The sequence below is a fragment of the Synechococcus sp. BA-124 BA4 genome, from assembly GCF_034931165.1.
Genome location: NZ_JAYGIA010000071.1, coordinates 1 through 41,149, shown reverse-complemented (window position 1 = coordinate 41,149; position 41,149 = coordinate 1). Strand labels below are relative to the sequence as shown.

At 64.7% G+C, this 41,149-nt stretch carries 51 protein-coding genes and 1 pseudogene; 24 read left to right on the top strand and 28 right to left on the bottom strand.

The window, feature by feature from the left end:
- The first annotated feature begins 138 nt into the window (after window positions 1-138).
- From VB734_RS09250 to VB734_RS09225, 6 genes are all read left to right on the top strand, one after another.
- Window positions 139-1,572 (top strand): transposase, encoded by a 1,434-nt coding sequence (locus VB734_RS09250; RefSeq protein WP_323243255.1) that lies wholly within the window; start codon window positions 139-141, stop codon window positions 1,570-1,572.
- Between the two features lie 496 nt (window positions 1,573-2,068).
- Window positions 2,069-2,356, top strand: coding sequence for a DUF167 domain-containing protein (locus VB734_RS09245; RefSeq protein ID WP_197165734.1), 288 nt, complete (start codon window positions 2,069-2,071; stop codon window positions 2,354-2,356).
- 141 nt (window positions 2,357-2,497) lie between these two features.
- The gene (locus tag VB734_RS09240; RefSeq protein WP_323243254.1) at window positions 2,498-2,743 is read left to right on the top strand and encodes a hypothetical protein; all 246 of its coding nucleotides are present in this window, start codon (window positions 2,498-2,500) and stop codon (window positions 2,741-2,743) included.
- An 18-nt stretch (window positions 2,744-2,761) separates the two neighbouring features.
- Window positions 2,762-3,364 (top strand): class I SAM-dependent methyltransferase, encoded by a 603-nt coding sequence (locus VB734_RS09235; protein ID WP_323243257.1) that lies wholly within the window; start codon window positions 2,762-2,764, stop codon window positions 3,362-3,364.
- A 407-nt stretch (window positions 3,365-3,771) separates the two neighbouring features.
- The gene (locus tag VB734_RS09230; protein WP_322782538.1) at window positions 3,772-3,999 is read left to right on the top strand and encodes a hypothetical protein; all 228 of its coding nucleotides are present in this window, start codon (window positions 3,772-3,774) and stop codon (window positions 3,997-3,999) included.
- A 106-nt stretch (window positions 4,000-4,105) separates the two neighbouring features.
- Window positions 4,106-4,477, top strand: a complete 372-nt coding sequence (locus VB734_RS09225; protein ID WP_197165741.1) for an AbrB family transcriptional regulator — start codon at window positions 4,106-4,108, stop codon at window positions 4,475-4,477.
- Between the two features lie 36 nt (window positions 4,478-4,513).
- Here VB734_RS09225 and VB734_RS09220 read toward each other — a convergent pair whose 3' ends face one another.
- A complete protein-coding gene (locus VB734_RS09220; protein WP_322782537.1) occupies window positions 4,514-4,972 on the bottom strand; it encodes a hypothetical protein in 459 nt (152 codons plus the stop codon).
- A gap of 506 nt (window positions 4,973-5,478) precedes the next feature.
- Here VB734_RS09220 and VB734_RS09215 point away from each other — a divergent pair.
- Genes VB734_RS09215 through VB734_RS09205 form a run of 3 tightly spaced genes read left to right on the top strand, consistent with a single transcriptional unit; the run spans window position 5,479 to window position 7,104 of the window.
- Complete coding sequence (locus VB734_RS09215) at window positions 5,479-5,739, top strand: hypothetical protein (RefSeq protein WP_197165745.1); 261 nt, start codon at window positions 5,479-5,481, stop codon at window positions 5,737-5,739.
- A 20-nt stretch (window positions 5,740-5,759) separates the two neighbouring features.
- Window positions 5,760-6,446, top strand: coding sequence for an HD domain-containing protein (locus VB734_RS09210; protein ID WP_197165747.1), 687 nt, complete (start codon window positions 5,760-5,762; stop codon window positions 6,444-6,446).
- The gene (locus tag VB734_RS09205) at window positions 6,436-7,104 is read left to right on the top strand and encodes an alpha/beta family hydrolase (protein ID WP_197165749.1); all 669 of its coding nucleotides are present in this window, start codon (window positions 6,436-6,438) and stop codon (window positions 7,102-7,104) included. The genes VB734_RS09210 and VB734_RS09205 overlap by 11 nt, the downstream gene beginning before the upstream one ends.
- Before the next feature lie 19 nt (window positions 7,105-7,123).
- Here the strand turns inward: VB734_RS09205 and VB734_RS09200 are convergent, their stop codons facing one another.
- Window positions 7,124-7,684: a DUF4236 domain-containing protein gene (locus VB734_RS09200; RefSeq protein WP_197165751.1), complete on the bottom strand. Its 561-nt coding sequence runs from the start codon at window positions 7,682-7,684 to the stop codon at window positions 7,124-7,126.
- A 110-nt stretch (window positions 7,685-7,794) separates the two neighbouring features.
- Here VB734_RS09200 and VB734_RS09195 point away from each other — a divergent pair, with 110 nt between their 5' ends.
- Window positions 7,795-8,433 carry a thermonuclease family protein gene (locus VB734_RS09195; protein ID WP_197165753.1) on the top strand — a complete coding sequence of 213 codons (639 nt, stop codon included), beginning with the start codon at window positions 7,795-7,797 and terminating at the stop codon, window positions 8,431-8,433.
- Between the two features lie 481 nt (window positions 8,434-8,914).
- Here VB734_RS09195 and VB734_RS09190 read toward each other — a convergent pair whose 3' ends face one another.
- Window positions 8,915-9,382: a secondary thiamine-phosphate synthase enzyme YjbQ gene (locus VB734_RS09190; RefSeq protein WP_197165755.1), complete on the bottom strand. Its 468-nt coding sequence runs from the start codon at window positions 9,380-9,382 to the stop codon at window positions 8,915-8,917.
- On the opposite strand from VB734_RS09190, the gene VB734_RS09185 reads away from it, so the two are divergent.
- Window positions 9,376-9,891, top strand: a complete 516-nt coding sequence (locus VB734_RS09185) for a GNAT family N-acetyltransferase (RefSeq protein WP_231594857.1) — start codon at window positions 9,376-9,378, stop codon at window positions 9,889-9,891. The genes VB734_RS09190 and VB734_RS09185 overlap by 7 nt on opposite strands.
- 92 nt (window positions 9,892-9,983) lie before the next feature.
- Here the strand turns inward: VB734_RS09185 and VB734_RS09180 are convergent, their stop codons facing one another.
- The 13 genes from VB734_RS09180 to VB734_RS09120 all read right to left on the bottom strand — a co-directional run bounded on the left by VB734_RS09180 (window position 9,984) and on the right by VB734_RS09120 (window position 24,944).
- Window positions 9,984-10,172 carry a hypothetical protein gene (locus VB734_RS09180; RefSeq protein ID WP_197165757.1) on the bottom strand — a complete coding sequence of 63 codons (189 nt, stop codon included), beginning with the start codon at window positions 10,170-10,172 and terminating at the stop codon, window positions 9,984-9,986.
- Between the two features lie 16 nt (window positions 10,173-10,188).
- Complete coding sequence (locus tag VB734_RS09175) at window positions 10,189-10,710, bottom strand: hypothetical protein (protein WP_197165759.1); 522 nt, start codon at window positions 10,708-10,710, stop codon at window positions 10,189-10,191.
- Window positions 10,694-11,296, bottom strand: a complete 603-nt coding sequence (locus tag VB734_RS09170) for a hypothetical protein (RefSeq protein WP_197165760.1) — start codon at window positions 11,294-11,296, stop codon at window positions 10,694-10,696. Before VB734_RS09170 ends, VB734_RS09175 begins: the two co-directional genes overlap by 17 nt.
- Window positions 11,297-11,875: 579 nt before the next feature.
- A complete protein-coding gene (locus tag VB734_RS09165; RefSeq protein ID WP_197165764.1) occupies window positions 11,876-12,775 on the bottom strand; it encodes a hypothetical protein in 900 nt (299 codons plus the stop codon).
- A gap of 174 nt (window positions 12,776-12,949) precedes the next feature.
- Window positions 12,950-13,324, bottom strand: coding sequence for a hypothetical protein (locus VB734_RS09160; RefSeq protein ID WP_197165765.1), 375 nt, complete (start codon window positions 13,322-13,324; stop codon window positions 12,950-12,952).
- Window positions 13,325-13,403: 79 nt separating this feature from the next.
- Window positions 13,404-16,856 carry an RNA-binding domain-containing protein gene (locus VB734_RS09155; protein WP_322782535.1) on the bottom strand — a complete coding sequence of 1,151 codons (3,453 nt, stop codon included), beginning with the start codon at window positions 16,854-16,856 and terminating at the stop codon, window positions 13,404-13,406.
- Entirely contained in the window at window positions 16,853-17,353 is a 501-nt protein-coding gene (locus VB734_RS09150) for a DUF4411 family protein (RefSeq protein ID WP_197165769.1), read from the bottom strand. Before VB734_RS09150 ends, VB734_RS09155 begins: the two co-directional genes overlap by 4 nt.
- Complete coding sequence (locus VB734_RS09145; RefSeq protein WP_323243253.1) at window positions 17,353-18,381, bottom strand: ImmA/IrrE family metallo-endopeptidase; 1,029 nt, start codon at window positions 18,379-18,381, stop codon at window positions 17,353-17,355. Before VB734_RS09145 ends, VB734_RS09150 begins: the two co-directional genes overlap by 1 nt.
- A 113-nt stretch (window positions 18,382-18,494) precedes the next feature.
- A complete protein-coding gene (locus tag VB734_RS09140) occupies window positions 18,495-19,889 on the bottom strand; it encodes a restriction endonuclease subunit S (RefSeq protein ID WP_322782533.1) in 1,395 nt (464 codons plus the stop codon).
- Window positions 19,856-20,785 (bottom strand): nucleotidyl transferase AbiEii/AbiGii toxin family protein, encoded by a 930-nt coding sequence (locus VB734_RS09135; RefSeq protein ID WP_197165781.1) that lies wholly within the window; start codon window positions 20,783-20,785, stop codon window positions 19,856-19,858. Before VB734_RS09135 ends, VB734_RS09140 begins: the two co-directional genes overlap by 34 nt.
- A complete protein-coding gene (locus VB734_RS09130; RefSeq protein ID WP_197165783.1) occupies window positions 20,782-21,384 on the bottom strand; it encodes a type IV toxin-antitoxin system AbiEi family antitoxin domain-containing protein in 603 nt (200 codons plus the stop codon). Before VB734_RS09130 ends, VB734_RS09135 begins: the two co-directional genes overlap by 4 nt.
- Window positions 21,385-21,462: 78 nt before the next feature.
- Window positions 21,463-23,619: a type I restriction-modification system subunit M gene (locus VB734_RS09125; protein WP_197165784.1), complete on the bottom strand. Its 2,157-nt coding sequence runs from the start codon at window positions 23,617-23,619 to the stop codon at window positions 21,463-21,465.
- Window positions 23,620-23,768: 149 nt separating this feature from the next.
- The gene (locus tag VB734_RS09120) at window positions 23,769-24,944 is read right to left on the bottom strand and encodes a DUF3293 domain-containing protein (protein WP_197165786.1); all 1,176 of its coding nucleotides are present in this window, start codon (window positions 24,942-24,944) and stop codon (window positions 23,769-23,771) included.
- A gap of 71 nt (window positions 24,945-25,015) precedes the next feature.
- On the opposite strand from VB734_RS09120, the pseudogene VB734_RS09115 reads away from it, so the two are divergent.
- Together VB734_RS09115 and VB734_RS09110 are read left to right on the top strand one after the other, a co-directional pair.
- Window positions 25,016-25,312, top strand: a pseudogene (locus tag VB734_RS09115) (helicase-related protein); the annotation flags it as partial.
- Between the two features lie 437 nt (window positions 25,313-25,749).
- Window positions 25,750-26,433: a sigma-70 family RNA polymerase sigma factor gene (locus VB734_RS09110; protein WP_322782532.1), complete on the top strand. Its 684-nt coding sequence runs from the start codon at window positions 25,750-25,752 to the stop codon at window positions 26,431-26,433.
- An 11-nt stretch (window positions 26,434-26,444) separates the two neighbouring features.
- Here VB734_RS09110 and VB734_RS09105 read toward each other — a convergent pair whose 3' ends face one another.
- The 7 genes from VB734_RS09105 to VB734_RS09075 form a co-directional block, all read right to left on the bottom strand.
- A complete protein-coding gene (locus VB734_RS09105; protein ID WP_197165788.1) occupies window positions 26,445-26,639 on the bottom strand; it encodes a hypothetical protein in 195 nt (64 codons plus the stop codon).
- A gap of 3 nt (window positions 26,640-26,642) precedes the next feature.
- Complete coding sequence (locus VB734_RS09100; RefSeq protein ID WP_197165790.1) at window positions 26,643-27,692, bottom strand: hypothetical protein; 1,050 nt, start codon at window positions 27,690-27,692, stop codon at window positions 26,643-26,645.
- Between the two features lie 12 nt (window positions 27,693-27,704).
- Window positions 27,705-28,382 carry a hypothetical protein gene (locus tag VB734_RS09095; RefSeq protein ID WP_322782531.1) on the bottom strand — a complete coding sequence of 226 codons (678 nt, stop codon included), beginning with the start codon at window positions 28,380-28,382 and terminating at the stop codon, window positions 27,705-27,707.
- A 40-nt stretch (window positions 28,383-28,422) separates the two neighbouring features.
- The gene (locus tag VB734_RS09090) at window positions 28,423-28,665 is read right to left on the bottom strand and encodes a hypothetical protein (protein ID WP_197165794.1); all 243 of its coding nucleotides are present in this window, start codon (window positions 28,663-28,665) and stop codon (window positions 28,423-28,425) included.
- 80 nt (window positions 28,666-28,745) lie between these two features.
- On the bottom strand, window positions 28,746-29,438 hold the full coding sequence (locus VB734_RS09085) for a hypothetical protein (RefSeq protein ID WP_197165795.1): 693 nt from the start codon (window positions 29,436-29,438) through the stop codon (window positions 28,746-28,748).
- A 10-nt stretch (window positions 29,439-29,448) separates the two neighbouring features.
- On the bottom strand, window positions 29,449-29,883 hold the full coding sequence (locus VB734_RS09080; protein WP_197165797.1) for a hypothetical protein: 435 nt from the start codon (window positions 29,881-29,883) through the stop codon (window positions 29,449-29,451).
- A 33-nt stretch (window positions 29,884-29,916) separates the two neighbouring features.
- Window positions 29,917-30,831 (bottom strand): major capsid protein, encoded by a 915-nt coding sequence (locus VB734_RS09075; RefSeq protein ID WP_231594861.1) that lies wholly within the window; start codon window positions 30,829-30,831, stop codon window positions 29,917-29,919.
- A 97-nt stretch (window positions 30,832-30,928) separates the two neighbouring features.
- Here VB734_RS09075 and VB734_RS09070 point away from each other — a divergent pair, with 97 nt between their 5' ends.
- The gene (locus tag VB734_RS09070) at window positions 30,929-31,147 is read left to right on the top strand and encodes a DUF433 domain-containing protein (protein WP_037979383.1); all 219 of its coding nucleotides are present in this window, start codon (window positions 30,929-30,931) and stop codon (window positions 31,145-31,147) included.
- A complete protein-coding gene (locus tag VB734_RS09065) occupies window positions 31,144-31,500 on the top strand; it encodes a DUF5615 family PIN-like protein (protein ID WP_197165807.1) in 357 nt (118 codons plus the stop codon). The genes VB734_RS09070 and VB734_RS09065 overlap by 4 nt, the downstream gene beginning before the upstream one ends.
- A 121-nt stretch (window positions 31,501-31,621) precedes the next feature.
- Here the strand turns inward: VB734_RS09065 and VB734_RS09060 are convergent, their stop codons facing one another.
- Window positions 31,622-32,785 carry a Fic family protein gene (locus VB734_RS09060; RefSeq protein ID WP_197165809.1) on the bottom strand — a complete coding sequence of 388 codons (1,164 nt, stop codon included), beginning with the start codon at window positions 32,783-32,785 and terminating at the stop codon, window positions 31,622-31,624.
- A gap of 285 nt (window positions 32,786-33,070) precedes the next feature.
- Between VB734_RS09060 and VB734_RS09055 the strand changes: the two genes are divergently transcribed.
- The 6 genes from VB734_RS09055 to VB734_RS09030 all read left to right on the top strand — a co-directional run bounded on the left by VB734_RS09055 (window position 33,071) and on the right by VB734_RS09030 (window position 35,748).
- Window positions 33,071-33,268, top strand: coding sequence for a hypothetical protein (locus tag VB734_RS09055; protein WP_197165811.1), 198 nt, complete (start codon window positions 33,071-33,073; stop codon window positions 33,266-33,268).
- Window positions 33,269-33,364: 96 nt separating this feature from the next.
- The gene (locus VB734_RS09050) at window positions 33,365-34,108 is read left to right on the top strand and encodes a L,D-transpeptidase (protein ID WP_197165813.1); all 744 of its coding nucleotides are present in this window, start codon (window positions 33,365-33,367) and stop codon (window positions 34,106-34,108) included.
- A gap of 54 nt (window positions 34,109-34,162) precedes the next feature.
- On the top strand, window positions 34,163-34,429 hold the full coding sequence (locus tag VB734_RS09045; protein WP_197165815.1) for a hypothetical protein: 267 nt from the start codon (window positions 34,163-34,165) through the stop codon (window positions 34,427-34,429).
- 114 nt (window positions 34,430-34,543) lie between these two features.
- Window positions 34,544-34,879 (top strand): hypothetical protein, encoded by a 336-nt coding sequence (locus VB734_RS09040; protein WP_197165817.1) that lies wholly within the window; start codon window positions 34,544-34,546, stop codon window positions 34,877-34,879.
- Window positions 34,880-35,041: 162 nt separating this feature from the next.
- Window positions 35,042-35,371 (top strand): hypothetical protein, encoded by a 330-nt coding sequence (locus VB734_RS09035; protein WP_231594862.1) that lies wholly within the window; start codon window positions 35,042-35,044, stop codon window positions 35,369-35,371.
- Window positions 35,350-35,748 (top strand): hypothetical protein, encoded by a 399-nt coding sequence (locus tag VB734_RS09030; protein WP_323243256.1) that lies wholly within the window; start codon window positions 35,350-35,352, stop codon window positions 35,746-35,748. Before VB734_RS09035 ends, VB734_RS09030 begins: the two co-directional genes overlap by 22 nt.
- Here VB734_RS09030 and VB734_RS09025 read toward each other — a convergent pair.
- The 3 genes from VB734_RS09025 to VB734_RS09015 all read right to left on the bottom strand — a co-directional run bounded on the left by VB734_RS09025 (window position 35,745) and on the right by VB734_RS09015 (window position 39,007).
- A complete protein-coding gene (locus VB734_RS09025; RefSeq protein WP_197165825.1) occupies window positions 35,745-37,367 on the bottom strand; it encodes a hydroxysqualene dehydroxylase in 1,623 nt (540 codons plus the stop codon). The genes VB734_RS09030 and VB734_RS09025 overlap by 4 nt on opposite strands.
- Before the next feature lie 460 nt (window positions 37,368-37,827).
- Complete coding sequence (locus VB734_RS09020) at window positions 37,828-38,103, bottom strand: hypothetical protein (RefSeq protein WP_322782530.1); 276 nt, start codon at window positions 38,101-38,103, stop codon at window positions 37,828-37,830.
- A gap of 19 nt (window positions 38,104-38,122) precedes the next feature.
- Entirely contained in the window at window positions 38,123-39,007 is an 885-nt protein-coding gene (locus tag VB734_RS09015; RefSeq protein ID WP_197165829.1) for a hypothetical protein, read from the bottom strand.
- A 187-nt stretch (window positions 39,008-39,194) separates the two neighbouring features.
- On the opposite strand from VB734_RS09015, the gene VB734_RS09010 reads away from it, so the two are divergent.
- From VB734_RS09010 to VB734_RS09000, 3 genes are read left to right on the top strand one after another with little or no spacing between them, the layout of a single operon-like run.
- Window positions 39,195-39,416 carry a type II toxin-antitoxin system VapB family antitoxin gene (locus VB734_RS09010; protein WP_197167097.1) on the top strand — a complete coding sequence of 74 codons (222 nt, stop codon included), beginning with the start codon at window positions 39,195-39,197 and terminating at the stop codon, window positions 39,414-39,416.
- On the top strand, window positions 39,413-39,802 hold the full coding sequence (locus VB734_RS09005; protein WP_197165831.1) for a PIN domain nuclease: 390 nt from the start codon (window positions 39,413-39,415) through the stop codon (window positions 39,800-39,802). Before VB734_RS09010 ends, VB734_RS09005 begins: the two co-directional genes overlap by 4 nt.
- Window positions 39,799-40,602, top strand: coding sequence for a DUF429 domain-containing protein (locus tag VB734_RS09000; RefSeq protein ID WP_197165833.1), 804 nt, complete (start codon window positions 39,799-39,801; stop codon window positions 40,600-40,602). The genes VB734_RS09005 and VB734_RS09000 overlap by 4 nt, the downstream gene beginning before the upstream one ends.
- Window positions 40,603-40,940: 338 nt before the next feature.
- Here the strand turns inward: VB734_RS09000 and VB734_RS08995 are convergent.
- On the bottom strand, window positions 40,941-41,149 hold a 209-nt coding region (locus VB734_RS08995), incomplete at its 5' end, for an ATP-binding protein (protein ID WP_323243252.1).

Genomic DNA, 41,149 nt, shown 5'->3' with positions numbered 1-41,149 from the left:
CCTGATTCATCGTGATTGAACGAGGCGCATCTGCACCTCCGGAATGACAGCCCGTCATTCCACCCTGTTCACCCTCTGACTAGGGCATTCGGGCCTCGGGTTTTACACCACGCAAAGGGACGCGGCCTGCTGGATCTGGTGGATGAGCTGGATCTCTCACAGGTCCTGATTCCCGCTCAGGCCAAGGATCCCCGCGGGGAGAAAGGGTTTGATCCGCGGATGATGACGATGCTTTTGCTCTACGCCTACTGCGTCGGCACCGTCTCCTCCCGCAAGATCGAGCGTGCCTGCTACGAGGACCTGGCGTTCCGGGTGCTGACTGGTAATCAGCAACCTGATCACAGCCGCATCAGTGAATTCCGGCGCCGCAACCTTGATGCCCTCAAAGGCCTGTTCATTCAGATCCTGCGGCTCTGCCAGAAGGCCGGCATGGTGAGCCTGGGCCATGTAGCCCTCGATGGCACCAAGGTGCAGGCCAGTGCCTCCAAACACAAAGCCATGAGCCACGAGCGGATGCTCAGGGCTGAGAAGGAACTGGAGAAAGAGATCAACGCCTTGATGCGCAAGGCCGAGATCCTGGATGCCCAGGAGGATCGCCGGTACGGCAAGGGCAAACGCGGCAGCGAGCTGCCCGATGCGTTGCGGCACAAGCAGAGCCGCCTGGCCAGGATCCGCCAGGCGCGCAAGGAGATGGAGGCGGAAACCGCTGCAGCAGCAGCGCGGCAGCGATGGGAGGAAGCAGAGGAATCCAGCGCCAAAGCGGCGGCTGCGCGCGAGGCCGATGCACCAGCAGCGGAACAGGCCGAGCTGACCAGAAAAGCTGAGGCTGCAGCTGCCAAAGCTCAAGCTGCGAGGGAGCAGGCCATCGAGACCGCCGAAAACGCCGGCCAGGAGCTGCCGGATCTGCAGCCGCTTACGGCTGATGCGATGCCCAGGCGTGGCCTGGCCAGGAGGGTCGACGGCACACCAACCAAGAAGACCCAGCGCAATTTCACTGACCCCGAGAGCCATCTGATGCAGTCAGGCGGCTCCTATCTGCAGGGCTACAACTGTCAGCTGGCGGTCGACAGCGACCACCAGGTGATCGTGGCGGTGGGTGTGAGCAACCAGCCCCCAGATGTCGAGCACCTGACTCCCATGCTGGGGCGCATCGCTGACAGCGCTGGCGCACTGCCGGATGTGATGACGATGGACGCGGGCTACTGGAGCGAGACCAACGCCAAGGTCTGCGCTGATCAGGGCGTTGACGCCTACATCGCCACCGGTCGCCTCCCCCACGGCCAGCCGCTACCGCCGAAACGCGGGCCGATGCCCAAGGATGCCGACGCCAAGGCCCGCATGGTCCGAAAGATCAGAAGCAAGAAGGGCTCCAAGATCTACGCCCAGCGCAAGGCGATCGTGGAGCCGGTGAATGGCCAGATCAAGGAAGCAAGGGGCCTGCGGCGCTTTTTGCTGCGGGGTCTGAAGAAGGTCGATGGTGAATGGCACCTGATCGCTGCCACACACAACCTGCTCAAGTTGTTCCGGTTCAGGCGATCACAGCAGCTGGCGCTGGCGGCAACGACGGGATGAGGGGCAACGGCCTTGGCAAGCACGGCCAGGGCTGACTCAAACCCGCCTGAATGAACCTGCTCAGCAGACGAACAATGCTGCTGGAGTTCACCTCAGCCACGGTTCGTCGTGGCCAGGGGCCCGCTGCTCTATTGGCGACAAACTCCTAGGGCGGTGCAATGGACGGCGACGGCGTCACACGCCAGGGAAGCCAGTGATCCGTTGAGGGTGTTGAAGCAGGGGCCGGATCGTCAGCGCGCTCCTTGCTGCTGCTCAGGGGGGGTGTCGTCCATCGATGGAGCCTCCGAATCCCGTTGCTGCCACGATGGGCCAGCCCACGGGAGCCAGCAACGGGCACCCCCACAGTCGACACCGCTCGTCACGCGGAGCCATGGGTCTTCATGAAGGCGCCTTCACGGGCCGGGCCAAGGACTTCGTCGCCGGCAGCACGCCCAAGGCCCGCAGGCTGGCACGGCGGCATGTAGATGCAAGCCGCGCAGGCAGTGGGATGGGATGAATGACGGCCAGCGAGAGCATCGCCCTGTGGATCCAGCCGCGCAGCCGTCGCAACGAGGTGGTGGGGCTGAGAGATGACGCGGTGGTGATCCGCCTGACGGCCCAGCCGGTTGAGGGTGCTGCCAATGAGGCCTTGCAGCGGTTCATTGCCGAGCGTCTTGGCGTCGCTGCCAGCAGGGTGGCCCTGGTGCGTGGCCAGAGCAGCCGGCGCAAATGGATCGCCGTGGAAGGGTTCTCGGTGGACGAGGTGCGGTGTGCCCTGCTTGGGTTGAGGGGCCGCCAGAAATGAGCAGAGCCTCTCTGGAGCTGATGCCCTGCGGCTTTGCTCGATCGGAGCAGGTCGGCAACTGGGTTCTGATTGTCAACTGCGACTGCCTACCTGCTACAGCCTGGGGGCGATTCCCTCGACCGCTCAGGCTCCATGGATCCCGTGGCCAAAATCAAGGAGACCATCGCCACCTATGCGGCCCAGAGCGTGGAGCATCGCCGTGGCTGGTTCTCGCCGGCCGCCGCGGCGTATGCCGCCACCCGGCCCCGATATCCGCAGCAGTTGGTGGAGGCGGTGGTGGCGCGGGCTGGTTTGACGGCAACGTCGACGGTTCTTGAGGTGGGCTGTGGACCAGGCACGGCCACGGTGTCGTTCGCGGAGCTGGGTTGCGGGATCGTGGCCATTTAGCCCAACCCTGATTTCTGTCTGCTCGCCCAGGAGGCCTGTCAACGATTTCCGAACGTCGAGGTGGTCACCACCTCTCTGGAGGAATGGGAACCTCACCAGGAGCGGTTCGATGCGGTTGTGGCCGCCAGCTCGTTTCACTGGATCCCTCCGGAGATCGCCTATCCGAAAGCAGCCCAAGCCTTGCGGCAGAACGGCTGGTTGATCCTGCTGTGGAACAAGGAGTTGCAGCCACCGGTTCTGACCCATGAGGCACTGCGGACGATCTACCGCCGCCATGCGCCTGAGCTGGACCGCCCCTATGAAGATGCCGCCACGGTGGCGGGGATTCTCGCGGTTTTGGGGCAACCATTGCTGGAGTCTCCGCTCTATCAGGGAGCTCACGAGAATCGGTGTGTGGTGGAGAGCCGCCTGACAATCGACGACTACCTCACCCTTCTGACCACCTACTCGCCGTTTCTGGCCCTCGATCCGGCGGTGCGGGAAACTCTGCTGGCTGAGCTGAGACAGGCGCTGGAGCGGCTGCACGGGGAATCGGTGCCGCTGACCTACACGTCTGGATACCTCATGGCGCAACGGAGGAAGGCCGGCGATGCGATCGCAGACCTCCACCTGCAGCAGTGAGGGGGCACCCATTGCGGATCCCTACTTCTGTCTGGCCGACTCCTGAGCATGGCGGCTGGACAGGGAGCGGCTCTGCTGCTGGGCGCGTCCCTGGCCGCCCCGGCAGAACGTTGAGGCGATCAGTCAAGACTTGGTGATGTTGGACAGCGAAGGAATGCACTGGGAAAGACCTCTGAGCAGCGGCTCCTGCTCGGTAGGTGCCGTCTGCCACGCCCCTGCCATGAAAAGGATCCATGACCTCGCTTTTCTGGCCGTCTGTGGTGTGGCCCTCTTCCTGGCCGCCGGCAGTGTCTGTCTGGCTCGGCCGAACCCCGGGGGGATCGGGGGCCCGGCATCCGGGGCGGGTGTGGCTCCTGGTGCAGGGTTCGGAGCGGCAGGGCCTGGCCTCGATCGGGAACCTGGTGTAGGTGTCGGCGGTGTTGGTGGTCCTGCCTCCGGCGCAGGGGTCCTGCCTGGCGCCGGTGTGGGCGAACCAGGGCTGGGAGTGGAAGCACGGCCCATGGAAAATCCTGGCGGTGTCGGTGGGCCTGCTTCCGGAGCCGGGGTTCGCCCTGGAGCTGGTTTCGGGGCTCCTGGTGCAGGGATGTATCGACGTTGATGCAACCGGACCTGGAGATCTTGACCGCAAACAGTGACAGGACAGCCTGCGAGAGCCTCCGCTGAAGGCACCGCCAGCTGCATCAGGTTGTTGAGACCTCCACCAGCCTGGCGTAAGCTTGTATCTATCAACTCGTTGCATTCATGGCCCTCACCGGTGCTGACCTGCTCGCCAAGGTCAAGGAGTTGGGAGATGCCTCCAAGTCCGATCTGGTCCGTGCTGCCGGCTATGTGAGCACCAAGAAGGACGGCAGCGAGCGGCTGAACTTCACGGCCTTCTATGAGGCCCTGCTGGAGGCCAAGGGCGTCAATCTCGGACATGGAGACGGCACGGGGAAGGGACCCGGAGGCCGTTCGCTCAGCTACGTGGCCAGGGTGCAGGGCAACGGCAACCTGTTGGTGGGCAAGGCCTACACCGCCATGCTCGACCTCGAGCCCGGCGATGAGTTCGAGATCAAGATCGGCAGGAAGGCGATTCGTCTGGTCCCTGCCGGAGACGTTGATGAGGCGGCGTGAGGGTCAACCTCGCCACCAGCTGCGGTGGAGTTGATCTCAGTGGAGTTGCCGGCAGGAGACCAGAAACGCGCTGACGTAGTCCGGCCACTTCACCACCACCAGGAGTTCACGGGGGGTGCGGGCAAAGCCCTTCTGGGAGAGGGCGGCAAATTCGACGAGGGTGTCGTGGGTGAGCAGGGCCGGGCTGGTTTCGGCGACCTCACAGGCCTCGAGGAAGTCCTGGCCTTGCTCCGCGAGGCACTGCTGGTAGGCCTCCTCGAACTCCATCCCCTCGTCCTGCAGCCTCAGGAAGGTATCGAGCTCCGGTCGGGTGTGCTCCAGGAATGATGAGAGTGCACTCACCGGGCCGATGGTGGCGCAACGCTTCTCGGTGTGCATCAGCACCATCGTGGCCTCCAGGCTCCAGCTGGGTTGGTCCAGCAGCCTCCCCATCGCGATTGCCAGGGCATCCCGGTAGTTCTCGGCCAGGGTCCTGAGGGTATGTCTGAGATCCATCAAGGTGCAGTGGTTGAGGTTCATGAACCGCCCCGATGACAGGAACGCCGGTGGAGCGTTTCAGAGCAGGGGCAGGTCATCCGTCACAGGGCCTCCCAACCCCGATGACACGACCCTGGAATGGGCTGGTCGAGGGGTGCAATAGGGGTTTATGCCGACAGCCCACTGGTTGCAGCCGCTGAGGGGCAAGCCGTCAGGCCGTGAACTCCACGTCAGCCGGTATGAGAAAGCTCCCCGATCCTGTGGCTGTGGGGAGCTGGTTCCAGCTCTGATTGGATCCATCTTATGACGATCTTTTCGAACTTTCTGATTCTGTGGTCACCGCCTGTGCCGTCATCAGCTCGAGCGTGATGGCTGGCTCATCGGGTGAGAATGAACCTCCAGGCGCTGCCCGGGGGGTGTTCCTAACCCCGGAGACACCGATGACATTAAGGTATGACGCCAAGGAAGATCCCTGGCAAGATGATGACGACGTCAATCACGAAAGGCCCGTCACTCTGGCCCGCATGGGTGATGGCCCTGACACCGAAGCGATCTGGACTGCCGTCCGCGGGGCCTGGCAACCCTTCCCCGATCTCTGGGGCCGCCTGATCGGTGGCGACTGGTGGGACCGGATCCACGAGGAGCGGGCCCGCTGCTACTTCGACGCCGAAGCCTTTGATGGCGGCGAGATCCAGGAGCCCCTCCCGGAAGCCGAAATGGACCTGCTCTGTGAGGCCTGTGAGGCCCGCAAAGTGCGAGAAACGGAGGCCAAAGCCAAACCATGAACCCCCAGCAGATGAAGCCGATGACAAACAAACCCCCCACCCACAGCGAGCGCTACGACGAGGCCCTCCTCTGGGCCGCCCAGCTGCACCGCAATCAGACCCGCAAGGGCAAGCCCGTGCCCTACATCTCCCACCTGATCGCCGTGAGCGGCCTGGTCTGGGAGGACGGCGGCAGCGAGAACGAGGCGATCGCCGGCCTGCTGCACGATGCGATTGAAGACGCTGACCAGAGCCACGACTCGATCGCCCAGTGCTTTGGGCCGGAGGTGGCCGGCATCGTGCGCGACTGCACCGACACCGCCGACGGCCTGTCCGGTGCAGGCAAGGAACCCTGGCTGCTGCGCAAGACCCGATACGTGGCCTCGCTTGAGCACAAGAGTGTGGGCTCCTTGCGTGTCACGGCAGCCGACAAGGCCCACAACGCCCGCGACATGGTGCTCGATGCCCGCCGGGACCCCAGCAGCTGGGAGCGGTTCAATGCGGGGATCGATGGCACCGCCTGGTACCTGCTGCGGATCCACCAGACCCTCAGCCACCGGCTGCCCGGCAGCCGCTCCACCGAGCTGCTCGGACAATCCGTGAAGGAGATCCTCACCAGCGAGGTCTACGGGAGATTGGTACCCGCAGGCCTGGCCCCGGCGGTGTGGGCGGCGGGGTACCTGGAGCGACCGGAGACGCACCGGAGCAGATCAGCCCATGACGGCTGAGGCCACCACCACCGCGCCGCGGTTGATCGATGGACCTGAGGTCGCGCCGGCAAGCGTGCTGCTGGCCCATGGAGCTGGAGCGCCGATGGACAGCCCGTTCATGGCGGCCATCGCCAGCGGACTGGCCGAGTCGGGCTGGCGGGTGGTGCGCTTCGAGTTTCCGTACATGGCCCGGCAGCGAATACTGGAGCGCCGCCAGGGGCCTGATCGGATGCCGGTGCTGCAAGAGGCGTTCCGCCAGCAGGTGCAGCTGGAGAAGACGGAGCGACCGGGCCGGCCGCTGTTCATCGGTGGCAAGTCGATGGGCGGCCGGGTGGCCAGCCTGCTGGCCGATGAGCTGGCCGCCAGTGATGGCGTGCGCGGCTGCCTGTGCCTGGGCTATCCCTTCCACCCGCCCGGCAAGCCGCTGAAGCTGCGCACCGAGCACCTGGCCGACCTGCACATTCCAACCCTGATCCTGCAAGGGGAGCGGGACAGCTTCGGGCGCCGCGAGGAGGTGGAGACCTACAGCCTGTCGCCGCAGGTGCAGCTGCGCTGGATCCCCAGCGGTGACCACAGCTTCAAGCCCACCCGCAGCTCCGGCCTCAGCGAAGCGGAGAACTGGGCCACGGCGGTGGCCTTGAGCGATCGGTTCCTGCGGCAGCTGCTCAACTGCTGAGCCCCTCTGCTGCCTTCGCCTACAGCCATCCCCGACCTTGGGCCAAGCGGACTGCTTCCTGGGCTGCCTCGATGCAGCGATGGGCACGGCGTTTGAGATCGTCCTGGCCCTGGGCCCGCAGCAGATAGTCCTCCATCGCTTCTGGTGTTTCGATCACGGCCAGAAGGCCTGTGGTTCGGGCGCCGATTGCAGGATCGACCAGCAGGCGGCTCACCAGGCCCAGCTCCCAGAGCTGCTGGGTGCTGCTGCCGGGATGCAGAAGCTGCTCACGCAGCATGGTCAGGCAGCTCTGCTTGAGCGCATCGAGCTGACCGGGCTTGAGACGACGGCTGTTGGGCAGACCTGCGGCAGACCCGGCTGGGATCGCTGCTGGCCGGGTGATTGGTTCCCCGCTGTGCTCGACGCTCCAGCTCAGACCGGTGCCAGGTAACCCCACCGTGGTGCGGGGGCCACCGGACCTGGCCACCGGGATGTTGAACGACGCGCCGCGGCCACCGACGGAGATCGAGCTGAGCCCACCCTTGGCGAAGTTGAAGCGCAAGGGGCCGAGGTGGGTGGAGCGGCGGAAGCGGAAGCCCATGGTTCAGCGGTACGCCCCCCCGGGCCAAATCACCAGGCTGCCTTCTGTACTGGCTGGCGGCAAATTCATGCACCCAGCGCATCGAATTGGCAGCGATGCAGACTCCAGCCATGGCATCGCGCTGGCTGACCCTGCTGCTGGCCCTCGTGGTCACCTTGCCGGCTGCCGGATCGGCCCAGACCAGGCAGGCGGAGGTGCTCTCCATCGGCGACGGCGACACGATGCGCGTCCGCCAGGGCGGCCGGCCGGTCACTATTCGGCTGGCCTGCATCGATGCTCCAGAGACAGCCCAGAACCCCTATGGCCAGCAGGCCCGCCGCTATCTGCAGCAGCGTTTGCCGATCGGCCGCGTCGTAGCGCTCGGCGTCAAGACCACGGATCGCTATGGCCGCCTGGTGGCTGAGGTGATCGCAGACATCAACATCGGTCTGGCGATGGTGGAAGACGGCCAGGCGTTCACCTATCGCCGCTACCTGAGCGGCTGTGATGCCAAGGAGTATCTCGATGCCGAGTTCCGGGCCAGCCGGCGCCGCTACGGGGTCTGGCAGGTGGAGGGCGGCATCACCCGCCCCTGGGACTTCCGCCGGGGCCGCAGTGCCGCGGAGATCCCCGATGGCACCACTCCCGGTGGGCGGCGATACCGCTGCAGCGAGATCGGCTCCTACGACCGTGCTCAGGAGCTGCTGCGCCAGGGACACACCTATCTCGACAGCAACGGCGATGGGCAAGCCTGTGAATCGTTGCGATGACTGGTTTTTAGGGGGTACGGGAACAGGTACTCCAACAGACCCCCACAGCCGCACAGAAGGCGTACTTTGAAGTTGAGGGGAGGCCCGGTAGCCAACCCGACCCTCACCCTCCAAGAGAGTCCGGCCAGGGATCACCCGAGCCGGTGCGCAAAACGGAGGAACGCCCAACATGCGAGGCATCAACTGTGAACTTGATGGCGCAGCGCGAACGCCATCCCGTAGCCGCACAGAGCAATACGCCAGTTCCGTTTCCCGCGTGTTCAAATCCCGGGCTGCATAACCCGGGCCCGGATCACAGCCGAGAAGGTCAAGCCCCGAGCATCTCTTCCCGGAGACGTGATCCCATCCCTTCCCTGCCAGGCCCCAGACAGGTCATGCGTGAACCCACAGACACCCGATCGGCCGTCCTTGGTGTGAGGAGGTGACCGCCGCAACTGGTGCTAAGGCGCCCCCACATGGGGCGCCTTCCGTTATGGGGTGATCAGGCGGCCAGCACCGTGACCACCAACGAGCGCTGCTGGCGCGGGCCATCGAACTCGCAGAAGAAGATGTTCTGCCAGCGCGAGAGGCCCAGGTGCCCGTCGATCAGCGGGATGGTTTCCGACGGCCCCACCAGACCGGCTTTGAGGTGGGCATCACCGTTGCCGTCCTGGGCGTCATGCTTCCAGACACCTTTCGGGATCTGCTGGCGCAGGAAATCGATCACGTCCTCCTGAACGCTCTCATCCCAGTTCTCCTGAATCATCACAGCCGCGGTAGCGCCCTGGGCGTAGACATGCACCAGCCCGTTGGCGATGCCGCTGCGCCGCACCACCGCGGTCACGGCCTCAGTGATGTCCACCAGCTCCTGGGCCCGATGGGTGGCGAAGTGCAGCAGCTCACGCATGGCGGCATCAAAGGGCGAGACAATCACAGCCTTGATGATCGGCATCGCCGGCGCCGGTGGCATCCCCGCTGCAGATCCGCCCGTTTGAGCCCCTCGACTGGCGTGGAGTGTGGCGGCTGCTGGAGCCAGTGTTCCGCGCTGGCGAGACCTTCCCCCACGACCCGGCGATCACGGAGGCCGAGGCCCAGGTGGCCTGGGTGGAGCAGAACCAGGCGGTGATGGTGGCTGTGGATGCCGCCGGGGCCGTGGTGGGCACGTATTACCTGAGGCCCAACTCCCTGCGCCTCGGCGCCCATGTCGCCAACGCGGGCTACGTGGTGGCCGAGCACTGCCGGCGCCAGGGAATCGGCAGCCGCCTCTGCCAGCACTCCCTGCAGGCGGCTCGGCGGCTGGGGTTCCGGGCGATGCAGTTCAACCTGGTGGTGAGCACGAACACCGCTGGCATCCGTTGCTGGCAGCACAACGGCTTTCAGATCGTCGGCACCCTGCCGGGGGCCTTTCGCCACAAGCAGTTGGGCTATGTCGATGCCCTGGTGATGTTCAAGGGTCTGGTGGAGGGGCCAAGCGCATGAAGGCGATTCCGCTGCGGCTGAAGACCGGGGATGACCTCCGCAGGGCGTTCGAGGCCTGGGTGAGACAGCAGAATGAACATGCCGGCTACGGATCAGTTCTCGGGCGCCTGGGTCACAGGAGGAAGCCGCCGCTCCACCTGCAGAAACACCAGCCAGGCCACCCCCGCAGTGATGCCACCGGTCCAGTCGCTGCGCAGCAGCTCCACGATCGAGATCGTGCTGGCACCGATGCGCAGGCCACGCAGCAGAAAGCGACCCAGCTTCTCAAGGTTCGAGGGCATGGGCAGAGCTTGAGCTTCAGCTTGGCGGGAGGGTAGATCCCGCCAGCAGCTGGGCGATCGCCTGGGGAGGGACGCCCACCTGCTGGGCGATCAGCACCACCAACTGCTCCAGGCGATCAAGGCGATGTTCCAGATGCTGCAGCTCAGGGCCGCTGGCCGTGCTGCCTGCCTTGCGGTCGCTCCTGCCGCTGGCTGCCAACTTGCCACTGGCTCTGCCGCCCTTGGCGGCCTTGACGGGAAGGGCGCTGCGCAAGGGGGGACCGTCGGGATGGCTGAGCAGGGCGTCCGCCTGCTTCTCCACCGGGCCTTTGCTGAGGCCCTTGATGCCGCGGCCCTTGCAGAGAGTCCAGAGAGCAGCGATCGACAGGCCCTCCAGGTCTTCCCGACTGGCAGGGGCATCGCCCTCCAGCACCGGTGGTGGCTTGCTGGTGGCCTGGGGCGTGTCGCCCAGCTCCTCCTGCAAACCGCGGTAGAGCCTGGCGTCGGACTGGGCCAGGTCCCGCAGCGTGGCCCGCAGGCTGTCAGTGATCTGGCCCATGGGCCTCCGTCTGCTCGGCCTGTGGATCCGCCGAGCTGTCGACTGTCTCCACCGTCGCTGGCACGACCGGTTCTGACAGGCTCACGGAACCCTTGTGGCCATTGCCCCCCAAGGTGAGCGGCGGCAGCTCCTTGGTCTTCTCGATGAACTCCTGGCGCTTTTGATCCAGCTCCACCACCTTCTCTTTGGTGCGGGTCCAGCGATTGATGAAGCGGATCACCGCTTGAACCAGGCCGCCAAGAAAGGAGCCGCCCTGATAGGTCCTACGGCCGAGCTTGTAGCGGCCGAATTCATTCACAATGTCATCGCCCGCATCCTCCAGATCCCCGGCAATCGCGGTGACGATCTCCAGCATCTGGTAGATGTCTGTGCGAACGCTGGCTTCCCGCGCTGCCAGATCCAGCAGGTTCTGCCGGAGGGTGGCGGTTTCATCACGCGCCTTGATCGAGCGGCTTCTGTACTGCCCGCGGCTGATCATCGAGCTCTTGTAGCAGTTGCGCAGCTCGAGGTAGACGCTGTTGAGATCTTCCCGGCTCAGGGGCTCGGGATCAGGCGGAAAATCCGAGGTGGGCGGTAGAAAAACCATGCGGCTGGCTACTCAGGGTCAATCCTGCCTCGTACAGCACCCAGCCCCAGGCCACATCGGGTCAGAGAACAATGCAGAAGTTGCATACGCCTGCGGCGATGCCCTGCAGCACTGGGGTTTTGGCGCTGACGCCGGGAGCTGCGACGGCCAGCGGAGGTTCACAGACCCTCACAGCAACAACACCAGCCCATACCGAATCCGCCTTGGTCCAGCCCGGTCGTGGCCCAGTGCACCTGGCGGCCGCTGCCGATAGGTGCATCCTCCACCAGCCAGTCCCTCCTGTAGAGCTGATCCACCCGGAAGCGAAACGGGGAGGCGCCCCTGAGGTCTAGCGATCACGCCACCCGGCATGCCCCGGCTTGCGCACCACGCAAAGGCTGACGCGAGTCGCTGCGCTGCGCTGCGCGACCCTTGCGCGGCGCAGGCGGTGCCGGGGCTTGACGGCGGTGTCGTTCGCCAGCACAGCAATGGCCGCCACTCCTCTCAGCCGCACCTGCCCGATTCGCATCATCTCGGTGCATCTGCTCGGGGCTGCCGGTGAGCTCCTGAGGGTGCTCTTCCTCGATCGCGAGGGGCACATCAGCGCCCAGCCGCACTTTGTTCCCCGCGAGGAAGCGCTGATCCTTGCTGCCAATCAGCAGCGGGTCCTCGGGGCACAGGCCAGGGTGCAGGTGCTCTGAGGGTGGTTGCCCGGCAGCATCCCCGCCGGGTTTTCTCCTTTGGAGGTGTGGGTCGCGGCCGGGTCAATGTGCTCAGCTCAGTCCCACGTACACCGGCTGAAACCACTGCATCCGGCGGCTCTGGCGCTTCTCGTCGTGCAGCACGGTTGTGCCAATGGCCTCGGCGCCAGTGGGGCCGGCGGGACGAGCTGCTGCTGCTTCCAGCCGGGGTCCCTTCTGATGGGGCCCGGGGGGTGCGATCGAGGCGGAAGTCCTTGCCGATCCACACCGGGCCCTGGGGCCTCACGGCGCCGGTGTCGTCAGCACAGCCAGCGGAGAAGCCCTTGCCGCTGGGCACCTTGGCCGCCGGGCCTGTGGTGAGCAGCTCCGGCTGGTAGAGCTGCACCAGCAGGGCATTGATCGCCAGGCCCTCCATCCGCTGGTTGGTGCTTTGCACCGCCTGCTCGTCCCACTGCCAGGCCGGATGGCTGAGGTCATCGACCGTGGGGTTCCGCTCGCCGATCTGCTGGAAGGAATGGCGGGTGAGGTAGCTGGTGCCATCGAGGGCAATCGCCCGCAGGTCGGCCACGATCACTACCGGGATCGGCACCCCGTCTTCTGTGAATAGGGCGCCATCGGGAAGCATCAGCCGGAAGCATGGCAGTACCTGCGGCAGCTCGTCATCCAGGCGGGGTGAGGGAGTGCGGAGGAAGGCCTCGGCCAGCTCCGGCGCCAGGAAGCGGGGCGGGGCCTCAACGATCTGGGCCCAGCGGCAGGTGGTGGCAGCCCAGAAGCCGATCGTGTCAGCCAGCTCGTTCATCACCCCCGCGCCGGCCTCAATGCTGGCGGGCAGTTGCTGCGTGAGGACGAAGCGGCCCGCGAGGCGTTGCGCTGCTGGGGGATGTTGAGGGGGCGAACCTGATCCGGCCGTTCAGCCGCGAGCAGGAGCAGTTTCTCAGCGCTCAACGGGAGTTGCTGCGGCTCTGAACTCCACTCAGCCGGGAATGCCTCCGGGCAGGAAGCGATGGATGAACACCGCGAGCGCCATTGGCCCGCAGCGGGGAATCCAACAAATGCCGCCAGGAATCCGCCGCCAGCCCTGCACCTGCAGCTGGGGAACGGGGCCAGGGAGCAACTGCAGCAGGTAGCGGTACTCGGCATCGGCAGCCTGCTCGGGGTTCTCGATCGGCTCCGCCCTGGGCTGGGATCTCAGGAACGTGGTCAGGAAGGAAGCGGGTTCTGGGGACTCGCGCAAGGTCTCCGCGAAACGCCAGGCGGCGCCGCTGGGGTAGCCGTCGTGGTGGAGGTAGAGGTGTTGCTCCAGGAAGCCGGGAAAGCCGGTGAACGAGTAGACGGCACGGGTGGCCATGGGGCTGGGGCGGCTGCAATGGCAGGTGCCACCGGTGTCTCCTGATTGCCCGGGTGCGGCTTGCGGCCTCTCGCCCGGCTCACTCGCTTGCCTTGTGCACAGGGAATCTTGTGCGGATGAACTCCTGGGCGCTCTCCGGCGGGAGCTTCACCGTTCCAGGACCACTGCGCACGAAGAAATCTCCTTCCGGCGAGGCCTCCACCCCCTTCCACTGCAGGAACACCGGCTCCGGACTGCGCTGACAGCTCACCACGCACACGGTCTTGCCGTCGATGGTCTGGCTGTGTGGGTCGATACAGGTGCCGGCGCGATCGCCGAGGCCGTTGCGCACCACTTGGGCCAGGTGACGCAAGAACTTGTCGTCGCTTTCGAGCTGGTCGAGCTCAGTGCCCACAATCGAACCATCGTCGGCGACGCCGATCAGCAGATCGCCTCCTTCGGTGTTAAGGAAGGCGGCGATGGATTTCAGGGCGGCGTGGGTGACGCCCTTGTCGTCCTTGCGGTTCTCCTTGAGGCTCCAGCGCAGGGTGGACTTGAATTCGAGGGTTTTGGATTCACCGCGCTGGATCAGGGCTTCGGCATTGCGATGGCCGCGCAGGTATTGATCAAAGAGAAAGTTTTTGACGGTTTCACCGAAGGCCGCGTCGTCGGTGATGCGCTTGTAGAGATCGAAGTTGGAATCAACGATGTCTTGGATCACATTCTCCACCTTCTGATCAAAGGTGAGTCGGACGTTCTCGCGGGTGTTGACGCGCGCTGCGGCATCGAGGGCCACATCATCGGCCAGGCGATCCATCATCTGGCTGAGGGTGAGGCGGTGCTCGGTCCCGAGGTTCAGCCCGAAGCGCTCGTTGAGCTCGGCCACGATGCGCGAGAGCGTCTCCAGCTCTTCCGGTGCGGCGGTGTGTCCGCCTTTCGTGCCTACTGGCTTCAGCGCGCCATTGCCCCGCTCCAAGGGGATGCCACCACTGCTGGTTTCCTGGATGCGGTACGACTCCATGTCGATGTTCTGCTGCACCTCACGCGGCAGTTCCGGTTGATCAGCTGGGAGCAGCCGGCGCAGGTAGCGGGCGAACTGGTAGAGCTTTTCGAGATCGGCATCAGAGAAGGGCAGCACCTGAGCGAGGAAGGCATAGAGGCGTACGTAGTCGGTGAGCTGTCCGCGGAATTCGTGCCTCTCGTCGACGCCGAGGGCTTCGAAACGATCCACAAGCGGCAGCAACACCTGGTAGATGCCGTCTTGGGTGCCCTTCGGGCTGAAGAACACCTGGGCGAAGGCGTTGATATCGGCTGGGGTGTAGACGGGGAAGGCCGAGAGGCGCGTTTCGATTTCGTAGAGGATGTTGGGATCGGTGGCTTCCGAGAGCAGGGTCGCTTCGTAATAGGGTTCGAACGCCTTCTTGATCGTGTCTGCGTCATTGGCGAAGTCCACTACCAGCGTTCCAGTCTTCTTGGGATGGGTGCGGTTCAGACGTGAGAGGGTCTGCACCGCACCCACACCCCCGAGCTTCTTGTCCACATACATGGTGTGGAGCAGGGGCTGATCGAAGCCGGTCTGAAACTTGTTGGCCACGATCAGGAAACGGACCTCAGCCTGCTCGAAGGTGCTGGCGGTCTGCGCTTCTGGGATCCCGTTCATGCCGGATTCGGTGTAGCTCTTGCCGCCGTCCTGCACGGTGCCGGAGAAGGCCACCAGCGCCTTGAAGGGATAGCCGTGCTCGGCGAGATAGCGATTGATGGCCAGCTTGTAGCGAACGGCATGGAGGCGTGAGCGCGTCACCACCATCGCTTTGGCCAGGCGATCGATCTGATCCTGCGTATTGGCGGCGAAATGCTCCACGCAGATCCGCACCTTCTCACCGATGGCGTGGGGATGGAGTTCCACGAAGGATTTGAGCAGGTATTCCGCCTTGCGCTTGTCGTAGCGGGGGTCATCCTCAACCTTCTTGAGCAGGCGCCAGAAGGCCTGATAGGTGGTGTAGTTGGCGAGCACATCGAGGATGAAGCCCTCCTCGATCGCCTGGCGCATGCTGTACAGGTGAAACGGCGCAAAGGTTCCATCGGGCCGGCGCACGCCAAAGAGCTCGAGAGTCTTGGGCTTGGGGGTAGCGGTGAAGGCGAAGGTGGACATGTTGGGCTGCTGGCCACGCTTCTCCATCTCGGCCAGGATCGTGCCTTCGAGTTCCTCCTCTAGGGAAGTGGCGGTTTCTTCCTCGCTTTCGGCAGCCGCCAAGGAGGGGGCACTGAGCACGGCCTTGAGGCTCTTGGTGCTTTCGCCCGACTGGGAGGAGTGGGCCTCATCCACGATCACGGCGAAGCGCTTGCCTGGCAGTTCCCCGATCTGCTGGGCAATCACCGGGAACTTCTGGAGGGTGGTGACGATGATCGTCTTGCCGGATTCGAGCGCGTCCTTCAGTTGGCGGGAGGTGGTGTCGATGGTTTCGACCACGCCGAGAGTCTGCTCGAACTGGCGGATGGTGCTCTGCAACTGGCGATCGAGGATGCGGCGATCGGTGATCACCACGATCGAATCGAACACCCGCTCATCGGAGGCGTTGTGGAGGGTGCTGAGCTGGTGGGCGAGCCAGGCGATCGTGAAGCTCTTACCGCTGCCGGCCGAGTGCTGGATCAGGTAGCGCTGGCCGGGGCCACGGCTGCGCGCATCGGCCACCAGGCGGCGCACGGCGTCGAGCTGCTGGTAGCGAGGAAAGATCAGAAAGCGTTTGCCGGTCTTGCGGCCCTTGTCGTCTTCCTCTTCCACCTCGTGGATGAACTGCCGCACCAGATCCAGCACGCTGGAGGGCGCCCAGATCTGCTCCCAGAGGTAGGCGGTGGCGTAACCGGAACGGGTGGGTGGAACAGGAGGGTTGCCGGCACCGCCGAAACGCCCCTGGTTGAAGGGAAGGAAGCGGGTTTTCTCCTTCGCCAGCTGGGAGGCCACATAGACCAGTTCGGAATCCACTGCGAAGTGGCCCAGACAGCGTCCGTAGGAGAACAGTGGTTCGCGGGGATCGCGGGTGGCCTTGTACTGGTGAATCGCGTCTTCGACGTTCTGGCCCGAGAGGGGGTTCTTCAGTTCGGCGGTGAACAGGGGGATGCCATTGAGGAACAGCACCAGATCGAGGCTGTTCTCATTGCGGGTGCTGTAGCGGAGCTGGCGCACCACGGAGAAGAGATTGGCGCCATGGAGCCTGCGGGTTTCCTCGTTCAGGCCGCTGGCGGGTTGGAAGTAGGCAAGCCGGAACTTGCAGCCGGAATCCTTGACGCCCTGGCGCAACACATCGAGTGTGCCGCGGCGCTCGATCTCGGCTGCAACACGGCGCAGGAACTGCTCGCGCACGGCGGCGCCATGGTGCTGGGTGAGCTGCTTCCATGGCTTCGGCTGGGTGGCGAGCACGAAGTCGAGCAGGTCCTGTGAGAGCAGGCAGAGGCTGCGGTCGTACTGCTCAGGGGTGCGTTTGTGGTAACGACTGTTGAGCAGGGATGCTTCGATCGCGTCTTCAAGAACACGTTCGGAGATGTCAGGTGTCATGGTGGGCCTCCAGTCCCCAATACAAAGCAAGCACGTTCATTGCGGAGCATCTCGTAGGGAGTGATGCATCGAATGCCCAGGCCTATACAGGCATCAGGGATCTTAATTATCTTGATGGAGGCACGCGGCTTCTCATGGGTAACAACCGTGTGCGAACCTGCGTGAGCCTGGGAAACCAGATAATAATCAGCGATGCTCAGAAACGTGCTCACTGCCGCCGGGTCGTAGCTCTGCGCAGTGGCCCAAGCACTGACAGCCGCCAGCGATGGCACTACGCCAGGGCTAAGTGGCAAGAAGAAACGCGCTCCTCTCGCAGCTGCCCAAGTGGACAGATCATCGGCCCCTGCCTGCACTTCATCTCCAACCTTCTCGACACTGAAGACCGTTCCATCCGCGTTGCAATCGTCCAGCCATTGCCAGAATGCCGGGCAGAAATCGAACCCATAGTGAAGGTTCTTGGCTGAGATGAAGACGTTGGCATCCAGCAGGTAGGCCATCAGAACGCAACTCCGAGGCTGTTGCCGAGCTCTTTGAATGTGTTCATCTTCTTGAATCCCAGCAGCCGGAACGCCTCTGTGAAGGACGAGCGCCCTTCCAGGGTGCTGCTCACCACCGCGCGAGCGAATCGTTTGCTGACTCTTGCCCCAAGGGTCAGATAAAAGTCTCCACCACTGCCGCCGGGAAGCTCTTGTAGCCGCTCAACTTCGGCGTTGTAAGCCCGCCAATAGGCATCCCCTGTCAAGCTGCCTGCATCGTGCATCCTCCGCAGCACCACCAACGTGCTGACCTTGAATCGCCTCGCCAGGCGATCGAGCTCACCGCGCAGATCAGCTTCGGGATCATGGACTGCCGAGAACACGCTGAGAGGGATGAGCATCTCGGCAGCCACCCGGTTGCACCACCGCTCCACGGCCTGGGTGGGGGCCTCTGCAGCACTGGCATCGGAGAGGGCACTTTCGCCCAGCCAGAGATGGGCCAGCTCATGGGCCAGGGTGAACATCTGCGCCGCCTTGGTATCGGCTCCATTGATGAACACGAGTGGCGCCACGGGATCGGCCAGGGCAAAGCCGCGGAACTCCTCGGGATCGAGCGGTCGCCGGTTGTTGCTGCCCACGACTCCACTCACCATCACAAGAACGCCAAGCGCATCCGCCTTTTCAATGAAGGCGCGCAGGGCATTGGTCCATGTCGGCAGGCGGCGCTGAGCCTCCAGATCCAAGCCGAGGGCTGCACGAATGGAGGCGGCGCAGCGAATCACATCAGCACCAAGCGCGAGAGATCCCACGAAGGGCAACGGCTCAGCGCCAGCCTGCCGGGCATCGTCGCGGTACCACTCCTGGCGCTGCTGGCAGAGATACACCGTGTCCAGAAGGTCTGGACTCGCACCACGCAGGGGCTGGTCCGCAACGGTGCGGAAATCGGGAATCGGTACAGGCTCTTCGGGAGGTTCGGTTAGGAAGAGGTAGCCGATCGGCACATGAACAGCTTTGGCAAAAGCCTCCAGCTGCTTCAGCGTCGGCCGCACTTCTCCGGTCTCCCAATCCGCGACGCGGGCAAATTTCGGCGTGAGACTTTCACAGGTTCTTCCTGCACGCTCCCGCGCCCATCGAAGCAAGGCGCCCTCGACCGCCACGCGGGTCATAAGACCTCCTCCCGCACATCGATCTTGCCAGTGACGGCGGCGGAGATCAGGGCAGTGCGGAGTTCTTTTAGGCGAGTGATAGCGTCGCGGACTCTGGCAATGAGTGAATCAGCCTCTGCAGTCTTACGATCAAGGAAGTTGGCAGTAACTTCTTGCTCAGAAATAGGTAGTGACGGAAGACGCACCAAACGGAAGTTCTCGAAATTGAGGTCCTGCCCATCGCGAATAAAGTTTGATGTTGCTTTCAATGCCTGAATGTAAGCGCTTGATTTAAGGAGATACGAGAAGAATCCGATATGCACCTCGGCAGTGCCCCTCAGCACAATGTACGAAGATCTGACACAGCCTCTCGCTCGAACTCGCTCAAGGCCACCCTCAAAGCTCCGCATGCTCATTACAAAGTCGTCAACCTCAACGTGCTTTCGCTTATCCAGGTGCATGAATGCGTGAACGACCTGCCGTCCTTCTAGCCGCTCATACTCGGCTTGGGGAATGACACCATACTTTTGAGTAGCCGAAAGCTGTTCGTCACCATCGAGAGCCCGCTTCTTGCATTCAGTGAAAAGCCAAGTACTTGGGACGAGATCCCAATGCTCCGGGATCTCCCCCAGCCACTCCACCCCAGAAGCCTTCATGGGAACAGACGGATCCTGCCCCTTGGTGACGGCGCGGGTGATGAGGGCGGTGCGCTGCTCCAGGAGCAGCTCGATCAGCCGCTGCTTCTTCGCCACCAGCACATCAATCTGTGCGGTTTCGCGGTCGAGGAAGCTGGTGATGGAGCGTTGTTCATCAGTTTCCGATGGAAGGACAACTGCTTCATCCAGATAACTCGTACTATCTAGATTCTGAATACCTGTGCTTTGCTTGATGTGCTTAGTGTTTACCCTCAGCGAGTACAGGGCTGCATGGAGATATGCCATAAATCTTGAGTTGAAGCTTTTCGCCAAGACCACTCTTGCAACAAAGTTCGAGCAAACTGCAGGTATGCTGTGATCATAAAGAACAACAGCCCCAACAGGCTGATTCTCTCCTCCTGACTTCTCAAGAAGAAGATTACCTTGCTTTAAGCCCCTCGCTGATGCGACTCTTGGCTCGATTGATCGCAGTGTGGGATCATCAATGTTGACCCGAAAGCTCACACGGTCGAAATCAGCAACACGGATGCAAGCAATATCTTGAAGACCATCGGCCTCGTCGCCCCACACTCCGTTTTGGCAACTTTTGACGGTGGAGCGGAGACGCTTTACCTCCCAGTGCTCCGGAATCTCCCCCAGCCACTCCACCCCCGAATCCTTGTAGGCGGGGTAAGGCCTATACCGCTGCAGCGCCTCCTCCTGGATGGCCGTTTCCATCGCTGTCACGGTGACTCCTCCTTGCTCAGAGCCAACCATGGTCCACCAGGCTCCCAGTTCCGGTCAAAGGGTCCCTCCTCCACCAGGCTCTTCCGCACAGGCCCGACAAAGGCCACGACCACCTCTCCGATCTCCTCGAACCGATTCGGCGGCGGCACCAGCACGGCCTCGCGGGCGAGATAACCCGCCCATCGTGCCGCTAACTCCGGCCGTTGGTAAAAGCCGGGGGTCAGCGGGGTGGGGATCTCCTCAGCCCAAGGGGTACCGCGCCTCTGGAAACAGGCCTCCACCGCCGCCCGCAGAAGCGGCCCTTCAAAGCGGAAGGTGCTGGCCAGGGCCCAGAGGTCATGGAAGTCCTTCATGCGGCTGTTGCTCAGGTCGAGCTTCACCATCGCTTCGAACTTCTCCGCCACCGCCGCCTCCCGCGGATAGGCCAGCAGCTCCGGCGCCGGCAGATCGTTCAGGAGGGTGGGGTAGGTGATGTCGGCGGGCTCCGGTACCACAGCATCACCGAAGCCCAGATCCAGCTGCACGCGGATCCTGGTGGTGCCCAGCAGGGCGTGGAAGCGGGCCCGCTTGCCGGAGTATTCCTCCTCGGGGCGGATCGTCTCCAGACGGAGGGAGCTGAGATCAAAGATCAGGCCATCCTCCGGGCAAGGCACCGTGCAGACGCTTTCGAGCAAAGCCCGCAGGCCTTCATCGCTGGGATCGCCGGATGCCAGCAGGTCCACATCCTTGGTGCCGCGGTAGGGATCGGGCATCCACACCGTGAGCAGGCTCGCCCCCTTGAGGGCGAAACGCTCCCGCACCGCCGAAGCACCGAGCCGAAAGAGCCACCGCTCAGCTGCATAGCGCGTGAGGGTGCGCTGGAAATCCTCACCACCGGCGAGCGCCAGCAGGCGTGCCTTCACCGACGCGGCCGGGTTCGCCTTCATCGCTGTAGCACCGCCAGGGCCGCACGCAGCCGCCGCGACGGCAGCACCTCCAGCACCCGCTCCAGTTCCGCCACGCTCACCTTGTGTTGCCGCAGGCCTTCGTCGAGAGCCTCGATCGCCGCCTCGGCGCCCACCAGCCGCTCGAAGCGGAAGCAATCGGCAATCGTGCGCGCCGGCGAGGTGATCCGGGCAGGCACACCCTCGAACGTGGTGTCGCTCACGCCGTAGGTCCAGGCCGGGCCGCTGAAGCGCACGATCCGCAGCTTGGGAGCCTGCAGTCGCGGCAGCCGGGCCTTGTGGGGGATGCCTAGCCAGATGGCCGATGGGGACTGGGTGCCGATGTCATGCACCTGCAGGGCCGTGAGCAGGCACACGACGCTCTGGGGCACGGCGGCGCAGGCCATCGCCAGGGAATAGAGCTCGCTGGGTTCAGCGTCGGTGCGGCGGTAGAGGCCACGGCCGAGTCGCTCCACCGCCCCGGAGCGCAGCAGGCTGGGTAGCTGGTGGCGGCTGAGGCCAGCCGCATCCAGATCACTTGAGCGGAAGAAGGCGCCGAGGCCGGCCTCCTGGCGCGAAATGTCGGCAGATGGAGCAGCCATGCCGACAATCTGAGCGAGTTCGGGGCCGCTGTCAACGCGAGTTGTCGGCATCCTGTGGCAAGGTGCCGGCATCTTGCGTCAGGCCCTGCCGGCGGCCGTCACCTCCGCCAGCATCCTCAGGATGTCGTCTTCGATCGTGCGGATGTCGGCCTCGATCTCCTCGATCGGCCGAGGCGGAGTGTAGCGATAGAAGTAGCGGTTGAAGTTGATCTCGTAGCCCACCAGCCCCACCAGGCCGTCAAGTTCGTCGCGCTTGCCGGTGTTGATCCAGGCATCCGGCGCATGGGGAAGCACCTCGCGCTCGAAGAACGCCTGCACGCTCGCCGGAATCCCCTCGGCATCCACCGGGTCTGGTCCTGATGGCAGCTGGACGCTCTCGGCATCTCGCAGTTCGGGGTCGGCCTCAGGCGTGCCGCTGCTGTTGGTGCAGATCTCCGCGTTCTCATCCCGTTCACCCAGGGCGGCGAGGATCGCTTTGCGGGCTGGCGCGGTGAGCTTCACACCCGCGTGCTTGGCGGCGAGAGTGATCAGCCTCTCAAACTCCTCGCGATCCGAGAACGGCTCCTCCGGCAGATCATTCACCAGGGCGCGGATCTGCTCCTGCAGGGCGCGGCCAGCGGCCATCTCCTTAGCCGCTGCCTCTCCCTTCTTCTTGCTGGTGGCCAGCGCCTGGAAGCCCTTCTCCTGCTCCAGCCGCGCGATCCGCTCGGGACTGGCCTGGAAGCTGAGGCGCAGGGGCCGCTCCACCGTGATCTTGCGGAAGCCGAAGTGGGTGGTGGGGAAGATGCGGCTCACCACGATCTCCTCGCTCTTGCCGTCCTTCGTCACAGTGCAGGTTTCGCCGTCCCTGTAGTCCGCCAGGAGCTGGAGGATGTCCTGGGCTTGCTCCTGCGAGATCTCGCGGCGCTTGTCGCCCAGGCTCTTGCGCATCGGCACCCAGAAGCTGGTGGCATCGATCAGCTGCACCTTCCCCTGGCGCTGTGGGGCCTTGCGGTTCGTCACCACCCACACATACGTGGCGATGCCGGTGTTGTAGAAGAGCTGCTCGGGCAGGGCAATCAGCGCTTCCAGCAGATCGTTCTCGAGGATGAAGCGGCGGATCTCGCTTTCGCCGCTGCCGGCGTCGCCGGTGAACAGGGGTGATCCGTTCATGATGATGGCGATGCGGGAACCGCCTTCGGCGGTATCCTTCACGTGGGCCAGCATGTGCAGCAGAAAGAGCAGCTGACCGTCGCTGATGCGGGGCAGGCCGGGCTGGAAGCGTCCGGCGGCGCCCCGTTCGTGTTCGGCGCGCACATCTTTCTCGTCCCGCTTCCAGTCCTTGCCGTAGGGAGGATTGGCGATCAGATAATCAAACGTCTTGCCGCTGAGTTTGTCGGCCGAGAGCGTGCTGCCAAACACGAGGTTGTCGGCATCGCGACCGCTGGGATCCTTCATGAATAGGTCCGACTTGGACACGGCCCAGGTTTCAGGGTTCACCTCCTGCCCGAACAGATGAATCTCGGCCTGTTCGTTGATCGCCGGGCGCAGCAGCTCTCCGTTCTTGCGCAGGCCGGCTGTGATGTGTTCCTTGGTGATCATCAGCATCCCGCCCGATCCGCAGCAGGGGTCGTACACGGTGGCCACCACGCCTGGCCGGCGGATGCGCTCTTCATCGCCGGCCAGCATCAGATCCACCATCAGGTGCACCACATCGCGCGGGGTGAAGTGCTCCCCTGGGTTCTCGTTGAGCGCCTCGTTGAACTTGCGGATCAGCTCCTCGAAGATCGTGCCCATGGTGGCGTTGTCGATCTTGCCGGGGTGGAGATCCACCTTCTTGAACCGCTCCAGCACCTGGAAGAGGAGCCCGGCCTCATCGAGCTTGCTGATCGTGTTATCGAAATCGAACTTCTCGATCACCTCGCGCATGTTGGGGCTGAAACCCGCGATGTAGTTGCGGAGGTTCTTGGCCAGATCGGGCGCATCGGCCAGCAGCTTCTCGAAGTCGTAGCGGGAGGTGTTGTAGAACGCAAAGCCGGCCGCCTTGCGCAGCTGGGGATCGAGATTCTCCAGCTTCTTTTCGCGCAGTTCGGCCTGCTTTGCCAGCACCTGCTGCTTGGTTTCAGCGAGCACGCAATCGAGCCGCCTCAGCACCGTGAGCGGCAGGATCACGTCCTGATATTTTCCGCGCTTGAAGGTGTCCCGGATCAGGTCGGCGACACCCCACAGGAAGCTGACGATCTCATTGTGGTTCATAGAGGCCGGTCGCCATTAGAAGGCAGTGTAGCAATGCATTGCTGATGCTCACAAAGAAGGCGAATGTTCACTTTATTGGCAATTCTTAAGGCAAGAAAGCTGCTGCCATGAGGCTGCAGGAAGGCTGCCGGTAAAGTATCCATGCAAACTCACTCTGGCTTAAAAACTCTGCGCCGCTGTCGCATTTTTAGGCCATCTGCGGAATAAACTACGAGTTCCGAGTCGGTGATCTCAAAGAATCCCCGTTGTCGGAACAGCCTACATAGTTCGGCGGCTTCTTCCCTCGGCATTCCATGAATAGCAACGCTCTCCTCAGTCCAGCGGCCACAACGTGAGCGGCCTTCCACAGGAATCGACTCGTAGCCCCTCTGTTTGATGAGATTCACAAGCTCATGGTTTCGCGCTCGATTCTCAGCTTTGCCGAGCACTTCTTCATGCGGATTTGACGCAGTAAGAATGATCCACGGTCCACCCTCGGGGAGATCTCCTGCGTCAACGCCTGCCCAGATCTCTTCGATCACGACACGATGAATGATCTGCGTCGAAGCATAGGCCTCCCATGCCTGGGTCGAATGCTCTGTGAGTGTTCTCATTGTCCCGAGTAGAGCATCCAGCTCTTTCAGCCGGCTACTGTAGCTTTCAGACTTTTCACTGATCGCAAGGATGCTCCTGCCATGGGCGATATGGTTCCGCAGTCTATTGATAAACTTTGTCAGTTCATCGAATCTGCCACTTGAGCCCTTTCCTGAATATCCAAGATCTTTTAGGAGTGCCTTATTCTGCTTTGCCTTGAGAATCACTTCTCGAAGAAATCTTGGCCCAGGAGTCTCATCATCCTCGTCTGGGGGCGAATCGGGGATGGGTGTCGTGTCGTACGTGCCAGCGAGCCGACGAAGGCCTGTTTCAAAGGCAATCGTCTTGGCGAATAGATACAGGGAAACGGCTGGCTTACCAAGGTCTTCACGTGTGGCAATGCCAACTAGCGTTCCATTCTCTTCGAGGAAGAACCACCCGTTCTCTGCAAGTTGAAAGAGCGCGTCCTCGAGGGGAAGCAATGGTGTGAAGATCAGAGCTTCGTCAAGTGGTTGAATTATATCTCTGATGCGAGATTGCCGGTCGATTTCCCGAAGGGCTTCTTTGCGTATAAATCCGCGATCGACATTGCCTCTAACTGGCACAATATCAAAGTCGTTCCCGGTCATCCATGCCAGAACTTCCCCAGCAATGTCATCGGGCTTTGCAAATAGCAAGTCAGATGTGGCGAAATGTTCAGCTCGAATGGCTTCTTTTGCGAGGATCTCGACGCCTGCATAGTCCTTGAACATCAAGCCCCGTCCGCTTAACCGAGGTTATCCATGACTATCTGTCATGGCAGCACATTGCTAAGCCGCTTATCGCATCATTCATGGCCGCACGCCTCGCGGCGCCTCGTCTCGTCACCGAACAGCTCGACTCAGCCACCCCCGCTGAAGAGCGCCGCGAAGCCCTGCGCCGCCTCCACACCGGCGAGCTGCAGATCCTCTTCGCCGTCGACCTGTTCAACGAAGGCCTCGACATCCCCTCGATCGACACCGTGCTGCTGCTGCGTCCCACCGAGAGCGCGGTGGTGTTCCCGCAGCAGCTGGGCCGGGGCCTGCGGTTGTCGCCTGAAACCGGCAAGAGCTGCCTCACAGTGTTGGATTTCATCGGCCAGCCGGTGTTTCCAGTGCCGGTTCGCCCCTCGATCTCGCCGTTCTTGTGGGCCACGCCGCAGTGCTGCGGGTGGCGATCACGCCCAGGTGGGTGCAGAGTTCGAGGTAGCAGCTCGTGTGGTCACCGGTGTAGCTCCCGCCTCAGTTACCGAAGAAGGCGCTGAGGCTGTCGGTGCGGTGCTCGGCCGAAATGAGCCGCCGCTGGATCTTGAGCTGGAGGCGCTGCCGCCATAGTGGGGGCGGAGGGCCCTCTCTCAGCGGAGATCTCCAGCATTCAGGCCCAGGACTTTCTGACCATGAGCCAGGAAGACTGCGGATGGTGCTGCTGCTCATGCGTGGGGGAGTGAGTTGCCACCGGGCCAGAGCACACCCGCCGCATCCCTCGGCCGGTCCTCACGCCGCGTCAAGGATCGGGCCAGGCGCCCCCAGGGGGGCGTCCTTGTCTCGCCGTTGCGGCCGGCCGGTGGGGGTGGGGTTCTCCGCCGTCTCCCAGATGGCTTCCTCCGCTTCCCCCCGCCGCCGCCAGCAGCAGTCCCAGCCTCTCGGCCGTTCTGCCCTGCGGGCCCGCGATGCTCTGGTGCTGGAGCACCTGCCTCTGGCTGATGCCATTGCCTCGGCCGCCGCCAGGCTCCTGTTCCCGCTGGTGGAGCGGGAGGATCTGATCCAGGTGGCCCGTGAAGCCCTGGTTCGCTCCGCTCCCCGCTGCAGAGCAGGCGAGCCCGCTGGGCCCTATCTGCGTCGCTGCATCACCGGGGCCCTGCAGCACCACCTCCGCGATCGTGTCCGCCTCGTGCGCATCTCCCGCCGAGAGCATGAGAAGGGCACCTGCCCGCTGGGGCACATCAGCCTCGATGCCACATCCGATGGCGAGCCCTGCATGCTCGATCAGCTGGCAGCGCCTGATGCCGAGCCGGCCTGGGGCGAGGCCGTGAATGGCCTGGCGCTGGAGCAGCTGGTCGATCAGCTGCCGGCGGCCCCGGCCACGGCCCTGCGGCTCACCGTCCTCGAGGGGCTGTCCCTGCGAGCCGCTGCGGCGCAGCTTCAGATCAGCCCGATGGCCGTGCAGCGGGCCCAGAAGAAGGCCCTCGCCGCCCTGCGCCATCAGCTGGTGGGGGCGGGCTGAGGCCGCTCGGCTCAGGCCTGCTCAAACACCAACGTGGAGAGCGGCCACCAACCGCTGCTGCCCTCGTCGTAGGCCAGCTCCACCATCGGATCGTCCTCGGGCGTCTCGGCTGCAAGGCTGAGCACAGTGGCGCCGGTCTCTGAGCTGATCTGGTCGCGCCAGCAACGCGAGCCAATCGCCGGCAGGGGTGTCGTGGTGTCAGGCATGGGTCAAGGACTCACCATCACCCGGTTGCCAGAGCCGCTGTTGCTCACCGCCGCAAACTGCCTGTGCTGGGGCGACCAGCAAAGCGAGCGCCAGCCCAGATCAGCCGGGGAGCTGCGCACCGTCCAGTTGAGACCATCGACGCTGGTCATGATCCGGTTGCCGGTGCCGCTGCTGCTCACCGCCACCAACAGCTCCCGCTCCGGCGCCGAGCAGAGGGAGGTCCAGGCGTTGTCGGCCGCCGAGCTGCGGCTGCTCCAGCTGATGCCATCCGGGGAGGTCATCACCCGGTTCCCCTTGCCACTGCTGCTCACCGCCACCAGCAGGCCCAACTCCGTCGCCCAGCAGAGCGCCATCCAGTTCACGTCTGCTGGGGTGCTGCGCAGGCTCCAGCTGCGGCCATCGCTGGAGGTCATCACCCGCTGCCCGGCGCCCGTGCTGCTCACCGCTACAAACAGCCCCAGTTGGGGCGCCCAGCAGACCGATCGCCACTCCTGATCGGCGGCAGCCGGGCCGGCTGTCCAGGTGAGGCCATCGCTGCTGGTCATCACCCGGTTGCCCGTACCACTGCTGGCGACCGCCACCAACAGGCCCAGCTCTGGTGCCCAGCAGATCGAAGTCCAGGTGTTGTTGGCAGGCGTCTGGCGCATGGTCCAGCTGCTGCCATCCGGTGAGGTCATTACCCGCTGGCCAGTGCCGCTGTCGCTGACGGCGACAAACAGCCCCAGCTCCGCGGCCCAGCAGAGCGCCACCCAGTTCTGATCGGCGGCAGCCGGTTGGGTGCTCCAACGGATGCCATCGCTTGAGGTCATTACCCGGTTGCCGCTGCCGCTACCCGCTACGCCGGCGTAGAGCCCCAGCTCCGGCGACCAGCAGATCGCCTGCCAGCTGTTGTCCGCAGGCGAGCGCACGGTCGACCAGAGCACGCCGCTGATTCCCAGCACCGGCGGCGGGCTCAGGAGGTCTGCCATCGCCGCTGCCGGCAGCTGGTAGGTGCCGGCCTGGGGCCCAGCGGGGCGGGTGATCGCCAGCAGGTCGCCTGGTTGGAGGGTCATCAGCTGCGGCGATCAGGGCAGGGCCGGCAGGGTGCTCAGGTCCAGCGGCATGTAGTCGCCGGCCGGCTGGGCGGTGGCCATCGCTGCCTGCAGCTGGGCCGCATCCACCACCCGCCCGGGCGTGCCGTCTGCCAGCGCCAATGGGTCGGCCAGCTGCACAACGCCGGCAGTATCAGAGGTGGCCAGGGCAACGCTCAGCAGCGGCTGGGCGGGATCGCTCTCATCGACGGCCAGCGGTGCGACCACCTGGATGCGGATCACGCCGGCGCCATCGGGCCCCAGGGCGGCGTTGGCGCTCCAGTTGCTGCCGTCAAACAGCAGCAGATCCCCCTGGGCGATGTCCTGGCCGGCGATGCCGCTCCAGCTGGCCAGGGCAGGGCCACCGCTGCTGGCGAGGTACACATCCCCCGCCTCAGCCCCAGCCGGGGCCTCGGTGGTGGTGGGGTCGATCGCGCCCCTGTAGGTGAGCGCGCCAGGGATGGCGGCATGGAGGGTGCCGTCGCCATCCACCGAGAGGTTGGTGCCGGGCTTGATCGCACCGATCGCCGCCGCGGTGGCCGGGGTGAGCATGAACGCCTTGACCTCCTCGGCAGTGGCCCGGTAGGGCGTGCTGCCGCGCTGCACCAGCAGCAGGTCGGTGGGCTGGGGCAGGGAACGGCCGGCGGTGCGGCTCTCGGTGGTGGTGGCCATGGCGATCAGTACAGAAGGGGAAGGCGGTTGAGCGGAACGATCAAGGCGGCAGGGGATTGAGCAGGCGCAGGTCCAGCGCGATCACCACCACTCCCTCGCCAGCAGTGGCACTGAGCAGCGGCGCCAGTGCCTGCAGTGCCGTGATACCACCGGTGGGCGGCGGTTCAGGGGTGCCGCCGTCCTGCAGCTGGGCCTGTCCCAGGAAAATCACCCCCTGCGGCCGACTGCTGCTGCGGCACTGGGCCGTCAGCTCGGCCAGCACAGCCGGATCGGGAGTGGCCATCGGCGCCAGGGCAGTGCTGCTGAGCTGTTGCCAGCCCCCAGCCAGGAATGCGCTGGCCGGGGCAGCGCTGGCTGCTGGGATCAGAGCAGGGCACTCCCCAGCTCCAGGGCCGCGAGATCGGCGGCATCGTTGATGCCCTCGTTGCTGCCGCTGGCAGTGCCCGATGCACTGGCCTGGGCTTCCATCGCCATGGCCTGCTCCACCAGCTCGGCCTTGGTCTGGCTGCCATCGAGCTCCACGCCGTAGACGGTGGAGCAGAACTCCACGATCTGGGCCTTGGTCATCGCCTGGAAGTCGGTGCGCTCGCTCACCAGCAGGGCCTCGCCACCATCGGTGGTGGTCTCCAGCGGGTCGTCGGCAGAAGTGGGCTCATCTGGTGCCGGGGCGGTCTCCGTCGCTGCCGGTTGCTCCGGCTCGAGGTCGAGCGAGTCCACCAGCTCCGGTTCCGGCGTGTTGTCGCCGATATCCACCGGGCCCGGCTCATCGCCGCCACTGGCGGGGCTGAGCAACTGCCAGCCCAGGGCCTGCCAGCCGGCCAGGTGCACCGGCCAGATCGAGCGGGTCACGCCGTCCTTGCCGATCAGCAGCTGGCTGGGAGGCAACAGCGATGCATCGCCCACACCCGGATCCGGGGTGACGGTGAGCCGCTGCTCCGGGCCCGAGAGGCGAACAGGCGTGGAGGAGGGGTTGTTGCTGTCGAGGGGCTGCAGCAGCTCCAGCGGCAGGGCCTCAGCCTCCGCCGCCACATTGAGGGTGTCGAGTGGGTTGCTCATGGCGCTCACCTCACAGCCCCTGGTTGGCGGTGAGCGCCACGGTCATCCCCACCGGCGTGGCGGGAGAGACCGTCGCCCGCGCCAATCGCAGGCAGGGCGGGGTGATCAGCGCGCTGTCGGCCGGGTTGATCAGCAGGGCGGCGCCGCTGATGATCGCCTCCACCTTGCCGCCAGCGGCGGGGATGGCGACGGCCGCGGCGGTGATCCAGCTGCCGGCGTTGCCATCGGCCAGCAGCGGCGCCAGCTCCAGCGTCACGGTCACGGCCTCGCTGTGGCCGGGGTGGGAGGCCACCAGCACAAAGGAGCTGGTGGCATCGAGATCGGTGCCGAGGTTGACGACATCACCGCTGCTGCGGGTGTGTTCGTAGCAGTCGGTGGCGGAGTGGTTGATCCAGCCGACGAGCACCGTCTGGGCATCGAGCAGCCGGGTGGCTTGAGAGGTCATGGAAGGGTCTCCGGAAGGGATGGGATGAAGGGTTCAGGGCAGCACCAGCGGCATGGGGGCGACGTTGAACAGGCGGGCCGCCGCCTTGCGGTTGCACACGGCAAAACCCACGTACCAATCCACCCGCGTGCGGAACACCGGCGCGTCGTGCACCTCCCCGAAGTCCCGCACCGAGATGCCGTAGCGACCCTCGAACGGGCCCTGCAGACCGCAGACGGCGGCATCACCGAGAACGCAGCAGTAGATCGAGGTGGTGTCCCCCGGTTCGTCGTAGCCGAGCACGGCGTTGCCCTCGGCGTCCTCCTCCACCAGCAGGATCTCGATCCCCTCGAAATAGTGGCGACCGTCGATCACCTCGTAGAGGTCGCCGCCGGCCTGGCGGGAGGCAGTGCTGATCTGGCGGCGGGCCGCCTTGCTGCCGATCAGCACCTTGTCGCCGCCGTAGCCGATGACGCTGTCGGTCAACGCCTCCAGCGCCAGCAGGTTGAGCGTGCTGCCGCCGTTGTCGATCGTTTGGTCCTCGCCGGGCACCAGGCGCTTGCTCAGCCCGTTGAAGGCCCGCGGGTCAAAGGTGTCGTCGCCATTGATGATCGCCGCCTCCAGGGTGAGGCGCATGGAGCGCACCTTCATCTCGGTCTGGGCAGCGCGGGCCTCGGGGCCCTGCAGGTCCACGATCGAGCGGTCCACATCCAGGTCGCCGCCGAACAGGTGCACGAACTCCGAATCGGAGTTGATCACCCCATAGCTCTGGCGGTAGCCCTCGTTGACGGCCCGAAAACCCACGCGGGGCAACTTGGTTTCCGCCGGGAAGCTCAGGGAGCCACCGACGAGGTTGCGGAAGGGCAGGCGGCGCAGCAGCTCCCCCTCCGCAAAGGTCTTGAGCACCGCCAGCTGTTCGGCGCGGCGGGCGTATTTCTGCGCCTCGATCAAGGTCAGGCCCAAGGGCACGCTCCCGGGGCCTCGCCCCAGTGACAACAGCAGCTGTTGCCAGGTCGTTGCCCTGGTGGCGTGATCAGCAGCCAAAGAAGCCGCTTAGCCTGAACCCATGGCGCCATCCCGTATCACCCACAACCCGGAGCAGTGCGGCGGTAAGCCCTGCATCCGCGGCATGCGCATTCGCGTGCGGGATGTCCTGGAGCTCTATGCCGCTGGGCTGAGCAGCGAGCAGATCCTTGCCGACTACCCGGATCTGGAGCCGGAGGATCTCAGTGCGGCACTGGATTACGCAGCCCGGGAGATCGACCATCCAGTGTTGGTGGGATGAGGCTCTGGCTGGATGCCCAGCTGCCGCCAGCCCTGGCCCTCTGGATCGGTGCGCAGCCATGGGGAGTGGATGCCGTCCCTGTGCGGGAGATCGGGTTGCGGGATGCCAGCGATCCGGAGATCTTTCGCCAGGCACGGGCCGCTGAGGCGGTGGTGATGACCAAAGACCGGGACTTCATCCGCCTGCTGGATGAGCAGAGCCCTCCTCCCCAGGTGATCTGGCTGCGGCTGGGGAACAGCAGCAATGCCGCACTGCAGCAGGTGTTGAGCACGACCCTGCTGCCAGCGCTGGAGCTGTTGCGCACCGGTGAACCCTGGGTGGAGATCCGGCCGCAGGCCAACGCAGAGGCCTGATCCCGGCAGCACCGAGGCGGAGTGGTCGCGTCCTGCCTGCCCGATCCGCCTTGTCCGTTTCCGCAGCTCTGATCTGCGCCTCCCTTTTGCTGAGCTTGCGCTCCCTGGAGCTGCTCCCGGCTTACGCGCCATCTCCTGGTGAGGGCCCGCCTGGCCAATGGAGGCGATAGGCGCGGCTGCGGCCTTCGCCGATCGGCTCGATTGCTTGTTGCTCCACCAGCTCGGCCAGATCGCGCCAGGCCGTGGCGCGGCTCACCTTGGTGAGGCCGATGGCCTTGCGCAGTGTCATGCCGCCCGTGAACCCCTCCGGTTCGGCATCCAGCAAGCGATTGAGCAGTTTCTGCTGGCGGCTGTTGAAGCCGCTGTGCCGGTGGCTCCACCAGAAGGCCGCCTTGCGCCGCACCGCATCGATCACGGCGCCATTGGTGGCCGCCGCTGCCGTGAGTTGCTCCAGGAACCAGCTCAGCCAGCTCGTGACATCCAAATCTCCCCGCTGGCAGCGCTCCAGTGCCGTGTAATAGCCCTCCCGCTCCCGCAGGATCTGGGCGGAGATGCAAAGGGCGCAGGCAGCTAACGCCTGTTGGCTCTGGGCTCTGCAGTCCTGGGCCAGCAGCCGATCGGTGATGGCACGGGCGAGGCGGCCGTTGCCGTCTTGGTAGGGGTGGAGGGTGAGAAACCAGAGGTGGGCCAGGCCGGCGCGCAACAGCCCGTCCAGCTGCGCAGGGGGGGAGGCGACCCAATCCAGGAAGGCCTCCAGCTGCTCCTCGAGCTGGTCTCGGGGCGGCGCCTCAAAGTGCAGGCGATCACGGCCAATGGCGCCGGAGAGCACCTGCATCGGGGCCTCATCGCGCAGCCCACCGATCCGAATGGCGCGCAGTCCATCGGGGCCAGCGGCGAACAGGCGCTGGTGCCAGTGGTTCAGCGTGGCCAGGGTGAGGGGCGCCTCCAGGGTGCTGGTGGCCTCCAGCAACACATCCAGCAGGCCCTCCACCTGGGCGCTGGCGGCCGGCTGCCCCTCGGCCAGGGGAAGGTGCAGCCGGCGCGCGATCGAGGAGCGCACCTGGCCGGGATCCAGCAGCTCGCCTTCGATGGCGGCCGTGCCCAGGCTCTCCCGACCCAGCAAGGCGGAGATCGCTTCCCGATCGAGCGGGGGCTCCAGCGTCTCCAGCCGGCTCAGCAGCTCCTGGCGTGCAGAGCGGGCCTGCTCCAGCAGAGGATCCAGAGCGGAGCTCTTCCAGCGGAACTGGGGCCAGTCGGGCTGCTGCCAGATCCAGGATGAAGCCATCACCGCAGCCTAATCGCTTCATCCGATGAAGCGGTTAGTGACAGGTATTCGCTTCATGGCCGCCGCCGCGGCTGGGGCATGCGCTCGAATCGTCAGGCAGGCTGCGGCTCTTCCCCACCGGCGCTCAGTGGATCGGCTAAGCGCAGCCCTCCTCATGGTCCGGGCGGCCTCAAGGGCTGCGCGAGTCAGCCGGACTGGTGCGTTGGCTGCGCTGCGCTCCGCATTGCAGCGGTGGCTGCCCCTTGACCCCGCCCGGCCTGCTTCGGGGTCTTCGCTACGCCTGCCATGGCTTCCGCATCCCGGATCCGCACCTTCCAGCTCCTGAGCTCCCGCACCCTGGAGTTCCTGTGCGAGGAGGCCTCGGCCCACCGCCCTGCTCCTCTGGAGCGGCTCGAGCGGCTCTGCGCTGATCTGCTCTTCGATCGCCAGCTCCTCAATCCTCACCGGGTGAGCTCCTTCCCCGAAAGCGAGCTGCCCTTCTGAAGGGGCGGCCCCGGCTGCGGCTGGGGCGCTCTCTTGTTGCCCGCAGCCGGCGCTCCGAAGCGACCACTGGCAACAGGGCTCAGCAGCACCACGCCCATGGCCAGCCCCATGACACCCGAGCGGTTCCAGGACCGCTTTGAAGCGTTCCTCGGTGAACCCCAGCAGGTTTCCGGCGTCTGGACCCTCCATGCCGTGATCGCTGGCCTGCCTGGCAGCGAGGCCGTCCTCGATGAGCAGGCCCCCTGGGCGCTCACCTTCAGCCAAAAACCCGCTGCGCCCCCGGTCCCAGCAGCTCCTGCCGGTGGTCTGGATCCCCGCGGTTCAGAGGAGGCCGGCATGGCCGGCCCGCAGCTGGCAGCACCCGTCCAGCCCGGGGATTCCTATCTGCTGGTGAACGACCGGGACGAGGACATGGAGGCCTACGACTACACCGGGGCCTTCCTCTGGAAGATCCCCTGCCTGGCCCGCGGCCAGGGGAGCGACACCGACTGGACCCAGAACAGCACCGACACCCCGCCTGGGCTCTACCGACTGGGGCAGCTGTATGCCGACTACGAGCAGTACCCCAACCCGCCCTGCAGCGACACCGCCATGGGCTACGGCTGGTATTCCTTCGACATGGAAGAGCTGGAGGGCCAGGAGGTGGCCCATGGTCGGGCCGGGATCATGCTCCACGGCGGCGGCTCGGCCTGTGGCTGGCCCGGCGCCTGGGCACCGCAGCAACCCCTGCACCCCACCCTCGGTTGCATCCGGCTCCATAACGCCGATCTGCGCGACAAGGTGCTGCCCCTCTGTCGGCAGGGCACCGTCTATGTGGGGGTGTTCCAGGAAAAAAAGTGACGGCGGCTCTGGTGCTTCCACCGGCTGGGGCCTGATCGCGAGGGAAGAGCAGCAATGGACTCAGGCCCACTGGCCCGACCGCCCAAGCCGCCGTTCGACCGCGAACGGTTCGTCTTCAAGATCCTGGCGGTGGTGATCGGCACCCAGCTGCTGATCAATTCCCTCGCCGCTGGGGTCTGCGGCCAGCGGGCGCTGGAGGGGCGATCGATCGGGCAGATCTGCCCCGGCACGTTGGAGCAGCTGCAGGGCGGCTTTGATTCCACCCTCAAGCTGCTGCTGGCGCTGCTGGGCGGAGCAGCGCTGACGCGTATGGATCGGTAACGCCTGGGAGCGGGAGGAGGGCTTGCTCCGGGCCTCTCCAGTCTGAGGCCCGTCCTGCGGCCGCGCCTCCGCTGGGATCGGTCCCGTCGCTGCGCCGTTTGGGCGCCGATCGTCATGGCCACGCTCTCTGCAGGCAGTGCCGCTGCCACCTCCCCGTTCTGCAGGCCAGAAGAGGATCCGTTCCTGCTGCTCGAATCAACGCTGCGCTCGGTGGAGGAGATCCTGCTGCGTCGTCGTGGGCTGCCGCTGCGCCGCACCTGGATCGAGCAGCCCTATGGAGAAGAAGAGATCACCCTGCTGGAGGAGGAGGTGATTCCGGCGATCCAGCAGTGTCTGGCACGGGTGGATGAGCTGGATGAGCGGCTCCTGGCCCAGCAGGAGCTGCTGCAGCGCTGTGAGCTCGAGCTGCAGCGCCAGCCACTGTCTGTGCAGAAGCTGCAGATGGCCTGAGCGCCATGGATTGGGGGCTGCAGCTGCGGCCCCCTTGCCTGTCTCTCGATCCCAGGGTTGGCGCAGCAGCTCCACGGCTCGGGCGCGGTGGGCGTTCAGCACGGAGTTGCATCCATGCCCGTGGGACGTGCCTGGCTGGGCGGAGCAAAACCCCTCCGCAGCATGCCCCTCCGGCTTGCGCTGGCCAGGGCTGACGCGGGCTCGCTGGGCTCGCCCCTGGCCAGCACTGCGCCTGCGGGGCGTCTGGTCGGTGTTCTCCGCTCCACCCCAGCCATGGCCACTCCCCAAGGCCCCGTCTGCGAAGTCCGCCTGCTTGTGGTTCACCGCTATCAGCCAGGAGTCCAGAAGCTCGGCACCACCCCCTGTGAGGTCGAGTTCTTGGGCCGCCGCGGCAAGCCCGTCAAGAAGATGCGGCTGATCCCTGCTGAGAAGGCGTTCGCCTTTGCCCGCAAGCTGCAGGGCACCCCCGGCTGCACAGTCTCGGTCTGCTGAGCCAGGGGGGTCAGGCCCGGCTGCCGGTTGGTGGCCGGGCCTTTGCAGCAGGGCTGGCAAGAGCCGCAGTAAGCCCAGCGAGGCCATGGCCACCAGAACCAGCCGCCGCCCGCGCAAGTGCAGCACCGGCAAAACCAGCACCGCCAGAACCCGGCGCAGCGCAAGCCGCAGCACCGACTCCGTGCCCGAGTTGCCGGGAATCAGCACTGTCAGACAGTGCTCTCAACTTCACCTGGCTGGTGTGGACACGGGAACCCAGGCGGCAATACAAGATTGTGAGTGACCTCAACTTCCGCATCGAGCCGCTGCTCCACGAGCGGGGGACTCCCAGCGAGAGGACCCTGGATGAGGTCAGCCGTCAGTCCAGCACTCGTTAGGAGTTGAACCACGGCAGTTTCAGACCAAGGGCTTCGATTGGATCCATCACGAGCTTGTTGAGAGCACGGCCTAGAACGACTTGTGGCTCGTCTGCCCGAATAGGGAGAACGGGATGCGACTGATCGGCACCGTTGACAATCTTGCGCCTGATCAGCGAGTTCCCTGCCTCCAGCCCGCACACATAGGCTCGTTCCTGACACAGGCCCTTGGCTCCATGTTCTTTGTCGCCCATCCGCACCCAGTCGCCAGCGCAGACGATCGACTCCACTGAGGTTTCCAAGGGTGGCCGTTTTCTAAAGCTGCCCGGAGAAAAGAGCGACACCGAGCCTGGATAGCGCCGTACCTCGGAATCAACCACCCTGGCATTGGTGAATTCTGGATGAGCGATGGGAAGCAGGTCGCGCGTGAGCCGATCGATGATCTCCTGATCGCTCATCGCTGCGATAGCCGATGCGTTGTAAAAGTCGCTGGCGACCACGGAGCCCTGGGGCCGCTCATCACCCCAGAGAGTCTGTTGAGCATCCTTGTGCAGCTGATCCAGCATGAAAAAAGTGCCCCCAGAGCCCTTCAGTGATTCGAAGCGGGAGAACACGTTGACTGGGTAAGCGATTGGAACATAACGATCCAGCCATAGACGTGCTGACACGACATCGATGGAACCAAGCGAAGCAGCGCCAACAAGCTGTGGTGCTGCCTTGCTGAGTTCTGGAGATTGAGCCATCAGAGACTTGAGCCCTTTTGCACCAACGGCCAAGACCAGAGCATCCACCTCGTCAATCACCTGAACTGCATTGGTAGCCACGTTCTTCACCTCAACCGAGCTGACCCGCCGCGAGTCAGACGACACATTCACCCGTCTCACCAACGTTCCCCCAAGAACCTGCAGATGATGGCGGGAGATCAGCCTTCGACTCAGAGGCGAAAACAGATGTTCAGCGATGCTTTTCGACTTGATCCAACGGACATCAAAAGAGTCTTGGTGGGCCAGGGCGTAGTAATAGAGGAGCTCCATGGTGACCGCGGCCGAAAGCTCTTCGGGCGGCTTGAACAAGCCAACCAGCAAGGTGGGGCGCAGGAACTCATTGATGAGCCGATCGCTGATGCCGAGCTTGACAAAGAGTGATTGCGCATCGAGATCGTCGTACCTCTGGAAAGTCTTGTCGCTGCGATAGAGGTCAAGCATCGCATAGAGAAGCCCTGCAATGCTGAGCCGGTCTTGAATGGGTAGTCGTGTGAAGTTGGTGATTGTCGCCACCATCTGGCCAAGGGGACTTGGCCATTGGGGTGCCTCTCCAAAGACAGGCGCTGTTGCTTCTAACCCATCGGGAGACCAGAAGGCACTGGTTGTGAAGTCAGTGAAGATATCACCAGCGCCGAGTTCATCGGTTAGGGCATTGATGTTGGGATAGTCTTTCCAAAAACCTCTGGTGCCTGCTTCGAAAGGTTTGCCGCTTTTGGTTGTGATTGGTGTACTGCCTGTTGGATCGGGCATCCCATCAATCAAGGTGACACGAATACCGGCTTCACAGAGTGCCTTGGCTGCGCCCCAACCAGCCCATCCGGCTCCGATGACGACGACATGGGATGGCCTTCCGCCGGGCATGGTCTCGTCTGGCATGGCTGCTACGAACGTCGGCTCATCTTCTGCAAGTTACTCAGAGAGTGATGGAGCTCGCCGTTCCGTCGTACCGCTTCTGATCTGGAGCGTTGGGAGAGGCGCGACGGATGCCATGAATGCTGCAGCGTGACTGTCTCAGGTGAATAATTCAATCTCCAGAATTTGGGAGATTTCGCAAGCACGTTGGCTACGTTTCAGCGAGTTCACCCTATATACCGCCTTGTTGAATACAATTTGATTGTTCTTTTGTTCGATTGATTTCGCTGGGTTCGGGTGGGCTCGACTGACAGCTGACTGCGAAGCATGCAACCGGTAGCCCTCCAGCAGCCAGGGGAACGACCGCCCGCTGCGCTCGCTTCTCCAGCCGCAGTGCCCGCTCCGCTGGTGGATGGCGCGGGTAGGGACGGTCGCCCACGGTCGCCCGTGCGGCTGGCCTACAGCCGGGGCTTGCAGCCGTGAGCTACAGCCAGGAGCGGTAGCGGCTGCGGTGGCGCCGTGCTGCAGTCCTATGGCCGCTGCTGCTGAACTGAGGGCTGGAGCCATCTCGCCGCCGCCGCACCCAGACGCCGCGGCGAATCAGACGAGAGTCCTCTGAATTGGCGCGGCGTGCAGCCACGATCGACCCATAGCCCTTCTTGTGTCGGCGCTGGGCACGGGAGCGGGCCTGGCTGGCGCTGGCGGCCGGCACCACCGTGGCGGTGGATCGGTTGCGCCAGAACACCAGATACCAGGCCATCGCGCTACCGGCAGGGTGATCAGCGCCGCGGTGCAGCAGCCCTGGGCGTGGTGCCCTTGACGGCCTCCAGATAGAGCTCGGCCGTACTCAGGGTCTGCAGGTTCACCGCTCCGCCGTGCTCATGGCCCGTTTCAGGCACCGCAGCGGAGTAGAGGCCGCTGCGTTGCTGGAACAGGAAGCTGTACACCGGGTGGCGGCGCAGCTCCTCCATGTAGTCCCCGTCGCTGAGGGCCACGCCATCGGCGGTGAGGGGTTGGCCCTTGCCATCCACCGGCAGCAGCCGCTCGCGGCCGTCCACCTCGCCGAGCTGGAAGTGGCCACCGCACAGCGTCACGAAGGTGTCAAAGAACGTGCCCCGCTCATCGCCGCCGACGCGGCCCTCGGCCTCGGAGAACAGGCGCTCCATCAAGCGCTCCTTGCGCAGGTTCTGCACCTGGGAGCGGGCCTCGTCGCGTTCTTTTTCCACACTGCGCACCCGGCGCAGGTTGGCCTCATTGAGCTGGCGTTCGCGCTCGCCCACCTGGCGTTCGAACTCCTCGCGCTTGCGCTCGGCGTCCTGCAGGCGGGCGTACTCATCCGGGTTGATCTCGGAGAAACGCGAGAGCTGGGCGCGGGCTTTGCGCAGCTCCTTCTCGAGCTGGTTGCTGCGGCGGCGCTCGGCGCGCAGGGGATCAGCACTGCTGGGAGCAGCGGCAGGGGGGTCGTCGTTGTCGCTGGGGCTGGAGTCCTGTGGCAGGGAGAGGTCGAGGGTGTCGTCGCCGTCGGCAGCATCCAGACCAGCGTCAGCAGCGCCGTCGCTGTCGAGCAGGTCAGGGTCGGTGGCAGGTGGAGCTGAGCCCGTAGGGCCCTGGTTGGGTTGCTGCTGCTGTTGGCGGTAGGTCTGCCATCGGCCAGGAGGGACCATGGGACCTGGAGCAGCGCCGCTGTTGGCGACGCTGGAATCAGAGGAGAAGAAGGAGGAGGGCATCACCCATCACGGCTGTGGTGCTGCGGGCGCCCCGTCCGGGCTGCGCTCGCTCTTCCTGTTGCCAGCCGGCCCGATCCCGGATGTGTATAGCCGCCCTACGCTTTACATATCGCCCATGGGTCCCATGCGCACCAACATCGTCATCGACGACGCCCTGATGAAGCAGGCCATGCAGGCCAGCGGTGCCCGCAGCAAGCGAGAAGCGGTGGAGCTCGGTCTGCGCACGCTGGTCAAGCTGCAGCAGCAGGCCCAGATCCGTTCCTTCCGCGGCCGCTTGGCCTGGGATGGCGATCTGGACGCCCAACGGCTCGATGCCGGGATGGAGACGGCCGAGCATCAGCCGTGATCGTGGTCGATTCCTCGGTCTGGATCGACTTCTTCAATGGGGTGAGCACCCCCGAGGTGGAGCGGCTGGATGGATGGCTCGGGGTGACACCGCTGGCGATCGGCGATCTGATCCTGGTGGAGGTGATGCAGGGCTTCCGCAGCGAGCGCGACGTGGCCACCGCCCGGCAACTGTTCCGCTCCTTGGCTCTGCTGCCGATGCTTGGTGGCAGCAACGCCTGGAAGGCAGCAGAGAATTACAGAACGCTGCGCCGCCAGGGAATCACGGTGCGCAAGACGATCGACGGGATCATCGCCACCGCCTGCATTGAGGCCAACCTGCCGCTGCTGTTCAGCGACCGCGACTTTCAGCCCTACGTCGATCATCTGGGTCTGGAAGCGGCATGAGCCGCACCGTGCTGGGCATCGATGCCGCCTGGACGGCCCATCAGCCCAGCGGGGTGGCGCTGGTGCAGGAGCAGGGTCAGCGCTGGCATTGCCTGGCGGTGGCACCCAGTTACGCCAGCTTTCTGGCCTGCGCCGAGGGCCACCCGGTGGATTGGGAGGCACGCCACCGCGGCAGCACACCCGAGATGGGGACACTGCTGCGTGCCAGCGCCCGCCTGGCGGGCCGGCCGGTGGATCTGATCGCCATCGACATGCCCCTCTCCACCGAGCCCATCGGCGGCCGCCGCAATGCCGATCAGCAGGTCTCCATCCAGTACGGCAGCCGGGGCTGCGCGGTGCACAGCCCCACCACCGCCAGACCCGGGGCCCTGGCGGATGGGCTGCGCTCAGAGCTGGAGCAGCTGGGCCACCCCCTGCAAACCACGGCAACGCCTCGCCATGGCTCTGGTGGGGTGCTGGAGGTCTATCCCCATGTGGCCCTGCTCGCCCTGCTGGGTCTCGACTACCGACTGGAGTACAAGGTCAGCCGCTCCTCTCGCTACTGGCCTGCTGCCTCAATCCGGCAGCGGATCGAGAAGCTCCTGGCCAACTTCCAGCGCATTCAAAACGCGCTGCAGCAGCAGATCGGGGCCATCAACCAGCCCCTGCCGCAGCCCGCAGCGGTGGCGACGCTGACGGAGCTCAAACCCCTGGAAGACAGCCTCGATGCCCTGGTCTGCGCCTGGGTGGCGATGGAGCATCTCCGCGGCCGCACGTGCGCCCTGGGCGACAGCACGGCCGCGATCTGGTGTCCGCACTAACCGTCAGCTGCAGTCAGGCCCCTGCCGATGGCAGATCGGCAAGGTCATCCGCCACGCCCCCTGAGCGCCGGGCTGGCAGGTAGATCCACTCCCCAGCAGGTAAGGGCGTGGAGGGCAGATAACCCGGCACCAGCAGTTGCATCCCTGCCGGGATCGGCGTAGTGGAGCGATAGATGGGCAGCAGCTGTCAAGCGACATCCGGAATTGGTCCTCCGGCGACACGAAATCTGGCCCACTCTGTGAGGCTGTAGCACCGGCTTGTTGACGCCGTGGCCGGCGTCGGTTGGTCTTGCTCATCAGTCGTTGGGAATGGGGGTGGAGGGGGAGGGGCGGGATGCTCATGGGCTCCCTTCCTCCCCGGTGGCGGGGATGGTCCTCACCGCACTGCTGCTCTTGATCAGACCGGAGCGGCGTTTCTCACGCAGGCGGTAGCTGTCGCCCCGCACGGTCAGCACATGGCTGTGGTGCAGCAGCCGATCGAGGATCGCGGTGGCGACGACCTGATCACCGAACACCTCGCCCCACTCCATGACGGGGCGGTTGGAGG

Excerpts from the sequence above, each read along its gene's own strand:
- VB734_RS09130 (WP_197165783.1), bottom strand. The coding sequence starts at position 21,384 with ATGGCTGCTCCATCTGCCGACATTTCGCGCCAGGAGGCCGGCCTCGGC.
- VB734_RS09225 (WP_197165741.1), top strand. The coding sequence starts at position 4,106 with ATGGCCCTCACCGGTGCTGACCTGCTCGCCAAGGTCAAGGAGTTGGGA.
- VB734_RS09100 (WP_197165790.1), bottom strand. The coding sequence starts at position 27,692 with ATGACCCTCCAACCAGGCGACCTGCTGGCGATCACCCGCCCCGCTGGG.
- VB734_RS09020 (WP_322782530.1), bottom strand. The coding sequence starts at position 38,103 with ATGGCCTGGTATCTGGTGTTCTGGCGCAACCGATCCACCGCCACGGTG.
- VB734_RS09195 (WP_197165753.1), top strand. The coding sequence starts at position 7,795 with ATGGCATCGCGCTGGCTGACCCTGCTGCTGGCCCTCGTGGTCACCTTG.
- VB734_RS09120 (WP_197165786.1), bottom strand. The coding sequence starts at position 24,944 with ATGTTCAAGGACTATGCAGGCGTCGAGATCCTCGCAAAAGAAGCCATT.
- VB734_RS09065 (WP_197165807.1), top strand. The coding sequence starts at position 31,144 with ATGAGGCTCTGGCTGGATGCCCAGCTGCCGCCAGCCCTGGCCCTCTGG.
- VB734_RS09085 (WP_197165795.1), bottom strand. The coding sequence starts at position 29,438 with ATGAGCAACCCACTCGACACCCTCAATGTGGCGGCGGAGGCTGAGGCC.
- VB734_RS09080 (WP_197165797.1), bottom strand. The coding sequence starts at position 29,883 with ATGACCTCTCAAGCCACCCGGCTGCTCGATGCCCAGACGGTGCTCGTC.
- VB734_RS09140 (WP_322782533.1), bottom strand. The coding sequence starts at position 19,889 with ATGGTTGGCTCTGAGCAAGGAGGAGTCACCGTGACAGCGATGGAAACG.
- VB734_RS09050 (WP_197165813.1), top strand. The coding sequence starts at position 33,365 with ATGGCCAGCCCCATGACACCCGAGCGGTTCCAGGACCGCTTTGAAGCG.
- VB734_RS09190 (WP_197165755.1), bottom strand. The coding sequence starts at position 9,382 with ATGCCACCGGCGCCGGCGATGCCGATCATCAAGGCTGTGATTGTCTCG.
- VB734_RS09165 (WP_197165764.1), bottom strand. The coding sequence starts at position 12,775 with ATGAACGAGCTGGCTGACACGATCGGCTTCTGGGCTGCCACCACCTGC.
- VB734_RS09060 (WP_197165809.1), bottom strand. The coding sequence starts at position 32,785 with ATGGCTTCATCCTGGATCTGGCAGCAGCCCGACTGGCCCCAGTTCCGC.
- VB734_RS09175 (WP_197165759.1), bottom strand. The coding sequence starts at position 10,710 with ATGGGCCAGATCACTGACAGCCTGCGGGCCACGCTGCGGGACCTGGCC.
- VB734_RS09105 (WP_197165788.1), bottom strand. The coding sequence starts at position 26,639 with ATGCCTGACACCACGACACCCCTGCCGGCGATTGGCTCGCGTTGCTGG.
- VB734_RS09210 (WP_197165747.1), top strand. The coding sequence starts at position 5,760 with ATGACAAACAAACCCCCCACCCACAGCGAGCGCTACGACGAGGCCCTC.
- VB734_RS09035 (WP_231594862.1), top strand. The coding sequence starts at position 35,042 with ATGCCCCTCCGGCTTGCGCTGGCCAGGGCTGACGCGGGCTCGCTGGGC.
- VB734_RS09055 (WP_197165811.1), top strand. The coding sequence starts at position 33,071 with ATGGCTTCCGCATCCCGGATCCGCACCTTCCAGCTCCTGAGCTCCCGC.
- VB734_RS09095 (WP_322782531.1), bottom strand. The coding sequence starts at position 28,382 with ATGGCCACCACCACCGAGAGCCGCACCGCCGGCCGTTCCCTGCCCCAG.
- VB734_RS09090 (WP_197165794.1), bottom strand. The coding sequence starts at position 28,665 with ATGGCCACTCCCGATCCGGCTGTGCTGGCCGAGCTGACGGCCCAGTGC.
- VB734_RS09040 (WP_197165817.1), top strand. The coding sequence starts at position 34,544 with ATGGCCACGCTCTCTGCAGGCAGTGCCGCTGCCACCTCCCCGTTCTGC.
- VB734_RS09125 (WP_197165784.1), bottom strand. The coding sequence starts at position 23,619 with ATGAACCACAATGAGATCGTCAGCTTCCTGTGGGGTGTCGCCGACCTG.
- VB734_RS09000 (WP_197165833.1), top strand. The coding sequence starts at position 39,799 with ATGAGCCGCACCGTGCTGGGCATCGATGCCGCCTGGACGGCCCATCAG.
- VB734_RS09150 (WP_197165769.1), bottom strand. The coding sequence starts at position 17,353 with ATGGCCTACCTGCTGGATGCCAACGTCTTCATCTCAGCCAAGAACCTT.
- VB734_RS09170 (WP_197165760.1), bottom strand. The coding sequence starts at position 11,296 with ATGGTTTTTCTACCGCCCACCTCGGATTTTCCGCCTGATCCCGAGCCC.
- VB734_RS09155 (WP_322782535.1), bottom strand. The coding sequence starts at position 16,856 with ATGACACCTGACATCTCCGAACGTGTTCTTGAAGACGCGATCGAAGCA.
- VB734_RS09220 (WP_322782537.1), bottom strand. The coding sequence starts at position 4,972 with ATGGATCTCAGACATACCCTCAGGACCCTGGCCGAGAACTACCGGGAT.
- VB734_RS09015 (WP_197165829.1), bottom strand. The coding sequence starts at position 39,007 with ATGGTCCCTCCTGGCCGATGGCAGACCTACCGCCAACAGCAGCAGCAA.
- VB734_RS09215 (WP_197165745.1), top strand. The coding sequence starts at position 5,479 with ATGGGTGATGGCCCTGACACCGAAGCGATCTGGACTGCCGTCCGCGGG.
- VB734_RS09010 (WP_197167097.1), top strand. The coding sequence starts at position 39,195 with ATGCGCACCAACATCGTCATCGACGACGCCCTGATGAAGCAGGCCATG.
- VB734_RS09135 (WP_197165781.1), bottom strand. The coding sequence starts at position 20,785 with ATGAAGGCGAACCCGGCCGCGTCGGTGAAGGCACGCCTGCTGGCGCTC.
- VB734_RS09045 (WP_197165815.1), top strand. The coding sequence starts at position 34,163 with ATGGACTCAGGCCCACTGGCCCGACCGCCCAAGCCGCCGTTCGACCGC.
- VB734_RS09160 (WP_197165765.1), bottom strand. The coding sequence starts at position 13,324 with ATGGCCACCCGTGCCGTCTACTCGTTCACCGGCTTTCCCGGCTTCCTG.
- VB734_RS09200 (WP_197165751.1), bottom strand. The coding sequence starts at position 7,684 with ATGGGCTTCCGCTTCCGCCGCTCCACCCACCTCGGCCCCTTGCGCTTC.
- VB734_RS09025 (WP_197165825.1), bottom strand. The coding sequence starts at position 37,367 with ATGCCAGACGAGACCATGCCCGGCGGAAGGCCATCCCATGTCGTCGTC.
- VB734_RS09205 (WP_197165749.1), top strand. The coding sequence starts at position 6,436 with ATGACGGCTGAGGCCACCACCACCGCGCCGCGGTTGATCGATGGACCT.
- VB734_RS09245 (WP_197165734.1), top strand. The coding sequence starts at position 2,069 with ATGACGGCCAGCGAGAGCATCGCCCTGTGGATCCAGCCGCGCAGCCGT.
- VB734_RS09070 (WP_037979383.1), top strand. The coding sequence starts at position 30,929 with ATGGCGCCATCCCGTATCACCCACAACCCGGAGCAGTGCGGCGGTAAG.
- VB734_RS09180 (WP_197165757.1), bottom strand. The coding sequence starts at position 10,172 with ATGCCCTCGAACCTTGAGAAGCTGGGTCGCTTTCTGCTGCGTGGCCTG.